General features: G+C 65.5%; 37 protein-coding genes and 3 pseudogenes. 28 read left to right on the top strand and 12 right to left on the bottom strand.

Going from position 1 to position 42399, the window contains the following annotated elements; all coding sequences use genetic code 11:
* A pseudogene (locus DAD99_RS08030) lies at positions 1-229 on the top strand (IS110 family transposase); the annotation flags it as partial.
* Between the two features lie 312 nt (positions 230-541).
* Positions 542-1528, top strand: coding sequence for an aldo/keto reductase (locus tag DAD99_RS08035; protein WP_193341094.1), 987 nt, complete (start codon positions 542-544; stop codon positions 1526-1528).
* Here the strand turns inward: DAD99_RS08035 and DAD99_RS08040 are convergent.
* Positions 1513-2553, bottom strand: coding sequence for a LacI family DNA-binding transcriptional regulator (locus tag DAD99_RS08040; protein WP_193341095.1), 1041 nt, complete (start codon positions 2551-2553; stop codon positions 1513-1515). The genes DAD99_RS08035 and DAD99_RS08040 overlap by 16 nt on opposite strands.
* A gap of 304 nt (positions 2554-2857) precedes the next feature.
* Between DAD99_RS08040 and DAD99_RS08045 the strand changes: the two genes are divergently transcribed.
* The 8 genes from DAD99_RS08045 to DAD99_RS08080 all read left to right on the top strand — a co-directional run bounded on the left by DAD99_RS08045 (position 2858) and on the right by DAD99_RS08080 (position 11793).
* A complete protein-coding gene (locus tag DAD99_RS08045) occupies positions 2858-4177 on the top strand; it encodes an extracellular solute-binding protein (protein WP_193341096.1) in 1320 nt (439 codons plus the stop codon).
* A gap of 3 nt (positions 4178-4180) precedes the next feature.
* Positions 4181-5083 carry a carbohydrate ABC transporter permease gene (locus DAD99_RS08050; protein ID WP_193341097.1) on the top strand — a complete coding sequence of 301 codons (903 nt, stop codon included), beginning with the start codon at positions 4181-4183 and terminating at the stop codon, positions 5081-5083.
* Positions 5083-5985, top strand: coding sequence for a carbohydrate ABC transporter permease (locus DAD99_RS08055; RefSeq protein WP_193341098.1), 903 nt, complete (start codon positions 5083-5085; stop codon positions 5983-5985). The genes DAD99_RS08050 and DAD99_RS08055 overlap by 1 nt, the downstream gene beginning before the upstream one ends.
* Positions 5986-6012: 27 nt before the next feature.
* On the top strand, positions 6013-7191 hold the full coding sequence (locus DAD99_RS08060) for a Gfo/Idh/MocA family protein (RefSeq protein WP_193341099.1): 1179 nt from the start codon (positions 6013-6015) through the stop codon (positions 7189-7191).
* Between the two features lie 53 nt (positions 7192-7244).
* On the top strand, positions 7245-8249 hold the full coding sequence (locus DAD99_RS08065; protein WP_193341100.1) for a sugar phosphate isomerase/epimerase: 1005 nt from the start codon (positions 7245-7247) through the stop codon (positions 8247-8249).
* A 46-nt stretch (positions 8250-8295) separates the two neighbouring features.
* Complete coding sequence (locus tag DAD99_RS08070) at positions 8296-8994, top strand: ThuA domain-containing protein (RefSeq protein ID WP_193341101.1); 699 nt, start codon at positions 8296-8298, stop codon at positions 8992-8994.
* Positions 8979-10127, top strand: coding sequence for a Gfo/Idh/MocA family protein (locus tag DAD99_RS08075; RefSeq protein ID WP_193341102.1), 1149 nt, complete (start codon positions 8979-8981; stop codon positions 10125-10127). The genes DAD99_RS08070 and DAD99_RS08075 overlap by 16 nt, the downstream gene beginning before the upstream one ends.
* A 175-nt stretch (positions 10128-10302) precedes the next feature.
* Complete coding sequence (locus tag DAD99_RS08080; RefSeq protein ID WP_193341103.1) at positions 10303-11793, top strand: NCS1 family nucleobase:cation symporter-1; 1491 nt, start codon at positions 10303-10305, stop codon at positions 11791-11793.
* A 72-nt stretch (positions 11794-11865) separates the two neighbouring features.
* Here the strand turns inward: DAD99_RS08080 and DAD99_RS08085 are convergent, their stop codons facing one another.
* The 3 genes from DAD99_RS08085 to xylA are packed head-to-tail and all read right to left on the bottom strand — an operon-like array spanning position 11866 to position 15632.
* Positions 11866-12948 carry a Gfo/Idh/MocA family protein gene (locus tag DAD99_RS08085; protein WP_193341104.1) on the bottom strand — a complete coding sequence of 361 codons (1083 nt, stop codon included), beginning with the start codon at positions 12946-12948 and terminating at the stop codon, positions 11866-11868.
* Positions 12932-14437: a xylulokinase gene (locus DAD99_RS08090; protein ID WP_193341105.1), complete on the bottom strand. Its 1506-nt coding sequence runs from the start codon at positions 14435-14437 to the stop codon at positions 12932-12934. Before DAD99_RS08090 ends, DAD99_RS08085 begins: the two co-directional genes overlap by 17 nt.
* Positions 14438-14441: 4 nt before the next feature.
* A complete protein-coding gene (xylA, locus tag DAD99_RS08095; RefSeq protein ID WP_193341106.1) occupies positions 14442-15632 on the bottom strand; it encodes a xylose isomerase in 1191 nt (396 codons plus the stop codon).
* A gap of 246 nt (positions 15633-15878) precedes the next feature.
* On the opposite strand from xylA, the gene DAD99_RS08100 reads away from it, so the two are divergent.
* From DAD99_RS08100 to DAD99_RS08110, 3 genes are read left to right on the top strand one after another with little or no spacing between them, the layout of a single operon-like run.
* Positions 15879-17156, top strand: a complete 1278-nt coding sequence (locus DAD99_RS08100) for an FAD-binding protein (protein WP_193341107.1) — start codon at positions 15879-15881, stop codon at positions 17154-17156.
* Between the two features lie 10 nt (positions 17157-17166).
* A complete protein-coding gene (locus DAD99_RS08105) occupies positions 17167-18390 on the top strand; it encodes an ROK family transcriptional regulator (RefSeq protein WP_193341108.1) in 1224 nt (407 codons plus the stop codon).
* Between the two features lies 1 nt (position 18391).
* A complete protein-coding gene (locus tag DAD99_RS08110) occupies positions 18392-19333 on the top strand; it encodes an aldose 1-epimerase family protein (RefSeq protein WP_193341109.1) in 942 nt (313 codons plus the stop codon).
* Positions 19334-19380: 47 nt separating this feature from the next.
* On the opposite strand, the gene DAD99_RS08115 is transcribed toward DAD99_RS08110, so the two are convergent.
* Positions 19381-20145, bottom strand: coding sequence for an alpha/beta fold hydrolase (locus DAD99_RS08115; protein ID WP_227007797.1), 765 nt, complete (start codon positions 20143-20145; stop codon positions 19381-19383).
* Positions 20146-20557: 412 nt separating this feature from the next.
* Between DAD99_RS08115 and DAD99_RS08120 the strand changes: the two genes are divergently transcribed.
* Positions 20558-21946 carry a phosphomannomutase/phosphoglucomutase gene (locus DAD99_RS08120; protein ID WP_193341110.1) on the top strand — a complete coding sequence of 463 codons (1389 nt, stop codon included), beginning with the start codon at positions 20558-20560 and terminating at the stop codon, positions 21944-21946.
* Here the strand turns inward: DAD99_RS08120 and DAD99_RS08125 are convergent.
* The 3 genes from DAD99_RS08125 to DAD99_RS08135 all read right to left on the bottom strand — a co-directional run bounded on the left by DAD99_RS08125 (position 21943) and on the right by DAD99_RS08135 (position 24858).
* Positions 21943-22863: a 2-hydroxyacid dehydrogenase gene (locus DAD99_RS08125; protein WP_193341111.1), complete on the bottom strand. Its 921-nt coding sequence runs from the start codon at positions 22861-22863 to the stop codon at positions 21943-21945. The two genes, DAD99_RS08120 and DAD99_RS08125, sit on opposite strands and share 4 nt — an antisense overlap.
* Positions 22860-23642 (bottom strand): DeoR/GlpR family DNA-binding transcription regulator, encoded by a 783-nt coding sequence (locus tag DAD99_RS08130; protein WP_193341112.1) that lies wholly within the window; start codon positions 23640-23642, stop codon positions 22860-22862. Before DAD99_RS08130 ends, DAD99_RS08125 begins: the two co-directional genes overlap by 4 nt.
* Positions 23643-23715: 73 nt before the next feature.
* Complete coding sequence (locus tag DAD99_RS08135; protein WP_193341113.1) at positions 23716-24858, bottom strand: Gfo/Idh/MocA family protein; 1143 nt, start codon at positions 24856-24858, stop codon at positions 23716-23718.
* 135 nt (positions 24859-24993) lie between these two features.
* Between DAD99_RS08135 and DAD99_RS08140 the strand changes: the two genes are divergently transcribed.
* The 10 genes and pseudogenes from DAD99_RS08140 to DAD99_RS21600 all read left to right on the top strand — a co-directional run.
* Positions 24994-25911, top strand: coding sequence for a PfkB family carbohydrate kinase (locus DAD99_RS08140; protein WP_193341114.1), 918 nt, complete (start codon positions 24994-24996; stop codon positions 25909-25911).
* A 12-nt stretch (positions 25912-25923) separates the two neighbouring features.
* Positions 25924-26808, top strand: coding sequence for an aldolase (locus DAD99_RS08145; protein ID WP_193341115.1), 885 nt, complete (start codon positions 25924-25926; stop codon positions 26806-26808).
* Positions 26809-26897: 89 nt separating this feature from the next.
* Positions 26898-28184, top strand: a complete 1287-nt coding sequence (locus tag DAD99_RS08150) for an ABC transporter substrate-binding protein (protein WP_193341116.1) — start codon at positions 26898-26900, stop codon at positions 28182-28184.
* Positions 28181-29143 carry a carbohydrate ABC transporter permease gene (locus DAD99_RS08155; RefSeq protein ID WP_193341117.1) on the top strand — a complete coding sequence of 321 codons (963 nt, stop codon included), beginning with the start codon at positions 28181-28183 and terminating at the stop codon, positions 29141-29143. The genes DAD99_RS08150 and DAD99_RS08155 overlap by 4 nt, the downstream gene beginning before the upstream one ends.
* Positions 29144-29147: 4 nt before the next feature.
* Positions 29148-29963, top strand: coding sequence for a carbohydrate ABC transporter permease (locus tag DAD99_RS08160; protein WP_011691793.1), 816 nt, complete (start codon positions 29148-29150; stop codon positions 29961-29963).
* Positions 29964-30065: 102 nt separating this feature from the next.
* Positions 30066-31505: an NAD-dependent succinate-semialdehyde dehydrogenase gene (locus DAD99_RS08165; protein WP_193341118.1), complete on the top strand. Its 1440-nt coding sequence runs from the start codon at positions 30066-30068 to the stop codon at positions 31503-31505.
* Entirely contained in the window at positions 31506-32249 is a 744-nt protein-coding gene (locus tag DAD99_RS08170) for a sulfite exporter TauE/SafE family protein (RefSeq protein WP_193341119.1), read from the top strand. It abuts the gene before it with no gap.
* 60 nt (positions 32250-32309) lie between these two features.
* On the top strand, positions 32310-32495 hold the full coding sequence (locus tag DAD99_RS08175; protein ID WP_185263399.1) for a hypothetical protein: 186 nt from the start codon (positions 32310-32312) through the stop codon (positions 32493-32495).
* Positions 32496-32541: 46 nt separating this feature from the next.
* Positions 32542-33792, top strand: a complete 1251-nt coding sequence (locus DAD99_RS08180) for an AGE family epimerase/isomerase (protein WP_193341120.1) — start codon at positions 32542-32544, stop codon at positions 33790-33792.
* 127 nt (positions 33793-33919) lie between these two features.
* Positions 33920-34072, top strand: a pseudogene (locus DAD99_RS21600) (ArsR family transcriptional regulator); the annotation flags it as partial.
* A 465-nt stretch (positions 34073-34537) separates the two neighbouring features.
* Here the strand turns inward: DAD99_RS21600 and DAD99_RS22275 are convergent.
* The 4 genes and pseudogenes from DAD99_RS22275 to DAD99_RS08195 form a co-directional block, all read right to left on the bottom strand.
* A complete protein-coding gene (locus DAD99_RS22275; RefSeq protein ID WP_375372190.1) occupies positions 34538-34918 on the bottom strand; it encodes a GH32 C-terminal domain-containing protein in 381 nt (126 codons plus the stop codon).
* 83 nt (positions 34919-35001) lie between these two features.
* A pseudogene (locus DAD99_RS22145) lies at positions 35002-36043 on the bottom strand (glycoside hydrolase family 32 protein).
* A 25-nt stretch (positions 36044-36068) separates the two neighbouring features.
* Positions 36069-37175 (bottom strand): LacI family DNA-binding transcriptional regulator, encoded by a 1107-nt coding sequence (locus DAD99_RS08190; RefSeq protein ID WP_193341121.1) that lies wholly within the window; start codon positions 37173-37175, stop codon positions 36069-36071.
* A gap of 21 nt (positions 37176-37196) precedes the next feature.
* Positions 37197-38429 carry a Gfo/Idh/MocA family protein gene (locus DAD99_RS08195; protein ID WP_193341122.1) on the bottom strand — a complete coding sequence of 411 codons (1233 nt, stop codon included), beginning with the start codon at positions 38427-38429 and terminating at the stop codon, positions 37197-37199.
* A 156-nt stretch (positions 38430-38585) separates the two neighbouring features.
* On the opposite strand from DAD99_RS08195, the gene DAD99_RS08200 reads away from it, so the two are divergent.
* The 4 genes from DAD99_RS08200 to DAD99_RS08215 all read left to right on the top strand — a co-directional run.
* Positions 38586-39530: a carbohydrate ABC transporter permease gene (locus DAD99_RS08200; protein ID WP_185263381.1), complete on the top strand. Its 945-nt coding sequence runs from the start codon at positions 38586-38588 to the stop codon at positions 39528-39530.
* A gap of 12 nt (positions 39531-39542) precedes the next feature.
* Positions 39543-40445 (top strand): carbohydrate ABC transporter permease, encoded by a 903-nt coding sequence (locus tag DAD99_RS08205; protein WP_185261561.1) that lies wholly within the window; start codon positions 39543-39545, stop codon positions 40443-40445.
* Between the two features lie 73 nt (positions 40446-40518).
* The gene (locus DAD99_RS08210; protein ID WP_193341123.1) at positions 40519-41859 is read left to right on the top strand and encodes a sugar ABC transporter substrate-binding protein; all 1341 of its coding nucleotides are present in this window, start codon (positions 40519-40521) and stop codon (positions 41857-41859) included.
* Between the two features lie 96 nt (positions 41860-41955).
* Positions 41956-42399: glycoside hydrolase family 36 N-terminal domain-containing protein (locus DAD99_RS08215; protein ID WP_305072190.1), on the top strand; the 444-nt coding region annotated here is incomplete at its 3' end.

Here is a 42399-nt window from a genome sequence, read left to right on the forward strand (position 1 = left end):
GTACTCCCGCCTCGCCGCCCGGCGCGGACCGATGAAGGCCCTCGTCGCGGTCGAACACGCCATGCTCACCGCCGCCTGGCACATGCTCACCACCGGCGAACTCTACAAAGACGCCGGCGCCGACTACTTCAGGCTGCAAGCACCAGCCAAAACCAAGGCCCGCGCGATCGGACAGCTCGAAGCCCTGGGCTACCAAGTGACCCTCGCGCCCCTGCAACCCACCGGATAATCCTGCCTCAAAACGACGACCGCCAGGGCAACCAGTCAACGGGACAACGTCACCGCAATTTTCATGTCAGTCACGGTACTCGGCACACGATGGCCCCCGCGGCGCCCTTATTCATAGACGTCTGCGAGGACCTGGCGGCTGAGGCTACACCCTGCCGGGCGGCGGCCCCGGGAGGCTGGTTGCATGGTTCAGCTCCTATAGGACTGCTCCCCCAGTGCAGGCCGCCGGTCCATGCCGCGGCCGGCGTTCCTAGGACTCACAGACCCCCCTTCCCGTCGGCGGACCCCTCCGAGCTACACCTATAGTCGAAGAATGGAGCAACGAATATTAGGCAAGACAGGGCGTATGGTCTCTGTGGTGGGCCTGGGTACGTGGCAGCTGGGAGCCGACTGGGGCAGCGTGGACCAAGCCGAGGCCGGCCGGATCCTGGCAGCCGCGGCGGACGCCGGAGTGTCTTTTTTTGATACCGCAGACGTCTACGGCGACGGGCGGAGCGAGCAGACCATCGGGGCCTACCTCGCCGCGAACCCCGGCCTGGACATCACGGTGGCCACAAAGATGGGCCGGCGCATGGAACAGCAGCCTGAGAACTACACGCTGGCCAATTTCCGACAGTGGGTGGACCGTTCGCGGCGGAACCTGCAGACCGAGTGTCTGGACCTGGTGCAGCTGCACTGTCCCCCGACCTCCGTCTACAGCCGCCCGGAAGTCTACGAGGCGTTGGACACTCTGGTCAGCGAAGGCGTCATCAGGAACTACGGCGTCAGCGTCGAACGTACAGACGAAGCGTTGGAAGCCATCAGCCATGACGGTACAGCGACCGTGCAGATCATCCTGAACGCCTTCCGGCTCAAACCGCTGGAGGAGGTCCTTCCGGCGGCGCAGGCCGCTGGTGTTGGGATCATCGCCAGGGTCCCGCTGGCCTCCGGACTGCTGTCCGGAAAGTACTCCCGTGACACCGCTTTCGCCGCGGACGACCACCGCAATTACAACCGCAGCGGTGCGGCCTTCGACGTGGGCGAGACGTTCTCCGGCGTCGACTTCGAGCAGGGGCTGGAGGCTGTGGCGGACTTCGGGAAACTCGTTCCTGCCGGGGCAACAACGGCCCAGGCCGCCATTGCCTGGATCGCAGCACAGGACGGCGTCAGCACTGTCATCCCCGGGGCCAGGAGCCCGGAACAGGCCCACTCCAACGCCGCCGCGGCAGCGGTGATGGAGTCCATTGGCCGGGACTTCAGCGCCGGTGTGCATGAGATTTACGACAGAAACTTCCGCGGGGCCGTTCACTCGCGCTGGTAGTCCCGGGGCGGGGCGGTGGATTCCCGGACGACCAACCGCGTGACGAGTTCCACCCTGCGGGAATCCAGCACTTCCCCACGCCTCTGTCGGAGGATAAACCGTAGCGCGGCCCGGCCCATCTCCTGCAGCGGCTGGGTCACGGAGGTGAGGGCAGGCACGGATTCCTCGGCCTGGTAGGTGCCGTCGAATCCCACCAGGCTCATGTCCTCGGGAACCCGGATTTTCTGCCGGCGCGCCTCGGCGAGGACGCCCAGGGCGATGCTGTCGCTTGCCGCAAAGATGGCCGTCGGCCGCTGCTCGAGCTGGAGCAGGGCCTTCATGCCGTTGGCGCCGTGCTCGGACCGGAAGTGACCGGAGATGATGTATTGGTCTTGGACCGGTACTCCCTCCGCCCTCAGGGCAGCCATGTATCCGTGCAGCCGCGCCTGATTGCATTCGGCCGCATCAGGCCCGCCGATATAGGCAATCCGACGGTGGCCCAGCCCCAGCAGGTGCGAGGTAGCGTCCTTGCCGCCGGCCCAGTTGGTAGTTCCGACGCTGACCACATCCCCCGGCGGCGGATTGAGCGGGTCGATGACCACCACGGGAACCCCCCGACGGTGGAAGGCGTCCAGATGGGCCGCGCCGAACGCCGACGTCACCACGATCATCCCGCAGCGTCCTTCGTCAATGATCCGCTGTGCCCGCTGCTCCGCCGTCAGGATCGAAGCGCCCTGTTTGCCCGTGACGTTGAGCAACACCTCAATGTCGGATTCAGCCGCATACTCCAGGACGCCATTGAGCACCTCAACCGCATAGGCCGAGTTCAGTGAGTCGAAAACGATTTCCACGGCCTGGCGGCCGGAAAGATTCTTGCGCTGCTGCAGCGGGGACTTGTATCCGGTCCGCGCGAGCACGGTCAGCACCTTCGCCCTGGTGTCGGCGGAGACGTCGTCGCGCCCGTTGATGACCTTTGACACTGTCGGTGCAGAAACGCCGGCCTCGCGGGCGACCGCGGCCAGTGTTAACTTTTCCTGATGTTCCACGGCGATACTCGGCTCCTCAAGTTTTCGAAATATTTCGCTGATATCAGCTTGCGGTGCTTTTGGCCCAACGTCAACCCTCGGCCCGAGAAATTGTGAGCCCTCTCACTAAAAAGGCTTGACGCCTGTTCGCTGCGCGGCTAACTTTGTCTAAACAGATCGCAAGTTTTAGCGAAATATTTCGAAAAACTTCGGTTTGACTAGTTTGACCGACCACTACCCCGGCAGTGCTGCCTGATCCAAAGGCCGGACTTCCCAACACACAACGGGCCACCAGCGTCGAGCCCGAAGGATGAATGGAATGCAAATGACTAATCGTAAACTGCGCTCAGCCGCGATGGCTCTCTCCGCCGCGGCGCTCTCGCTCTCCCTCGCCGCCTGCGGCTCCAGCGGCCCCGCCGGAACGACCGCCAGCGCGGACTCGGCCACCATGTGGGGCCTCACCGGCGGCAACCAGCCCGTCCTGCAGCAGTCGGTGGATGCCTGGAACACAGCGCACTCCGACCAGACAATAAAACTCGACTTCTTCGCGAACGATGCCTACAAGACCAAGGTCCGCACCGCCGTCGGCGCCGGCCAGGGCCCCACGTTCATCTACGGGTGGGGCGGCGGGGTCCTGAAGTCCTACGTGGACGCTGGCCAGGTGACCGACCTGACGGACTTCCTCAAGGAAAACCCCGACGTCGCGGACCGCTACCTGCCGTCCATCCTGGAAAACGGCAAGATCGACGGCAAGATGTACGCGGTGCCCAACAACAACGTCCAGCCCGTCGTCCTGTACTTCAACAAGGAAGTCTTCGAAAAGATCGGCGCCCAGCCGCCCAAGACGTGGGATGAACTCATGGCTCTGGTGCCCAAGTTCAAAGAAGCCGGAGTGGCACCGTTCTCCCTCGGCGGTCAGTCCAAGTGGCCGGACCTGATGTGGCTTGAGTACCTCGTTGACCGGATCGGCGGCCCGGAGGTCTTTGCGAACATCGCCGCGGACAAGCCCGGCGCATGGTCGGACCCTGCTGTGAAGGAGGCTCTCACCAAAATCCAGGAACTCGTGGACGCGGGCGGATTCATCAACGGATTCTCCTCCATCGCCGCCGACAGCAACGCCGACCAGGCCCTGCTGTACACCGGTAAGGCCGCCATGGTCCTGCAGGGCGGCTGGATCTACCAGGGCATGAAGAAGGACGCTGCGGAGTTCGTCTCCAGCGGCAAGCTCGGCTTCACCACGTTCCCGACCGTTGCCGGCGGCAAGGGCGACCCCGCGAACGTGGTGGGCAACCCCTCCAACTTCTGGTCCATCTCGTCCAAGGCCACCGACAGCCAGAAGAAAGCCGCCCTCGAGTACATCAAGAACGGGATGTTCACCGAGGCCGACACCCAGGCCCTGATCGACTCCGGAGCCGTCCCCGTGACCACCGGCATCGAAAGCAAACTGGCTGCCTCCCCGGACAAGGACTTCCTGACCTTCGTCTACAGCATGGCCAAGGACGCTCCGGACTTCACGATGTCCTGGGACCAGGCGCTGAGCCCCGCCCAGGGCGACGCAATGCTCTCCAACCTGGACCAGATCTTCCTGCAGAAGATCAGCCCCGAGCAGTTCATCGACACCATGAACGCCACGATCGGAAAATAGCCAGTGTCTGCCTCAACCGGAACCTCCCGACGGGCCCTTGAAACGGGCCCGTCGGGGTGGCTGGCCGTCCCAGCCCTCGTCTTCTTCCTCGCCTTCGCTATCATCCCCTTGTTCGGCGTCCTCTTCCTCAGCTTCACGAAATGGAACGGGCTCGGCGAGATCCAGCTTGAAGGGTTCTCCAGCTGGATCACGGCGCTGACGGACCCGATCACAGCCAACGCCCTCGTGGTGACGGCGAAGATCATGTTCTTCTCCTTCATCGTCCAGGCGCCGATCAGCCTGTTGCTGGGCGTTTTCACCTCCGCCGGCCACAAATACCGGGCGGCCCTGGCTGTCCTGTACTTCGTGCCGCTGCTGCTGTCCTCCGCGGCGGTCGCGATCGCCTTCAAGGCCCTGCTGGACCCGAACTTCGGCCTGGGCGCGGGGCTGGGCCTGCCCATCCTCACCCAGGACTGGCTCGGCAACTCGGACCTCGTGCTCTTCGTGGTGGTGTTTGTGATCGCGTGGCAGTTCGTCCCGTTCCACACCCTCATCTACCAGGGCGGCGTCCGCCAGATCCCCACGTCGCTCTATGAGGCGGCACAGATCGACGGTGCAGGACGCATGCAGCAGTTCTTCAGCATCACTCTGCCGCAGCTGAAGTACACGATCATCACCTCCTCCACCCTCATGGTGGTCGGCTCGCTCGCCTACTTCGACCTCATCTTCGTCCTGACCGGCGGAGGGCCGGGGTACGCCACGCGCCTGCTGCCCCTTCACATGTACCTGACCGGTTTCAAGGCCAATGACATGGGCGCCGCGAGCGCCCTCGGCGTCATCCTCGTGGTGATCGGCCTCGTCCTGGCCCTGATCCTGCAGCGCATCGGCGGCAAGAACCGCAACGACAGCCAATTGGAAGGTGCCTGATGGCTTCCACAACCCAGCTCCCCGCCCGGCCCTCAGCACCCAAGGACGACGGCGGAACGCCCCGCCGGCGCGCGAAGGGCCCGGGACGCAGCCGGCCTAACCTCATCGGCGGAGCGGCCGGGTGGATCTGGCTCGCGGTCATCATCGTGCCTATCTACTACGTCGTGGTGACGAGCCTGAAGAACCAGGCGGGCTTTTTCACCTCGAATCCGATGCTGCCGCCCACCGAGCCGACCCTGGACAACTACAAGCTGGTTCTGGAAAACGACTTCGTTAAGTACTTCACGAACTCCCTGATCGTCACGATCGGCAGCGTTATCCCGGCCCTCCTGGTCTCGTTTATGGCCGCATACGCCATCGTGCGGGGCAAGTCCCGGTTCCTGAGCTGGACCAACAACCTCTTCCTCCTTGGCCTGGCCGTTCCGCTGCACGCCACGATCATCCCGATCTACTGGATGATCACCAAGGCACACCTGTATGACACGCTGCTGGCGCTCATCCTGCCCTCGATCGCCTTTGCCATCCCGATCTCCGTCCTTATCCTCTCCAACTTCATGCGTGACGTGCCCAATGAGCTGTTCGAATCCATGCGCCTCGACGGGTGCTCGGACTGGGCCATGATGTGGCGCCTGGCGCTGCCGATGACCCGCCCGGCCGTGGTGACCGTCGGTATCTACAACGCACTGGGCGTCTGGAACGGCTTCCTGTTCCCGCTCATCCTGACCCAGAGCCCTTCCACCCGGGTGCTTCCGTTGTCCCTGTGGACCTTCCAAGGCGAATTCAGCGTCAACATCCCCGCCGTCCTGGCCTCCGTGGTGCTCGCCACCCTGCCGCTGCTGGTCCTCTATGTGGTGGCCCGCCGCCAACTGATCAGCGGACTCACCGCCGGGTTCAGCAAGTAACCGGCCCACGCCCCGAAAGGAATCATTATGACTACCGCCCAGCCCCTCCGGGTCGGGATGGTCGGCTACGCCTTCATGGGCGCCGCCCACTCCCACGCCTGGCGGACCGCCCCCCGGTTCTTTGACCTGCCGCTGGAACCGCAACTCACCGCCGTCGCCGGCCGCAATCACAACGGCGTCCGGGCGGCGGCGGCCAAGCTTGGCTGGGCCTCCACCGAGACGGACTGGCGGCGCCTGATCGAACGCGACGACATCGACCTGATCGACATCTGCACCCCGGGTAACACCCACGCGGAGATCGCAATTGCAGCCCTTGAGGCCGGCAAGCACGTGCTGTGCGAAAAGCCGCTGGCCAACTCGGTCGCCGAGGCCGAGCGCATGACAGCGGTCGCAGACGCTGCTGCCAAGCGCGGGGTGTTCTCGATGTGCGGATTCAGCTACCGCCGGACTCCGGCACTCGCGCTGGCCCGGCGCTTTGTCCAGCAGGGCCGGCTGGGGACTGTGCGCCAAGTAAGGGCCCAGTACCTGCAGGACTGGCTGAGCGACGAAAATGCCCCGATGACCTGGCGGCTGGACAGGTCCAAGTCCGGGTCCGGATCCCTGGGGGACATCGGAGCGCACATCATCGATGCCGCCCAGTGGATCACCGGCCAGAACATCACCGGTGTTTCAGCCCTGCTCGAAACCTTCGTGCAGCAACGCCCGCTTGCCGGAGACATGGTAGGCCTGGGCGGCCACGGCGACGTCGGAGCAGACGCGCCGCGCGGAAGTGTCACCGTGGACGACGCAGCAATCTTCACGGCACGGTTCGACGGCGGTCCCATCGGTGTGTTCGAGGCCACACGTTACGCACTGGGCCGCAAGAACGCCATGCGGATCGAGATCAACGGCAGCAAGGGCTCCCTGGCCTTCGATTTCGAAGAGATGAACGTCCTGTCCTATTACGACGGCGCCGACTCCCCCGATGCCGGCTTCCGCCGGATCTTCGTCACCGAACCCGAACACCCCTACGCAGCCAACTGGTGGCCCACCGGCCACGGCCTCGGTTACGAGCACGGCTTCACCCACCAGGTTGTCGACCTGGTGAACGCCGTCGCGGAACAGCGCCAGCCGGAACCGTCGTTTGCCGATGCCCTGCAGGTTCAGCGCGTGCTGGCCGCCGTGGAAACCAGCGCCGCGAACTCCAGCCAATGGCAAAACGCCTGAGACAAATGCCGGAACCCAAAACCAGACCTGTACGCGAAAACGAGGCACGCTCCATGACACGACCTATCACCCTCTTCACCGGCCAATGGGCTGACCTGCCCTTCGAGGAGGTGGCCCGCCTCGCCGGCGAGTGGGGCTTCGAAGGCCTGGAAATCGCCTGCTGGGGTGACCACCTTGACCCCCGGCGCGCCGTCGAAGACGATCTCTACCTCCAGGGCCGGCTGGACATCCTGGAAAAGAACAACCTCAAGGTCTTTGCCATCGCCAATCACCTCACCGGCCAGGCTGTCTGCGACGACCCCATCGACGAGCGACACCGGGACATCCTCCCGGACGGCGTGTGGGGCGACGGCGACCCGGAGGGCGTCCGCACCCGGGCCGCCGAGGCCATGAAGGACACGGCCCGGGCCGCGGCCCGCCTGGGCGCCACCACCGTCACCGGATTCACCGGGTCCTCCATTTGGAAGGCCGTGGCCATGTTCCCGCCGGCCTCCGCAGCCATGATCGACCGCGGCTACCAGGATTTCGCGGACCGCTGGAACCCCATCATGGACGTCTTCGACGACGCCGGAGTCCGCTTCGCCCTGGAGGTCCACCCCTCCGAAATCGCCTACGACTACTGGACCGCCAAGCGCACCCTGGAGGCAATCGGCCACCGGGAAAACTTCGGCCTGAACTTCGATCCCTCCCACTTCATCTGGCAGGACCTGGACCCGGTCATGTTCCTGCAGGACTTCGCCGAGAAGATCTTCCACGTACATGTCAAGGAATCCATCCGGCAGCTCGATGGCCGCAACGGCCGGCTGGGATCGCATCTGCCCTGGGCGGATCCGCGCCGGGGCTGGGACTTCGTCACGGCCGGTCACGGTGACGTGAAGTGGGAACCCATCTTCCGCACCCTCAACGCGATCGGCTACCAGGGACCCACAAGTGTCGAATGGGAAGACGCGGGAATGGACCGGATGATCGGAGCGCCCCAGGCCCTGGCCATGGTCCAGGAACTCGCCCGCATCGCCCCTCCCGTCGCCGCCTTCGACTCTGCCTTCGCGAGCCGCTGACCACCACTTCCGGTCTCCGGACCGCAATCCAAACAAAGGAAATGCCATGACAGAGAACAAGACCGCACTCGTGGTCCGGGGCGGGTGGGACGGCCACCAGCCCCTGGAGGCCACGGAACTCTTCATCCCGTTCCTCAAGGACAAGGGCTACGACGTCCGGGTCGAGGAGTCCACAAAGATCTACGCCGACGCCGAGTACATGGCCGGCGTGGACCTGGTCATGCAGTGCATGACCATGACCACCATCGAAAAAGACGAATTCGAAGGCCTGCGCACAGCCCTCGAGAACGGCACCGGCATGGCCGGCTGGCACGGCGGGATCGCCGACTCCTACCGGAACACCTCGGACTACCTCCACCTGATCGGCGGCCAGTTCGCCTGCCACCCCGGCAAGCACCCCGACGAGCTCACGGGCGAGCAGCCGGACAATTACGTTCCCTACGCGGTCAACATGCTCCCGGCCGCAGCAGACCACCCGATCACCCGGGGCATCGGCGACTTCGACCTCGTCACCGAACAGTACTGGGTCCTCACCGACGACTACATCGACGTCCTGGCCACCACCACGCAGAAGGTCCGCGCATGGGACCCCTGGCACCGTGAAGTGACCTCGCCTGCCATCTGGACCCGGCAGTGGGGCCGGGGCCGCATTTTTGTCGCCACTCCCGGCCACAACATCGAAATCCTCCAGGACAGCAACGTCCGAACCATCATCGAAAGGGGCCTGCTGTGGGCAAGCCGTTAAATGTAGGAATCATCGGCTGCGGCGCAATCATCGCCCAGTACCTGGCCAACATCCCCCGCCTCGAGGCACTCAAGCTGGTGGCCGTCGCGGACCTTGACCCGGCCCGCGCCCAGGCTGTGGCCGACGGCTACGACGGCGTCCGGGCCGTGTCCGTCGAGGACCTGCTGGCCGCCGAGGACGTGGACCTGGTCCTGAACCTCACCATTCCGGCCGCACACGCCGACATCGCCCTCAAGGCGATCGCGGCCGGCAAGAGCGTGTACGGAGAAAAGCCGCTGGCGGCCACGACTGCCGAAGCACGCCAGGTGCTGGACGCGGCACGCGAGGCCGGGGTCGCCGTCGGCTGCGCCCCGGACACCGTCCTGGGGACCGGGGTGCAGACGGCCCGCAAAGCCATTGACGACGGCCTGATCGGGGCCCCCATCTCGGCCACGGCCACCATGGTCACCCCCGGCCACGAACGCTGGCACCCCAACCCGGACTTCTACTACCAGCCCGGCGGTGGGCCACTGTTGGATATGGGCCCCTACTATGTCAGCGCCCTCGTCAACATGCTGGGGCCGGTGGTCTCGGTGATCGGTGCCGCCAGCCACACCAGGACCGAGCGCACCATCGGCTCCGGCCCGCGCGAGGGCCAGGTGATTACGGTCTCCACCGACTCGCACGTCACCGGGATCCTAGTCCACGCCTCGGGGGCACTCTCCACCCTGGTGATGAGCTTCGACGCGGTAAACACCAAATCCTCGAACATCGAGATCCACGGCGAACGCGGGACGCTCGTGGTTCCGGACCCCAACTACTTCGAGGGCGACGTCGAACTCTTCGCCCTGGGCGCCGACGCCTGGGAGACCCTTCCGGTTTCGGCCGGGTACCTGGACTCGGGCCGCGGCTTCGGCATCGCGGACCTGGCCGCCACCCCGGCCGGATCAGAACCGCGGGCCGGCGGGCAGGTGGCCTACCATGCGCTCGAGGTCATGGAATCAGTACTGGAATCAGCGCGCAGCGGGGCGGCCGTTCCGATCCAAAGCACAGCGGCCCGGCCTGCCCTGGTGGAACTGACCGTTCTGGCAGCCGCCACCGTGGACGCCGCGCAGACCCCGGCGGAGGGACAGGTGCAGGAAGTCACGGCCTAGCAGGACCTGAAACGGCGGCCGGTCACGGATAACTTCCGTGACCGGCCGTCGCTCGTTGAGGCGCCGGGCGTTAATTTACCCATTGACCCTGAGTGATCCGCGTCATATTCTATTTTTGGAAGTAAAATTCCACGATGCGTAAATATCGCACGGATGACCATGAATAGAGGCTGTCGTGACCATTGACAACAACGACCTGACGGATGCCGATCTGGCGGTCTCTGACGCCGATCCTTCGTTGTACAACGAGGACCTCGCCCCGCTGCCGGCGTCCAGACGAACCTGGGGCTGGTTCGCCATTTTCAACGTCTGGTCAAACGACATCCAGAGCCTGGCCGGCTACACGCTGGCCGCCAGCCTGTTCATTACCGCCGGTATCAATGGCTGGTTCGTTTTTGCCGCCATCCTGCTCTCCGGATTCATCATCAAGGTCCTGGTGGACCTGAGCGGCCGGCCAAGCGTCAAGTACGGCTTTCCGTTCCCGGTGCTTGCCCGGGCGTCGATGGGCGTGCGGGGAGCCCAGTTCCCGGCCATTATCCGTGCCGTGGTCGCCATTTTCTGGTACGGCGCCCAGACATATTTCGCGTCGACGGCAATTTCCCTGGCCATAAACGCTCTGCTGGGGAGGCCGGGAGGCGCCGAGTTCCTCGGGATGGACTGGGTGTCCTGGGCTTCCTACGTGATCGCATCTGCCCTGCAGGTGGCGCTCTTCCTTGGCGGTATCGAACGCATTGCAGGCTTCCTCAACATCGCAGGGCCAGCCGTTTACCTGGTGATGATCGCACTTCTCGTGGCCATCTGGGTGCAGGTGGGCGCTGAACTGCCTCAGGCGGTCGGCACCATTTTCTCCCGCGCCGACGTGACGGGGTGGGCTGCCTTCTCGGCTTTTGCAGGGGTCACGGGCACCATGGTGGCCTACTTCGCCGCCGTCGTCATCAACTTCGGTGACTTTGCCCGCAACGTCCGCACGGAGCGGGCCATGCGCTTCGGCAACCTGACGGGCCTGCCGATCAGTCTGGCCCTGTTCACCTTTCTTTCCGTGTTTATCACGGCGGGCGCCTACCTCCTGTACCAGGGCGGGCAGGGGGAACCACTGACCAATCCCGCCGACATCGTCGGACTCGTGGACAACGTCCCCCTGACCGTCCTGGCTGCAGCGACATTCCTGGTCGCGACCCTGGGCATCAACGTGGTGGCAAACTTCATTCCCCCGTCCTACTCGTTGTCCAACATCAACCCCGCCCGGATCTCCTTCCGCAAGGCGGGCATGATCACAGCCGTCGCCGGGTTCATCATCGGCGCACTGTGGGTCGCTGTCATTTCAAACATCGGCCTACCCAAGTTCGTGGACACGCTCGGCGCAGTGCTCGCGCCGCTCTACGGCATCATCATCGCCGACTACTACTTCGTGCGGAAACAACGCCTCAACCTTCACGACCTGTACTCGATCGACCCCGAAGGCGCCTACCACTTCACCGGTGGATGGAACCGCAGGGCGCTCGTGGTCTTCGGTCTCGCTGCTGTGTTCTCGGTTCTGGCCGTGTGGTTGCCGCAGCTTGCACAGCTCAGCGGTTTCGCGTGGCTCTTCGGTGCCGCCTTGGGCGGACTCTTCCACTGGGTGGCGATGAGGAAGTTTGTCGTCCAGACTTCCCATCACGACCGCTAGACGATCCTTCCATGAGGGTCTGTCGACCACTGAGCCTCTGGAGCTGCCATTGCATCCGGGAACGGGGTGGAGCTAATCGCCCGGGTACCGGATTCCGGCTTGGCTCCGCACCTCGTCCAGGAGGGACATGATGGTCAGCGTGTCCGCCAACGGCATGGTCGGGCTCTCGGTCATGCCCTGCTGGATGCAGCGCATCACTTCGCGCAATTGGTACGTGTAGCCGCCGCCGGCAAAAACAAACTTCTCCACGCGGGTCTCGCCCGGACCCGTCGTGATGGTCAGTTCCGTCGGACCAAACAACGGCGCATTGCACTTGAGCGTCCCCTTGGTCCCTGACAGCGTGGCTGTCTGTGTGGACACTGTGGTCAGGGACGTCATCAACTGCACCTGTGCCCCGGACTCGTAGACGAGGGACATGGCGGTCTCAGTGTCCACCCCGGAACTGTTCAGGGCGGACGTGGCCGTCAGCGACTGGGGCTGGCCCAGAGCAATCTGAGCCCAGGTCAGCAGGTAGACACCGAGGTCCAGGAGGGCACCGCCGCCGTCCTCCAGCTTCCACAGCCGGGCTTCCGGGTCGTACGGTGCGGGGAAGCCGAGATCGGCCTGGATCCAGCGCACCTCCCCCAGTTCGCCCGACGCGATGATCCCGGCTGCCCGCTGGATGCTGGGCAGGAACCTGGACCAGACGGCTTCCATAAAGAACACGTTCTGCTCCCGGGCCACGCTGACGAGGTGCTCCGCTTGCCGCGCGTTAAGGGTCAGCGGTTTCTCGCACAGGACGTGTTTGCCGGCGCCCAGGGCCTCCAGCCCCACCTGGTAGTGGCTGGCATGCGGCGTCGCAATGTACACGACATCCACGCTGGGATCCTGGAGCAGCCGCCGGTGGCCGGACAGACCGCCGTCGGACAGGTCGCCGTAAGCACTGACGAAGCCGAACTCGGCGGCAAAAGCGTCGGCGCCGGCCTGCGTCCGGGAGCTCACGGCCTGAAGGACCGCGTCCGGGAGCAAGGCCAGGTCACTGACCACAATGGATGCAATCCGCCCGGTGGCGATGACGCCCCAGCGCAGCGGACGGCCCGTGGCCGGCAGCGGGTCGTGAAGACCAGCTGCCAGCAGCGGCGTTGCGACAAGGCGCGGTTCAGTTACCGGAGTCACTGTGTGCGGCCATCTTCTTGTAGTTCGCGCTGATGGACGGGTGGAAATCCGGCGCAGGGGTGGCGTCCACGGCAACGGGCCAGGCCGGCCGGTCGCCGGTCAGCGCCCAGGCCGCCTGCACGGCGGCCCCGCGGGCCACATACTCGCCCGGGGTGGGGATCACCACCGGGACGTCGAACACCTGCGCGGCAATCCGCTGCAGCGCCGGATTCTGTACCGCCCCGCCGATCAGCAGCAGCCGCCGGGCCGGGTAGCCCAGCTCCAGCAGCGCGTCCAGGCCTCCGGACAACCCGCAGAGCATGCCTTCGATCGCGGCGCGCGCCAGGTTGGCCCGGGTGGTGGACTCGATGCTGAGCCCGTGGAAACTTGCCTTGGCGTGGGGCAGGTTGGGGGTCCGTTCGCCCTCGAAATAGGGGACCAGGACTACACCGCCGGCGCCTGGTTCGGCCTCGAGGGCCAGCCGTGCCAGTTCCGTGAAGTCCACAGCCAGCACCCCGGCAATGGAGCTCAGGACCCGGGCAGCGTTCAGGGTCACGGCGATGGGCAGGTATGCCCCGCCGGCATCAGCGAACCCCGCCACCGTGCCGGTGCTGTCCGAATGTAGTTCCGAGGCGACGGCGAAAACCGTGCCGCTGGTCCCTACCGAAACCACGACGTCGCCTGGCCCGGCGCCGAGCCCGAGCGCGGCACCGGCGTTGTCCCCGGCGCCGGGGCCGAGGATGATGCTGCCGTCTCCGGCTCCGCGCACCACAGTGCCGCTGTCGGCACCGAAGCAATCCGGGTGGACCCTTCCGGCAGAATCCCCGGGGGCCACAACCCGCGGCAGGATGACCGCCGCGCCGTGCTCCCCTGCTGCCCCGGCTTCCCGGGCGTCGCGCCCGAATGCCAGCTTGAACAGGTCCAGGTCGTAGCTGCCGGAGAAAGGACTCCAGTAGCCGGTGCCGCTGGCATCGGAACGGTCAGTGGTCAGCTGTTCCAGGTCCGGGCCCAGCGGGCTGGACCCGGCCGGGCCGTAGCCGCGCAGGCGCCACATGAGCCAGTCGTGCGGCAGGGCGACGGCGGCGACCCGGGCTACGGATTCCGGTTCGTGATCGCGTACCCACCGGACCTTCGTGACGGTGAAGGACGCCACCGGGACCAGCCCGGTCCGCCGCGAGAAGTCCTCGGCGCCGACTTCGGCGGTGAGGTCCGCGGCGGACTGCGCCGAGCGGGTGTCGTTCCAGAGCAGTGCCGGCCGCACCACGTTGCCCTCGGCGTCGAGCAGCACCATGCCGTGCTGCTGCCCGCCGACAGAGAGGGCACTGATGCCGCCCAGCCCGCCGGCGTCGTTGATGGCCTCTGACAAGGCCTGCCACCAGTGGTCGGGGTGGACCTCCGTGCCGTCCGGATGCCCGGCGCGGCCCTCGCGGACCAGGGCGCCGCTTACGGCATCCAGGATGACTATCTTGCAGCTTTGTGTGGATGAGTCCACCCCGGCAACTAGTGTCATGGGTTCAGCGCGCGCCGAGCAGGTGCTCGATGAAGAGCTGCTGCAGCTTCACGAAGCCGAAGCCCTTGCCGCCGAAGTACGCGCCGGAGTCGAAGTCCTCATAGGAGGACCGGTCGGCCCGGAGCTGCTCGTGGCCTTCGCCAGCGTTGAGCGTGGGCTCGTTAATCTGGGCCACCCGGGAGGCCAGCAGGGCTGCCTGGACCTCGGGGTCGGCGCGGAATGCCTTGGCGCGTTCCTTGAGCAGCAGGTAGGTCTGAATGTTGGCGGCCGCGGAGTCCCAGACGCCGTCCATGTCCTCGGTGCGGCTCGGCTTGTAGTCGAAGTGGCGCGGGCCCGTGTAGGAGGGGCCGCCGTCGGGCCCGCCGTTTTCGAGCAGGTCCACCAGCGAGAACGCGTTCTGCAGGTCGCCGTGGCCGAACACCAGGTCCTGGTCGAACTTGATGCTGCGCTGGCCATTGAGGTCGATGTGGAAGAGCTTGCCCTGGTACAGGGCCTGGGCGATGCCGTGGGTGAAGTTCAGCCCGGCCATCTGCTCGTGCCCGGTTTCGGGGTTCACGCCTACCAGTTCGGGGCGTTCCAGGGTCTCGATGAACGCGAGCGCGTGGCCCAGGGTGGGGAGGAGGATGTCGCCGCGGGGTTCGTTGGGCTTGGGCTCGATCGCGAACCGGATGCTGTAGCCCTTGTCCGTGACGTAGTCGCCCAACAGGTTCACGGCCTCGCGGTAGCGTTCCAGGGCGCCGCGGATGTCCTTGGCCGCGTCGTACTCGCTGCCTTCGCGGCCGCCCCACATCACGAACGTCTCGGCGCCCAGTTCAGCGGCGAGGTCAATGTTGTCCAGCACCTTGCGCAGGGCGAAGCGGCGCACGCCGCGGTCGTTGCTGGTGAAGCCGCCGTCTTTGAACACGGGGTGGCTGAACAGGTTGGTGGTGACCATCGGGACCACCATGCCGGTGGATTTCAGCGCACCGGTGAGGCGGTCGATTTCCCGCTGGCGGTCAGCCGCGGAGCAGCCGAAGGGGAAGAGGTCATCGTCGTGAAAGGTGATGCCGTAGGCGCCGAGGTCGCTGAGCCGGTTGACGGCCTCCACGGTGTCCAGCGGCGGACGGGTGGCGGACCCGAACTGGTCCTGGGCCTGCCAGCCCACGGTCCAGAGGCCGAACGAGAACTTGTCTTCACGGGTGGGCTGAATCGCCATTGAAAGCTCCAAAGAGTGTTGTGGTGGATGGTGCCGGTCCGGGCCGTTTGGTAGCGACCCGCGTAAAATGTTCTGCAACCAAACATATTCGAAATCGTGGTGATGTCAACCACTTCCGGAAAAATTTTCTGCTGCACCAACCCTCCGCAGAAAAGGCTTTCCGCCGAACCCGCCTTACCGGTAGGGTTATGTTTTAGAAAACACTAAATCCGGGCCCCTGAGGCTCAAAGCTAAGGATGGCCTGTAATGGAGCAGCTCGTGACGGAACGTAACTGGGCCCGGAACCACACCTACCGCGCGCCCCGGATCGCCCACCCGGCCAGTGTGGCGGAGCTGCAGGAACAGGTGGCCGGCGCAAATCACGTAAGGGCGCTGGGCTCCCGGCATTCGTTCAATGACATTGCGGACACCTCCGGCACCCTGGTCGTCCTTGACCGCTTGGATGCGGGCCGGCCGGACGCCGGGATCAGCGTGGACCCGGTCAGCATGTCCGTGACGGTCGGCGCGGGCGTCCGCTACGGAACCCTCGCCGCCGAGCTGCAGCGTCAGGGCTTCGCCCTGCACAACCTGGCGTCCCTGCCGCACATTTCCGTAGCCGGCGCCGTCGCCACGGCCACACACGGCTCCGGGGATGCCAACGGCAACCTCGCCACCGCCGTCCGGGCACTGGAACTGGTCACCGCCGACGGCACACTCCTTTCCGCCCGCCGGGGCGACGCCTACTTCGACGGCATGGTGGCGGGACTCGGAGCCCTCGGCATCGTCACCCGCCTTACCCTGGACATCGAACCCAGCTTCGAAGTCAGCCAGCGGGTGTTTGAAAATCTCGGCTGGGACCAGGTCCTGGCGAACTTCGACGCCGTAACATCCGCCGCCTACAGCGTGAGCCTCTTCACCGACTGGAGCGGATCAACCATCGGGCAGGCCTGGCTCAAAAGCCGCACCGGCGATCCCGTCCCGGACCAAGCAGGGTTCTTCGGCGGCACCCCCGCCACGGCGGCCCTGCACCCGCTGCCCGCGGCCTCCGGCAGTATCTGCACCCAACAGCTCGGCGTGCCGGGCCCGTGGTCGGACCGGCTGGCCCATTTCCGGTTGGAATTCACCCCCAGCAACGGCGATGAGCTGCAGAGCGAATACCTCCTCCCCCGCGAGCACGCCGCTGACGCGCTCCGCACCATGCGCCGGCTCTCGGACGTGGTCACCCCGCTGCTGCTGGTCGGCGAAATCCGCACCGTCGCCGCGGACAGGCTGTGGATGAGTCCCAACTACGGCCGCGACGGCATCGCACTGCACTTCACCTGGCGCCCGGACCAGCCGGCCGTTGAGGCCATCCTGCCGCTGATCGAAGCGGAACTGGCACCGTTCGGGGCCCGCCCGCACTGGGGCAAACTGTTCGACGCCGGCGCCGGCACCCTGGCGCCGCTCTACCCGCGTTTCGGTGACTTCACCGCCCTAGCGGACCGCCTGGATCCGGCCGGGAAGTTCCGGAACAGCTTCCTGGACCGCACTGTGTTCGGCAGCTGATAATCTCGCGATGATGCCCACCTCAATCCCGCGCCCCGCCCCGCCGTCCGCCGAGCCGGATCCGTCACGGCGGAACAACCTGGCGCTGCTCACCTCCCTCATCCACCACCACGGCGTCCTCAGCCGGGCCCAGCTGACCAAGCGGACCGGCCTGAACCGGTCCACGGTGGGAACCCTGATCAGCCAGCTCGTGGCCTGGGGGCTGGTCTATGAGACGGCTCCAACCGGCGAGGCCCAGGTGGGCCGGCCCAGCCCCGAGGTGCACCCGTGCCGGTCCACGGCAGCCCTCGCGGTCAACCCGGAGATCGACGCGGTGACGATCGGGCTGGTGAGCCTCGGCGGGAAAGTCCAGCGGAAGATCCGCTTCGCCACGGAGCGGATCCCCACCGCACGGGAAGCCGTCAACAGTGCCGCTGCGGTCATCGAGGGCATGCGCTCCGAGCTCGAGGCCTTCTACCGGATCACGGGCATCGGCATCGCCGTGCCCGGGCTGGTCAACCGGGCGGACGGAGTCGTCCGGCACGCCCCCCACCTGGGCTGGCGCAACGAGCCCGTGGCCCAAATGCTCACCGACGCGACCGGTTACGAGTGCAGCGCCGCCAACGACGCCTCCCTGGCCGCGGAAGCCGAACTCATCTTCGGCGCCGGCGCCGGCCGGGAAAACCTGGTCTACGTCAACGGCGGCGCCTCCGGCATCGGCGGCGGGGTCATTTGCGACGGCGTGCTGCTGCGCGGCGCTTCCGGCTACGCCGGCGAACTTGGCCACACCTTCGTCCGGACCGCCGGGCAGAGCTGCCACTGCGGCGCCACCGGATGCCTGGAGACGGAAGTCTCCCAGTCCCGGCTTTTCGACCTTGCCGGGCTCGACGGCGGCGACGCCACCGAGCTGGAACGCGCGCTCCGGAACACCGGCGGCACCGGGGTAACGGAGGAAGTTGACCGGCAGCTGGAGTACCTGGCCATCGCGCTGCGGAACACCGTCAACATGTTCAACCCGGAGGCACTGGTCCTGGACGGCTTCCTGGGCGTCCTGCACGGACTCTCCCCCGGCACCCTGAAGCGGCTCATCCGGTCCCAGGCCCTGGACGGCCCCGCCGACGAATTCAAAATCCACCGCTCAGCGCTGGGCCCGGACCTGATGATGATCGGCGCCGCCGAGCTCGCCTTCACCCGGTTCCTGGCCGATCCCGCAAGCCTGGGCACCCTGCCCGCGCCCGCCCTCCCGGAAGGCTGACATGCCCGTCCCGAACCCCTCGCCCATGGGCGCATTCTTTGACCTCACGGCCACCATCGGCGGCCGCCACCAGCACGCCGTCGTGACGGAAGTCGCCGCAAGCCTGCGCAGCCTCACCGTGGATGGTGTGGCCCTGATCCAGGAATACCCCGTCGATGCGGAGCCGCCATTTTGCGCCGGGTGGGTGCTCGTCCCGTGGCCAAACCGGGTGGCCGACGGCTGCTGGACGTATGGAGGCGAGAGCCTGCAGCTGGACATAACGGAGCCGGAGAACCACAACGCCATGCATGGACTCCTCTCACACTCGGCCTATCGCATCGCACGTAGGACCCAGGGCAGCATCACCCTAACCGCCGACATCTCAGCACAGCCGGGTTATCCCTTCGAACTGAAAACATCCGTCCATTACGAACTGACAGAGGACGGCATAACCGTCACCCACCTTCTGAAGAACAGCGGTACCCGTCCGGCTCCCGTGGCAGTGGGCGCCCATCCATTCCTCCGTTTGGGAACGGTGGCCACGGATGAGCTGAAACTGTTCATCGATGCCGACACCCACATTGAAGTCGACGACCGGCAAAACCCCACTGGAACTACGACCGGCGTCGCCGGAACCCGGCACGATTTACGGGCCGGACAGACCATCGGGACAGTGAACCTGGACGATGCCTGGGCAGATGTTCGCCGGGACCGCTCCGGCGGCTCCGCCCACTACTTGGAGGCGCCGGACGGCAGACAGGTACGTTTGCACATGGACGCCTCATTCGGGTATGTCCAGGCATTCACCACTAAGCGCTTCCCAACGGGGAACGGGATGGTTACCGCGGTCGCGGTGGAACCGATGACCGCTCCCCCCGATGCGTTCAACAGCGGTGAAGGACTGCGCTGGCTCGGCCCCGCCCAGGCCTGGCAGCTACAGTGGAGCATCCACTTCCGTCACTGACCGAGGGGTTAAACACCGCCCGCGATGGGCAAGACCGTGATTGAGTGTCAGCGGAAGAATTCCAGCAGGACGGGAGCGACGGCGTCGGGCGCCACCGCGTGAACCTGGCCGTCGATGACGTTCTTCCGCCCGTCCTGCACGGCAGCGGCCACTGCGGTGGCAGAGGCCGCTGCCCAGGAAGCACTGGCGCCACCATGCAGGGCAAGGACGGGGGCGGCGATGCCCGCAAACCGGTCTGCCGGCACACCGCCGTCGGCCGAGAGCGTCAGGTCGTAGGGCAACGTGTGTGCCAGGGACACCAACGCCGGCCACCAGGGCGCCCTGGTCATTCCAGGGTCAAAGCCGGCACCGGCGTGCCGGAAAAATGCCTCGACCGCTTCACTGCCGCGGCCGCTGTCCGCCAGGGAGCGTACTTTGCCCACAAAAGTCTGCCAGTCATCGCCGCCGCCGGTCAGGTAGGGCGGTTCATAGACGGCGACCTTCCCGACACGGATTCCCGCCGCGGCCGCCTCCAGGGACAGAATCCCTCCCGAGGAGTGTCCATACAGATGCACGGGGCCGTCCGCTGCGGCCGCGAGTGCTCGCAAATCTTCGACTTCGCGGTCGACGGCATAGGGCGGCGTGTTCGTGCTGTCACCACGCCCGCGGCGATCATAGCTGACCACTGTGAACGCGTCCGCCAGCAAGGGGACCAGACTGGCGGCGGAATGCCGGTTGTTCAGCGCCCCGCCCACGAGGATGAGCGCCGGCCCGGACCCCGCCAGCTCATAGGCGATGGTGGTTCCGTCAGCGGACTGGACGGTCTGGATCATGGCGGTTCTCCCCTGCTGGATTGCGGACCTTGCACGGCGGCTCAGTTGCGTGCCTCAGTCTCCTCTAACCGGCAGCGGCCGGTACAACAAGGAAACCCTCGTCCAGCAAGAATAGGCCCCGGGGACCCAGAATTTACGACCTCAAGTCAGCGGTTCAAGGGCCCTGAGCAGGGAAAACACGTGCCCGAGGTGGGACCCGGACTGCATTCCAACCCCGGTAGTCATGGGGCACCCGCGGAGACATGCGGAATCCGGGACAGTCCGGCGGCTGTACAGCCCAGTCAGACGGCAAAATTGTGGCTGAGCCGTTTCCGTGAGATGTCATCTTCACCTGCTAAAGTTGTGTTGAAATTCCAACAATCCATGTTTGCATAGCTACTGATGCGCATGGCCATGACTTCCCGGGAGCAATATGGACCTGACACCGTCCTTTAAGGCCTATGACGTGAGGGGCCTTGTCGGCGTTTCCATCAGCGCGGAAAGCGCCGAAGCCGTGGGCGCCGCGTTTGTGGACGTGCTGGGCCTGTCCGGCCAGACCATCGCCTGCGGGGGGGACATGCGGCACTCTTCACCCGGCTTCAGCGGCGCCTTTGCGGCCGGCGCTGCCCGGCGCGGTGCGGACGTGAAGTCCCTGGGCCTTATCTCCACTGATGAGCTCTACTACGTGTGCGGGGCCCTGGACATGGCCGGGGCCATTTTCACCGCGAGCCATAACCCCGCGGAATACAACGGGATCAAGATGGCCAAGGCCGGCGCCGTGCCGGTCTCCGCCGAAACCGGGCTCACGGCCATCCGGGACCTGGCCCAGCAGTATGTCGACCACGGGATCCCTGCAGCCGCGGCCCAGGGCACTGTGTCCAGGCTTGACGTGCTCGCCGGTTACGCCGAAAAGCTCCGCTCGCTGGTGCCCTTGGATGCCGTCCGGCCGCTGAAGGTGGTGGTGGACGCCGGGAACGGCATGGCGGGCCTGACCGTTCCCGCGGTCCTTGGGGACCAGTTCCACCCTGCGTTGCCGCTCACGGTTGTGCCGCTGTATTTTGAGCTCGACGGGACGTTCCCCAACCATCCTGCCAACCCCCTTGAGCCGGAGAACCTCCGCGACCTGCAGGCCGCCGTCATCGCCCACGGCGCCGACATTGGCCTGGCCTTCGACGGCGACGCCGACCGCTGCTTCGTGGTCGACGAGAAAGGAAGGCCAGTGACGCCGTCGGCCGTTACGGCATTGATTGCCGTGCGGGAGATCCGCCGCGCCCAGGCCGCCGGGGAAGCCAATCCGGTGATCATCCACAACCTGATCACGTCGCGCGCGGTGCCGGAAATTGTTGCCGCCGCGGGCGGATGGCCGGTCCGGACCCGGGTGGGTCATTCCTTTATTAAGGCCAGGATGGCCGAGGAGGGCGCCGTGTTCGGCGGCGAACACTCGGCCCACTACTACTTCCGCGACTTCTACAACGCGGACACGGGCATGCTTGCCGCAATGCACGTCCTGGCCGCCCTCGGCGAACAGGAGCTGCCCTTGTCCGAACTGGCCCGCGAGTTCGACCCGTACGCGGCCAGCGGCGAAATCAACTCCTCCGTGGACGGCGTCGACGGCAAGGTGGCGGACGTGCGGGCCAGCTACGCAAATGGTGGCGTGATCGATGAACTCGACGGGCTCAGTGTCAGCAGCGAGGGCGGGGACTGGTGGTTCAACCTGAGGGCCTCCAACACGGAGGAACTGCTGCGGCTTAACGTCGAAGCCGCCGACGCCGCCACCATGGCCCAGGTGCGCGACGCCGTCCTACAGCAGATCCGGGCCTAGCGGCCCAGCACCACGTTCACCGGTTCCCCGCCCGCCAGCAGCAGCAAGATCTGCTTCCTGACCAGCCGGACCATCCGCGGGAACATCGCCGAGCTTGCCCCGCCCACGTGCGGGGTGATGAGCACGCCGGGGGTGGTCCACAGCGGGTGGCTGGCCGGCAGCGGCTCGGGGTCTGTGACGTCCAGGGCGGCCCGCAGCCGCCCGGACGACGTCTCGGCCTGCAGGGCATCCGTGTTCGCCACCGGGCCTCGGGACACATTCACCAGCAGCGCTCCATCCGGCATCGCGGCCAGGAACTTCCGGTCCACCAGCTGGTGTGTGCGCTCACTCAGGGGGACGCTGATCACCACAACGTCGTGCAGCGGCAACTGTTCGTAGAGTGCGTCGATCCCGTGGATCCGGCCCCGCTGGTCGTCGCGTTCCCGGCTGGCCATCCGCGTCACGTGGGCTTCGAACGGCAGGAGCCTGGCTTCGATGGCCTTCCCCACTCCCCCGTAGCCCACCAGCAGCACGCGCCGGTCCGCGAGGCTGGGCCGATGGCTGTTGTCCCACGTCCCGGACACCTGGTTCCGGGCAAAGTCTGGCATCCCGCGCTGGCTGGCGATCATCATGCCCAACGCGAGTTCCGCCGTCGACGTCTCATGGACCCCGGCCGCGTTGGCGAAAAGGCAGCCGCCGGGCAGAACTGCAGCCACGCCGTCGTACCCGATCGACTGGCTCTGCACCAGCCCCACCTCAACGCAGTCCAGCGCGGCCAGCGCCGCAGGCTTGCCCATGTAGGGCGGCACCAGCAGGTCGAAACGGCCAGACGGCGGCGGGCCGCTGAGGTCCCACAGGACAAACTCGACGCCGGCAACCGGCTCGAGCGCGTCCAGCATCTTCCGTTCGGGCAGGGCCACCCGGAGCGGCCCGGTCACGCGGCCACCACGACCTTGACGTTGGCGGCACCCAGTGCGTCCCCGATCTCCCGGGGCGGCGGCGCGTCCGTCACCAGCACGTCCACGGCGTCGAACGCGGCGAGCCGCGCCAGCGCGTACCGCAGCATTTTCTGGTGCGTTGCCACCACCACCACCTGTTCAGCTGCGTCCATAAGGGCGATCTTAGTGGCGCGCTCCACGTCCCGCTCAATGTAGAACGCCTCGTCGTGGAGCCCGCTGACCCCGATAAACGCCGTTTTGGCCCGGAGGCCGGCGGCGGCGCTCACCGTCATGGGACCGTTGAACGCCTGGCTGTCCAGGAGCAGCTCACCGCCGAGGCAGATGGTCCGCGCCGCCGACAGTTGCAGGCAGCGTTGGATCGCGGGCGCGGAGTGCGTGATGATGGTGCCCGCGAACGTCGGCGGCAGCTCCAGAGCAATTTGGTACGTGGTGGTCCCGGCGTCCAAGATGATGGCGTCCCGCGCGCCGATCATGGACACGCAGGCCCGGGCCACCCGCTGCTTGGCGTCAGCATCCTCCCGGACCCGGGCCGCGAAGTCCGCATTCTGCCCGCTGGCGTTGACGGCGCTGACGCCGCCGTGAACCACCCGCGCCAGCCCCTTTTGGGACAGCACTCGGGTGTCCCGGCGCACCGTCATGTCCGAGACCGCGAACGTTTCAGCCAGGTCCATCGTGGAGATGAAGCCCCGCTGCTCGAGCTGGTCCAGGATGGTGCGCTGGCGGGGCGTCAACGGCGCCTCTTTCGGTGAGCTGCTCATAAACCCTTCTCCTGCTTCCCATAACCGGGCGAATTTGGCCTGCCGGGGCGTTGCAATTCCAACACAAATCTACTCAGTGGCTGAGCCCGGCACCCGCATTCGTCAGCTCTACGGGGCGTCCTTCAATGATGGAGCGCTCGGCCGCCAGGCCCATGCGCACGGACTGCAGGCCGTCGGCAACCGTCACTTCCACCGGCCCGTCACCCAGGATGGCCTTGCGGTAGCCAAGGTGTTCATAGTACGTGGAGCCGTGGTGGGCGCCGGCAGCGAGGACGGCCTCGTCCACCGGAACCTCGTGCATTTCCGGCCCCAGCGGCGAGCGCGGACTGAATTCCACCGTCGCCTCGGCCTCGTCGCCTTCAATCCAGTGGTTGGCTGCCACCGGGATGAGGGTCTCGATCTTGGCGGCGTCGCCCACAACGGAGATCCGCTCCTGGAACTTGGAACCCTCGGCGAACATGGACAGCTCCAGCATGGCCCGGCGCCCGCCCTTGAAGTCCACAATTACGTACGCGTTGTCGATCATGTCCGACACCCTGCCGTTGTACATCTCGTCCATGTGGTTGACGTCGTGGCCGCCGCTGGCGTACACGCGGACGGGTTCGTCCTGCAGGATCAGCCGCATCAGGTCAAAGAAGTGGCAGCACTTCTCCACCAGCGTGCCTCCGGTCCGCTCCGTGAAGCGGTTCCAGGCGTCGACCTTGTGCAGGAATGGGAAGCGGTGCTCCACGATGGAGAGCATGTACACGTTGCCGAGCCTGCCGCCGTGGGCTGCCTGGATGATCTCCTGCACCGGCGGCATGTAGCGGTACTCCATGGCAACCCACACCGGCGCGGTGTAGTCGGCTGCCAGCGATTCAAGCTCGTCCGCCTGTTCAGCCGTGGTGCACACGGGCTTTTCCACCAGCACGGGCAGGTTGGTGCCGCTCGCGAAGATGTCCTTGAGGATGGCCAGGTGCGTGTCGTTGGGGCTGGCGATCACCAAGGCATCGACCAGTCCGGACGCGAGCAGGTCCTGGTGGCGGGAGAAGGTTTGTACCTCGTAGCCGATTTCCGCAACGGTCTCCGCCAGCGATGACGGCTGGGGATCGGAGACGGCGGTGATGTGGCTTCCCGGGATCAGGGCAAGGTTCCGGACGTGTTCGCGGGCCATGTGGCCGGCACCGATAAGGCCGTAACGAATGGTCCGGACCGATTCCGCAGAAGGCAATGACATGAGCTGCTCCGTTTCTCTACGTTGAGTGTGGGACCGCGGCGTTGCATCCCAAACAGAACTATACAGAAAGTGTTGTTATTCCAACATAGCGTGTGTATATTTCTTCAGTACAAGCCGACTACAACGAGGTGGAACGTGTCCCAACCATCATCCGGAACCCTACTCTTTATAGGCTCCGCCACCCTGGACTCCATAGCCCTGGTTCAGGATTATCCCGCTGCAGACAGCCGCACTGTCGCCACAGACTTTACGACGGCGGGAGGCGGGCCCGCTGCAACCGCCGCCGTTGCTGCCGCCAGGGCAGGCGCGCAGGCCGCTTTCGCCGGAGTCATCGGCACCGACGAGGAAGGCGACCGCATCATCAGCGGTTTGCAGGCTGAAGGCGTGGACACCTCAGCCGTGTTCCGCGATCCCGGCGTCAAAACCGGAGCAAGTGTCATCGTGGTCAGCAAGGCCACCGAAAGCCGCGCCATCGTCACCCGCCCGGTGCCGCCGGTCAGCTTCCCGGCCGAGGGGCGCTTCCGCGAACTCCTGGAATCCTCGGCGTGGGTGCACGTGGACCACCTGGGCTGGAGCGTCGTCGCCAACCTCCCCGGGCTCAACCACGGAAACCTGAACCTCAGTGTGGACGCCGGCAACCCCATCCCGTCCTTCAGCCCGCGCGGCGTCGCCCTGTATGTCCCCACCATCGAACGGCTCCGCGCCGACTACGGCGACCACCACAGTGTTGCGGCGCTGCTCCAGAAAGCCATCGACGACGGCGCCTCCGCCGTCGTCGCGACCGCCGGGTCCGAAGGGGCCTGGGTCAAAACCGGCCACACCGACGCCGTGCACGTGCCCGCGACGCCCGCCACCATCGTGTCCACCCTGGGCGCCGGCGACGTCTACCACGGCGCCCTGCTCGCCGCCGTTGCCGCCGGCCTGCCGCTGGTGGACGCGGCAGCCTTCGCCGGCCGCACCGCAGCCGCCTCCTGCGGTCGACTGGACGGCCGCTCCGGCATCCCGCACCAGAACATCACCCCCGCCATTGCCTCCAACCTCACCCCTAGCTGAAAGAAGCAGCCCATGACCTCCACCGATCTTTCCCCCCTGCAGCGCCCGTCAGGCGCCTTCGCGATGCTCGCCGTCGACCAGCGCGAGGCGATGCGCAACATGATCGCCGAACACCAGGATGCCCCCGTCACGGACCAGGACCTCCAGGTCTTCAAGCTCCAGGCCGCCAGAATCCTCACCCCGTACGCCTCCGGCGTCCTGATCGACCGGCAGTTCGCGCTGGACCAGGCCATCGAGGACGACGTGGTGGACCCCGGCTGCGGGCTCATCGCCTCCGCCGACCACTTTGAATCCGCGCACGGCGAGCTGGTGGGCGAGGTCACCATCGACCGGCTGGTGGACCCGCACAAATACGCCGCTCTGGGAGTCAAGGCCCTCAAGCTGCTGGTGCTGTACCGCCCGGACGAGCCCGCCGACGGCCGCGTGGCCATGGTGCGCGAGTTCGTGGAGATCTGCCGGGCCGCCGGGCTCATCAGCATTATCGAGCCCGTTTCCCGCAAACCGCTCTCCGGCGATGACTTCGACTGGAACGCAGGCATCCTCGCCGCCGCGCAGGAACTCGGCAGCCTCGGAGCGGACCTCTACAAGGCCGAGGTCCCCTTCCACGGCCAAGCCCCCGAAGCCGAGGTGCGCGCAGCCTGCGCCGACCTGACCCGGGCCATCGACGGCCCGTGGGTGGTCCTCTCCTCCGGCGTCCCCGAAGATGTTTTCCCCGACGCGGTCCGGTGGGCCTGCCTAGAAGGCGCCAGCGGCTTCCTCTCCGGACGCGCCGTCTGGGCGTCCTGCATCGGTGCCCCCGACGTCGTCGAATCCCTCTCCGCGGACGCCGTCCGGCGGCTGCAGCGCCTCTGTGCCGTGGTGGACGACGTTGTCTCGTCGCAAAAGACCAGTGCATGAGCAGTCCTGACGCGCCAAGCGCTTCCTGGTGACAGCCATTCCGTAGGCAACAAGCAAGGCACAGCAACACACTCAACGAGGAGAATATTGTGAGTCAGATTTCACGCAGGCAGGCCATCGCGATTCTCGGAGCCCTGGGCTTCGGAGCAACTGCGGCGGCATGCGCCGGACCCGGCGGCACCACGGCGCCGGGAGGCACCACCGGACCCGCAGCACCAGCCACCGGCGCCATTACCGGCAAGGTGTCCTTCGCGCATTGGCGCGGCGAGGACAAGGTGGTATTCGACGAACTGATCAAGCGCTTCGCGGCGCTGCACGACGGCGTGGAGGTGGTCCAGGACATCTCCACCTCCAACGACTACAACGCCCAGGGCCTTCAGAAGGTCCGCGGTGCAGCCATCGGCGACGCGTTCGCTACCTTCCGTGGCGCCCAGTTCAAGAACTTCACCGAGGCCGGGATCTACTCTGAACTCAAAGGCAGCAAGGCTGCCGCCAACTACCAGCCGGGCCTGCTGACCGCCGGGCAGTCCGGTGACAGCCAGCTGGGCCTGCCGTACCAGGTGGTCTTCCCCATGCCCATGGCCAACGCCGACCTGTTCGATAAGGCCGGCGCGGAGATCGCGCCGAAGGACTGGGACGGCTTCCTGGCCATGTGCGAGAAGCTCGCGGCCTCCGGCGTCATTCCCATCTCCTGGCCGGGCGGCGACGTCGGAAATGGCGGCCAGCTGTTCAACTGCATGATCGCCAACAACGCCCCCGTGGACGACATGTGCGCCCAGATTGAGCAGGGCAAGCTCAAGTGCACCGACGACTGGTTCCTGAGAATGCTGGGCCAGTACAAGGAACTGGTCCCGTACTTGCAGCCCAACGCCACAGGCACCGCCGTGGAGCCGGCGCAGAACCTGTTCTCCCAGGGGAAGGCCGCCATGCTGGCCACCGGTTCGTACCACATCGCCGCCGTCCGCGGCCTGGGCGCGACGTTCCCCATCGAGCTGGTGTTCCCCAACACCTCCGACGGCAGCGGCAAGTTCGAGGGCGCCTACAACGCGACGTTCATCCTGGGCGTCAACTCAGCAAGCAAGAACCAGGCCGCCTCCGCGGCGTGGATCGATTTCCTCTCCGAGCCCGAGAACGCCGGCTACTACGCCAACAAAACAGCCCAGCACGTGGCCGTGAGCAACGTGGAGTACACCAACCCGGACCTAAAGCGACTCAGCCCCTGGCTGGACAAAAAGACCGCGCTGGCCGCCCGCTTCCAGTTCCAGAACCTCGATGTCCGCAACGCGGTGGAGGCCAGCGCCACGGCTGTCATCTCGGGCACCAGCCCCGAGCAGGCCGCCGAAGCCGCCCAGAAGATCGTTGACGAACGGCTATGAGCACCCACACCAAAATGGCTGACGAACGGAAGGCCCCGGACGGCGGGACTGAAACCGGCGCCGCGAAGGGGCGCCGCCGCTCCCCCACGCGGGTGAATCCAGCGCTGTACCTCTTCCCGCTTCCCGCCGTCGCCATCATTGCGTTCTTCCTGGTGATGCCCACCCTGCAGGCGTTTCAGTACGCCATCACGGATTGGAACGGCTTCTCGGCGGCGTTCAACTACGTGGGGCTGGACAACTTTGTCCGTGCCTTCACCAAGGACTCGCTCTTCACCAACGCGCTGACCAACAACCTGAAGTTTGTGCTGTTGGTGGTGATCGCGCAGACCGCTTTTTCGCTGGTGCTGGCCCTGCTCCTGACGAAGAACTCGCGCGGCAGCATCCTGCTCCGGGCCCTGTTCTTCTTCCCCACCATCCTGTCCTCCGTCTCCGTGGCCTTCATCTGGAAGTTCATCTACGACCCCAACTTCGGCCTCGCCAACGCGGTCCTGGCCGGCGTGGGGCTCGAAGCCCTGCAGGGTTCCTACCTCGGCAACAATGCCCAGGCCCTGTCCTGGGTGGCCGTGACGCAGGTCTGGTTCCACGCCGGGCAGATGATGGTGGTCTATATCGCCGGCCTGCAGGCCATCCCCCGGGAACTTTACGAGGCGGCGGAAATGGACGGCGCCGGCAAATGGCAGCAGTTCAAATCCATCACCTGGCCGTTTGTGGCCCCGGCAACGTCCATCGTGGTGGCCTACACCACCGTCCAGTCGTTCAAGGCCTTCGACCTGATCCTGGGCATCGCGGGGAACCCGCCCAAGCAGTCCCTGGACATCCTCTCCACCCGCATCTACAGCACCTTTGCCAACTCGGAGTTCGGCTACGCCGCCGCCCAGTCGATCATCTTCATGGCGATGATCGCCCTGGTCACCTGGCTCCAGCGCCGGTTGCTCCGGCTGACCCCGAAGGGGGAATGACAGCATGCTCGCTTCACTAAGCCGCCGCGCAATTCTTGGAATCTACGCGGTCATCATCATCGTTCCGCTGACCGTGGTTGGGTTCGGCAGCTTCAAGTCCACGCAGGAACTCTTCGCCGGACCGTTCAGCCTGCCGCAGTCCCTCTCCCCGGCCAACTACGCCGAGGTGATCGGAGGCCAGGACCTGGGCTCGTCCTTTACGAACAGCGTGATTGTCACCGCCATCTCCGTGCCGCTCACACTGTTCCTGGCCAGCCTCGCCGGATACGCCATCTCCCGGCTCAAGGGGTTCATGGCCTGGGCCATCTTCGGCTTCCTGGTCCTGGGCATGGCCATCCCGGCGCAGGCCAACATGGTGCCGCTGTACGTCCTGTTCGGCCGGCTGGGTCTGCTGGACAGCCTGGCAGGCCTGGTGCTGGCCAATGTTGTGTCCACCCTGCCCATCGCCGTCTTTATCCTCGGTGGGTTCATGCGGACCCTGCCCAAGGAACTGTACGAGGCATCCTCCATTGACGGCACCGGCCCGTGGCGGACGTACGTGTCCATCGCGCTCCCCCTGTCCGCCCCGTCCGTTGCTGCCGCGGCCATCTTCCTGTTCGTGATCCACTGGAACGAACTGCTCTACCCGCTGCTGTTCATCCAGTCCCCGGGCAACCGGACCCTGCCGCTGGCACTGCTCAGCTTCCAGGGCGAGTTCCAGACCAACTACCCGCTGCTGTTCGCCGGAGTCATCCTGGCATCCCTGCCCGTGGTGGTGGCCTACGTCTTCCTGCAGCGCTACTTCGTTGCCGGGATCACCGCCGGAGCTAGCAAGGGATGAGGCAGCAGCCATGACTGTTCCGGCGACGCCCTCCTGGACGGAAGTCCGCTTCGCCCGTCCGGCGGTCCCGGACCTCCACCAGCCCAACGAAAGGCAACACACGTGAACCTGAAATCAGCCCGACACCTGGTGAACGGAACCTGGCTCTCAGCCGGCAGTTCCAAGGACGTGACCGACCCCGGAAACGGCAGCACGGTCGGCGAAGTGGCCTGGGGCACCGCCGAAGACGCCACTGCGGCCGCAGACGCCGCGGCCGACGCCTTCGGTTCCTGGTCCCGGACCACCGCGCGCAACCGGGCGGACCTGCTCCGGAACGCCGCCGGCCTGCTGGCCGAACGCCGCGACGAACTGGCCCACACCCTGGCCCTGGAAGCCGGAAAACGGCTCCCGGAAGCCCAGGGTGAGGTGGACTTCTCGGTGGAGTACTTCCGCTGGTTCGCCGAGGAAGCCCGCCGCTCCACCGGCACCGTCAGCCCGCCCGAACTCCACGGCCGGCGCCACCTCAGCCTCCGCAAACCCATCGGCGTTGCACTGAGCCTCACCCCCTGGAACTTTCCCGTATCCATCCAGGCCCGCAAGCTCGCCGCAATGCTGGCCGCAGGCTGCACCGTGGTGGGCCGGGTGTCCGAAAAGGCGCCACTCGCCGCCACCGGCCTGTTCGAGGTCCTGCACGACGCCGGGTTCCCCGCCGGCGTCGTCAACCTGGTTCACGGACCCTCGCGCGAAATCACCGCCGCCCTGCTCCAGCACCCCGCCGTGCGGGCCGTCAGCTTCACCGGATCCACCGGCGTGGGCCAGCAGATCATGGCCTCCGCCGCAGAACGCGTGGTCCGTCCGCTGCTTGAACTGGGCGGCAACGCACCGTTCATCGTCTTTGAGGACGCGGACCTGGACGCAGCCGTTGACGGCGCGGTCCTGGGCCGGCTCCGCAACACCGGCCAGTCCTGCGTGGCCGCCAACCGGTTCCTGGTCCAGGACAGCATCGCCGAGGAATTTTCACAGAAACTGGCGGCACGGTTCGACGCCATGAGCATCGGCCACGGCGTTCCCGACGACGGTTCGGACGTTCCGGACCTCGGCCCCATGATCGACGCCGATCGGGTAGCCGCCGTCCAGGCCCTGGTGGACGACGCCCTCGCGCGCGGCGCCCGCCGCGTCACGCAGCGGACCGAGGTTCCGGCGCGCGGCGCGTTCATGGCCCCCACACTGCTCACGGACGTCCCCGACGACGCACCCCTGGTGAGCGAAGAAGTGTTCGGCCCGGCGGCCGGCGTCGTGACCTTCACCTCGGATGGGGACGCCATCCGCAAGGCGAACGCCACCGAGATGGGCCTCGCCGCGTACCTCTGGAGCCGCGATCCCAAGCGCGCCTGGGACATCCCCGAACGCCTGGAAGCCGGCATCGTGGGGGTCAACGATCCCCTCCCCTCCGTGGCCTTCGCTCCCATGGGCGGTGCCAAGCAGTCCGGCCTGGGCCGCGAAGGATCAAGCCTTGGGCTCGAGGAGTTCGAGGAGGTCCAGTACGTGGCCTGGAAGCCGTAAATGCTGACCACCGGATTGGTGCTGGGCGCCGTCGTCATGGGAGCCGGGATGCAGCGCATCACCGGCATGGGCTTCGCGCTGGTGGCCGCTCCCTTCCTGGTCCTGCTCCTTGGCCCGGTGGAAGGGGTGGTGCTGGTGAACCTCTGCGGCGCCGTGACGGCGGGAGCCATCATCTTCCGGGTGGCGCGGGACATCGACTGGAAGCGGTACGTGGCGTTGGCGGCGTCGGCGCTGCTGGGGATCATCCCGGCGGCCTTCCTGATCCGGCTCATCCCGCCGGCGGTGCTGGAGATCTCCATCGGGGTGCTCCTCGCCGTCGGGCTCACCGTTTTGCTGGGCCTCAAGTCCGCCACACTGCCTCGCCGCCGCCGCTACCTCTTCGCGGCCGGCGGCCTGAGCGGGTTCATGAACACGGCGGCCGGGGTGGGCGGGCCTGCCGTCAGCATGTACTCCATCGCCACCCGGTGGCAGCACAAATCCTTCGCTGCCACCATGCAACCTTACATTTTCACCATCGGCGTGTTCTCCCTGATCTCCAAAGCCCTCACTGCCCCGGAGACGTTCCCCGCGCTGCCATGGGGAATGTGGGTGGCCGTCGCCGTGGCCTGCCTCGCAGGCCTGGTGCTGGGCGACGTCGCTGCCCGGTTCGTCCCGACCCGGGCCGCCCAGGTCCTGCTGATCGTCCTGGCGTACCTCGGAGCGGCTGCCACCATCATCCGCGGCGTGCTCGATGTCGTCGGCTAACAGCCGCTGCGGCACCCATCCCCCCATCCCATCCACCGAACCACCAACGAAAGGCCGGCTATGACAGTCGTTTCTCCGCAAGAAAACCTCCTGCGCGTGTCCACCATAAAGGGCGAGACCGTCTCCCTGACGATTGATGCGGGCGCTCCGGTGACCATCCAGCTCGAAGTAGGAGACCAATGCAACTGCCGGGGCGCTGCCCGTGGCGCAGGCGCTTATACAGATTCCGACTTCGGCACCCGCTAATTAGGCATCATTCTCAATTGCACCCGCACCATGGAGAGGAAATAACATGACGTGGCTGAACAGTGCCGCTCACGCACGATGGCTCGAGGCCGAAACCGATCGGCTGATCAATTTCGCCGCGGGTTCAAAGGTGCCCACAGGATTCGGCTGGCTCGACAACAACGGCGCCGTGTTCACCGACAAGCCGACCCACCTCTGGATTACTGCGCGCATGATCCATAGTTTCGCCGTCGCTGCCCTCATGGGACGGCCTGGTGCTGCGGCACTCGTCGACCACGGCATCACTGCGCTCAACGGAGTCTTCCACGATGATGAGTTCGGCGGTTGGTATTCCGAGATAGACGGGAATGGACCGGCAAACGACACCAAGTCCGGCTACCAGCACTCATTCGTGCTGCTCGCTGCTGCCAGCGCCGTTGCCGCCAAGCGCCCGGGCGCCAGGGAATTGCTCGACGAGGCGCTGCGAATCGCTGACACGAGGTTCTGGGACCACGACGCCGGCATGTGCTTCGACTCCTGGAACCGGGAGTTCACGGAAACCGAAGCCTACCGTGGTGGGAACGCGAGCATGCACTCCGTCGAGGCGTACCTCATCGTCGCCGATGTGACCGGGGAGAACCGCTGGCTCGAACGGGCCCTCCATATCGCCGAGGTGCTCATCCACGAATTTGCGCGCAACAACAACTACCGGGTTTTCGAGCACTTCGACCCGGAGTGGAACCCCATGCCGGAATACAACACCGATGACCGGGCCAGCCAGTTCCGCGCGTACGGCGGAACACCCGGCCACTGGGTTGAGTGGGCACGCCTGCTCCTGCATGTCCGTGCCGGGCTCGAAGCCCGCGGCATGGAGGTTCCGCCCTGGCTGCTGGACGATGCACGGGGCTTGTTCGACGCCGCAATTCGCGACGCCTGGCAACCGGACGGTCATCCGGGATTTGTATACACCGTCGACTGGGACGGCAAGCCGGTTGTCACCACCCGCATCCGCTGGGTTCCCGCCGAGGCAATTGGAGGCGCGGCAGCCCTCTACATCGCCACCGGTGACCAGAAGTACGCGGACTGGTACGAGCGAATCTGGGACCACGCCCGCGATTGGTTCATCGACTACGAGCACGGGTCCTGGAAGCAGGAACTCGACGAGAACGGCAATGTCACCTCGACCGTGTGGTCCGGCAAGGCGGACATCTATCACCTCTGGCACTGCCTGGTGGTCCCGCGACTTCCACTGGCACCAGGGCTTGCTCCAGCAGTCGCGGCCGGCTTGCTGGATGCACGGCTTGCTGCGTCCAGGTAACACGAGAAACCTGCGGCCCCTCATTTCGTGGGTCCTGCGGAAAGCCGCTATTTAGATACCCAGCCACCCAGAATAGGTGATCATATTGGTCACCTATTCTGGGTTGTACTGACGCCTCCTTCAGCGGATTCTCCTGCCCACCCGCCGGGACCTGCTCGATGAGCTGTTCGAGGAAGCCGGACCGGCGGTCACTCGCCGTCGGGCCGCAAAGCTGCACTTCCTGACCCAGGTGCCTATCCGCCTCATCCACGACCGCTGGGTGATCAAATACGCACCGCCTCCGAGCGTTCATAGACGTGGCGATCCCACAGCCCCATAGCGCATGCATCCACCGCGGGGCTTCGCGAACATCTCTCGCAGGGTCATGTCGGAACCGGGCGGATGGCATGGAGAGGTGACAGCGCGAGGTCGCGGAGCACAATCCGAGATGAGCACGGCAGCTATGAACTCCCCGCCAACGGCACCCTTGCCGCGGCCACGACAGGCTTCCACGCCCGGCCTCCCCCCGCAGGTCATATCAGAACCGTCGACGCAGAACATGGATACGTGCCATCACAATCCGGACGAGCAGAGGAAAGGACCAACGAGATGGCCAGTTGGGCAGCCGATCAAACCGTCCCGAGGCGAGGGACGGCCCGATTCCCTCCAGGTCATGTCGCATGGAACGTCCAGACGCATGAAGTAGGCAACAGAATGAAAGCGAGACAGCGAAAAAGACTCAGGAAAGCTCGTCCAGGGCATGTAATTAACACTCGCACTCGCCGGTGACCTGATCTCCCGTTCTGTCAAAGACCTGACCGGCAACGGGGCCGGCGGCGGTCCCCCCTTTTGCGTATAGCGACAGACTGGTGCTGTCCGGCCCGGGAAATATAAGCCCTGTCATGGTGACCTGGCCGTTTTGGGCGAAGACTTCCACTGAGCAGCGATCGATGAAGAGGCTGAGAGTGTATGACCCGTCGGAGGCCGGTGTCAGTGGGGCCGTATCGGTGGAGGCAAAGGCGTCATGGAATTCCGTGTTGCCGGAGTTTGTCCGGTCCATGATGGACCGGTTCTCGGAGGGCGGATGCCGATGCGTGTTCCGTCGGTGCCCTTGCCTCGAATGATGAGTCCGAATTCCTCTGCGGATCCCGGGATGAAGGTCACGTCGATTATCTCTACCGGTGCTCCGGCGTCCAGCTGGCGCGTTCCTTCACCTATTTCAAGATCAGACTAGGAGCTCACCAACGGTGAGTTTCCCTTTCGATATTCGTCTGCGGCCCGTTGGGACAGCCGGGGCTGGCCGTGGTCTGTGACCAGGGACATCTCGCGTACGAGAGACATCGAACTGCGCCACGGCCACGTCGGGATGACGGCCCCATATTGCCAGTTGTTCATCCAGCCGACCATGAGACGGCGCCCGTCGGGTGCGTTGTTGAACGACACGGCCGCGTAGTAGTCCCGTCCCCAATCGAGCCAGTGATAGGCGTCGAGCTCGCCCGCTTGGCTGCCGCCTTCGGTGACGGTTGTTTCGGATGTAAAGGCCACACCGTCGAAGTGGCCGACAAAGTATTGGCCCCCTGACCCGCCATTGGGCCCGCCGGGGTTGAGATTCACGGTGAGAATCCACTTGGTCTGCTCTTCATCGCCGTCCAATGGCAAACGGAAAAGGTCAGGGCACTCCCATACGCCGCCGGTGGCGTTGGCGGGGCCGAAGCTGCTGAGGTAGTGCCAGTCCTTAAGGTTGTCGGAGCCATAGATGACCACCTTGTGCTCGTTTGCTTCCACGCCACCATGACCCAATAGCTGCCCGGAGGCCCGTCGTAGCGGAACACCTTCGGATCGCGGAAGTCTGCGGAGTTCCTGTCGAGGACGGGGTTGCCCTGGTGCTTGGCCCAGGTGTAGCCGCCGTCGGAGCTCCAGGCCAGGGATTGGGCCTGTGTGCCCCTGCGGGCTGAGCTGTCTTTGTAGGCACTGGTGTAAATTGCCACCAGTGGGGCGGTCTGCCCGTTGCCGACGCCGCTGGTGTTTTGCTGGTCGATGACGACGCTGCCGGGAAGATGTCCTCTTCGGCGTCGCAGAGGATGGCCACGGGCTGCTCGTCCCAGTTGACCAGGTCCACCGAGGTGGCGTGGCCCCAGGACATGTTGCCCCAAACGTTCCCGAAGGGGTTGTTCTGGTAATAGAGGTGATAAATGCCCTCGTGGTAGACCAGTCCGTTCGGGTCGTTCAGCCAGGTGTTTTTGGCCGTGTAGTGGATGGCGGGCCTGAAGATGTCATCCTCATTGGCGGAATGGCAGTCATGACGTTGGGTGCCTTAATGGGGAATCGGTGGGGTACGCCGCGGGTAAGTGGCACCCGCAGGATGCGCGGAATACCAGTTCGGCGGGGAAGATTTTGGTGTGGGGTTCTTGTCCGGGCCCCGAGGCTAGGAGGGCGTTCAGGGCGCCCTGTGCCAAGTCCTTCAAGGGCTGGGCGACTGTGCTGAGCCGGGGCCAGGTGTATTCCGATTCGGGTGCGCCGTCGAAGGAGAACACGGCGAGGTCCTCCGGTAGCCGGAGGCCGCCCTCGTGGAGGGCGCAGAGCAGGCCCGCAGCCTGCTGGTCGGAGCTTACGAATACGGCGGTGGGCCGCTCGCTGCGGGCCAGCAGCTCCTGTCCGGCACGGTACCCGCCCTCGCGGGTAAACGGCACCCGAATGATCGGGCCCTCCGTGAGGCCGGCAGCCTGGATGCCCTGCTGCCATCCGACCTCGCGTGCGTCAAGCTCACTGTCGGCATTGCCGCCTATGACCAGCCCGATCCGTTCGTGGCCGTGGCTGATGAGGTGCTCGACCGCCATACGTGCCCCCTCCCGGAAGGCCACTCCAACGGCATTAGGACCGCGGCCCCCCGCACCGTCTTTCTTCACAGCGGGACTGCCTGCCGTGGCGAGGTCGGCGGGGTGGTTCAGGAGCACAACGGGAATGTCTGACTGTTCAAGGTCCATCAGATCAGGTTCGAACAGCACACTGGAGAGGAACAGGCCGTCCACCCTCCGTGCGGCGAAGTTCTTGATCAGGCGGCGCTCTGTGCGCAGCGAGTCCTGGGAATCCGCCAGCAGGAGGGTGTAGCCCCGCTCGGCCGCGGCGTTTTCGACGGCGCGGGCGAGCGAGGCGTAGAACGGATTTATGGCATCGGGGACGATCATGGCGAGCATCTCACTGGAGCCCAAGGCAAGTGCCCGGGCTGCCGCGTTGGGCCGGTAACCCAGCGCCCTGATTGCCTGCCGCACCTTGGCCTCGTTCGCAGGAGAAACGGCCCTGGGCCCGCCGTTGACCACGTAACTGACGACGGCGGGGCTGACCCCTGCCAGCCTGGCGACATCGTCGCGTGTGATCGGCTTGGCTTGTGAGGTCGGGTGCGGCATGACAACCATGCTAGCGGCGTTTCAGTTGGCGGACTCGCGAAGTACCGGGCGGGGCAGCCCTGCCGGGGCGTCGCCGAAGTCGGACACCGGCAGGCGTTCGCCGCCGCGCAGGGCGGAGTGGTGGGCAACGATGCCGGGAAGGGTATAGCGGGCGGCTTCCCAGGCGTTGACCGGAGGCAGGGTGCCGGTGTTCATGGCGGTGACGAAGTCGTCCACGAGGAAGTGGTGGCTGCCCTCGTGGCCGTTGGGCAGGCCGCGGAACTCTGCCGGCAGGCGTCCGGCGTCGTGCACGGATGCCATGCCGGAGATAAAGGCATCACGCAGTGCGGGGGCGACGTCGGCCAGCATGGGGTCATCCACGTCCATGGTGGCCTGGGTCTCGAGCTGGTCACTGATGTCGGTCACGGCGTGTTTGTCCTGCCAGACGCTGACCAGGGCGAGCTGTTCCATGCTTGCCTCGGTGCCGAAGTAGCGGAAGCGGCTCTCGCGCAGGTGGGAGGGGTAGCCCACCCTGCGGAACTCGTTGATGCGCATGGACCCGCCGCCGGCGAGTTCGAACAGGGCGCTGGCGTTGGAGAAGTCGTTGTCGAACATGCTTACCTCGCGGTCGAAGACGCCATCGCCGCGCTCATCCCGGTAGCCGATGCAGCTGACGCTGACGGCGTGGGAGCCGGTTGCTCCGAGCACCCCGCCCACGGAGTGGGTCGGGTAGAGCATGGGCGGGTAGCTGGCGGTGCGCTTCCAGTTATCTCCGCCGCTGTACTGGTAGGCGTCGTAGAAGCCGAGGTCCATGTCGTGGACGTAGTCGCCCTCCGCGTAGAAGATTCGGCCAAAGGCACCCTCGGCATTCTTCTTGCGGGCGAATACTGTGGCGGGGTTGTAGTAGCTGGTCTCGCCCATCATGTACGTCAGCCCGGTCTCCCGGACTGCTTCGATAATTTCTGCGATCTCCTCTTCGGAGATCGCCATGGGCACGGCGGAGTAGACGTGCTTGCCGGCGCGCAGCGCCTGCACCACCAGGGGTCCGTGGGTCCAGCGCTGGGTGAAGATCGCAACGGCGTCGACGTCGCTTTCAAGCATTGCCTCGAAACTCTCGAACGTCCCTGCCGCGCCGGCGCTGCTGCTTTGGGTCTCTGCACGATCAGTGATGAGGTCGGTGAAATAGATGTCTGAGATTCCCGGGTGGGCAGCGAAGAGCTTGGCGAACACGCCTGCGAACTGTCCTGCACCAACGATTCCAATTGAAGAAGTCATGGAAGAAAGTATGCGCATGGAATCTACGCGCGTCAAGGTCTTTCTTTGGCCCAGCAGTAAACCTGCGTATTCCAGCGAATGGGTATTGCATTTTCCGTTGCAACGCGCGTAGAGTAGCGGTCAATTGTTACCTACCTCACAGGAGAGGGATCAAAGATGACCACAATTACCAAGCACCCACCCGGCGCCACTCACAAGGCGCCCCAGGGTTCAAGCCGGGGCCGTCGCAGGGCCAAACTGCGTGACGTCAGGATCGCGTTTCTGTTCATCCTGCCGGCGATGATCGGCCTCGTGGCCTTTAGCTTGGTTCCCACCGTCCGCGGCGTCTACCTGAGTTTCACCGAGTACAGCATCCTCGGAGAGCCCAAATGGGTCGGCGTCGACAACTACACGGCGATCTTCAAGGATGAGCTCTTCTGGAATGCGATGGCTGTGACCATCCAGTACGTCGCAATCAACATCGTCTTCCAGACAGTCATCGCCCTCGGCCTGGCGGTGCTGATGCACCGCGTGGCTAAATCCACGTTCATCCGGGGAGCGCTGCTGCTGCCGTTCCTGGTGGCCAACGTGATTGTCGCTCTCCTGTGGTTCTGGATGCTCGACTACCAGCTGGGCATCGTCAACGAAATCATCAGCTGGCTAGGCGGTCCTCGGATCGCGTTCTTCGGAAGCGAGCAGTGGGCCATTCCCACCATCGCATTCGTCAACGTCTGGCGCCATATGGGCTACACCGCGCTGCTGATCTTCGCCGGCCTCCAGTCCATCCCCCACCACGTCTACGAGGTCGCCTCACTCGACGGGGCTTCCCCAACCAGGACGTTCTGGTCCATCACGATGCCGCTCCTTCGTCCGGTCCTGGCACTGGTCCTGGTGGTCACCGTCATCGGATCGTTCCAGGTCTTCGACACCGTCGCAGTCACCACCGGCGGCGGTCCGGTCAACGCCACCCGCGTCATCCAGATGTACATCTACCAAAAAGCCTTCGGCGAATCGGACTTCGGCTACGCCTCCGCCCTGTCCGTCATTCTCTTCGTGATCCTTGCACTCGTGGCCTTCCTCCAGATGAAGTTCCTCAAAGGCAACGAATCGGATCTGGACTAAGGAACCCCAGCCATGACCACTCAAACACTCACCACACGAAAAGCCCTCGACTGGCACCGCATCGGTGCGTGGGCCGTCATCGCCCTCGCACTGGCCCTCACCATTTTCCCGTTCCTCTGGATGCTCCGAACGGCCCTCTCCAGCAACCACTCGCTGGCCTCCAACTCGGCTAATCTCCTGCCGGCCGACTTCTCCTGGGGCGCCTTCAAGCGTGTCTTTGGAATGCAGACCACAGAAGAGGCCATCGCCGAAGGAGGTTCCGGGGCAGCGATCGACTTCTGGCTGTACCTGCGCAACTCGATACTTTTTTCCACCGTGACTACCGCAGGCCAGGTCTTTTTCAGCGCACTTGCCGCCTACGCCTTCGCCCGGCTCCGCTGGCCCGGGCGTGACGTGGTCTTCTCCGTGTTCCTGGCCACCATGATGATTCCGGGGATCTTCACCGCGCTGCCCAACTTCCTCATGATCAAGAACCTGGGTCTGCTGAACACGTTCGCCGGCTTGACACTGCCCTTCCTGTTCATGTCCGCGTTCGCCATCTTCTTCCTGCGGCAGTTCTTCCTGAGCATGTCCCGCGAAGTGGAAGAGGCAGCCATGCTCGACGGGGCCAAGAGCCTGCGTATCTTCTTCCAGATCGTCTTGCCCAACGCCGCCGCGCCCATGGCAACGCTCGCGCTGCTGACGTTCATCGGCCAGTGGAACGAATACTTCTGGCCCCTGTTGGTCGGCAACGACGAGAGCATCCGCGTCCTCACCGTGGGCCTTAGCGTCTTCAAGTCCCAGTCCCCCCAGGGCGCCCCGGACTGGTCCGGACTCATGGCCGCCACCATCGTTGCGGCAGTGCCCATCCTCATCCTGTTCATCGCGTTCGGCAAGAAGGTGGTCAACTCCATCGGATTCTCCGGCATCAAATAAACCGCCAACCCCAACCACTCACCCTTACCAGCTCCCCTCCGGGCAACCTCATGCCCTGTTCGAAAGGTCCAACATGAAAAAATCCCTCGGCGCAGTCGCTGCCGCCGCAGCCATCGCCATCTCCCTCTCCGCCTGCGGCGGCGGATCCACCACCGCCGGTGACGCCAAAGGCGAAATCGACTATTGGCTGTGGGATTCCAATCAGCTGCCCGCCTACGAGCAGTGCGCGGAAGACTTCACCAAGGCCAACCCGGACATCAAGGTCAAGATCACCCAGCGCGGCTGGGGTGACTACTGGACCACCCTGACCAACGGATTCGTCGCCGGAAACGCCCCTGATGTCTTCACGAACCACCTCTCCAAGTACCCCGAGCACGCCGACAAGAAGCAGCTCCTCGCCCTCGACGACGCCGTCAAGAACGACAAGATCGACGTGGACATCTATAACAAGGGCCTCGCCGATCTGTGGGTGGGCCAGGACGGTAAGCGCTACGGCCTGCCCAAGGACTGGGACACCGTGGGCCTGTTCTACAACAAGGCCATGACCGACGCCGCCGGCATCACGGCCGAACAGATGGCCACCCTGAACTGGAACCCCACGGATGGTGGCAGCTACGAAAAGGCCATCGCCCACCTGACCGTTGACAAGAACGGTAAACGCGGAGACGAAGCCGGCTTCGACAAAAACCAAGTGGCCGTCTACGGCCTGGGTTTGGAGTCCTCGGGCTCGGGCCAGGGCCAGACACAGTGGAGCTTCCTAACGGCCACCACCGGCTGGACCCACACGGACAAAAACCCCTGGGGCACAAAGTTCAACTACGACGACCCCAAGTTCCAGGAAACCATCGCCTGGTGGGCCGGGCTGGCGGACAAGGGCTACATGCCCAAACTTGAAACAACGGTAGGCGCCAGCATGCAGGACAACTTTGGCGCAGGAAAGGCCGCCATCAACACGTCGGGCGACTGGACGACCGGCCAGTACACCAGCTACAAGGGAGTGGACACAGGCATCGCCCCCACCCCGACGGGACCGGACGGCAAACGCGCGTCCATGTTCAACGGCCTGGCCGACTCCATCTACGCCGGCACCAAGAACCCGGCCGCATCCGTCAAATGGGTCGAGTACCTCGCCTCGACTGACTGCCAGGACGTCGTGGCCTCCAAGGCCGTCGTCTTCCCCGCCATCACTTCCTCGTCCGAAAAGGCCGCCGCGGCCTTCAAGGAAAAGGGCATCGACGTCAGCGCCTTCACAACGCATGTCAAGGACGGCACGACGTTCCTGTTCCCGATCGCGGACAATGCTGCCAAAGTTGACGGCATCATGAACCCCGCCATGGACGCAGTGGTGTCCGGCAAGGCCCCGGCCAGTTCCCTCACCCAGGCCAACGAAAAGGTCAACGCCCTCTTCAAGTAGGCCACCCGCGTGACCGGCTGTGCGCCGCGGGCATCGTCTTGCCCGCGGCGCACAGCCTAGTTTTTATTACTCCCACCCTTTAGAAGGACTGTATTTATGGACCCCCTGCATCTCCGTTCCGCCGGCACCAGCCTGGTGATCAGCTTCGACAGCGGGGAGGCCGAGGTCATCCACTGGGGCGCGGATCTTGGCAGTACGCTGCCGGACCTCGCCATCCTCGGCGAACCGATCCCGCACTCCGCCATCGACGCCAACGTGCCTGCCGGCCTCCTGCCGCAGGCATCGTCCAGCTGGCGCGGCCGTCCCGCACTCCGCGGCCACCGCCTCGCCGACGGCGTCTCCGGCCTCGACTTCTCAGCCCGCCTCCGCGTCGTGAGCGCCGGCGCCGAGGGGACTTCCGCCACCATCGTCCAGACCGATCCCGACGCCGGCCTCACCGTCTCGTCCGCACTGACACTGCACGAGGGAGGCCTGCTGGAGCTGCGCCACACCCTCACCAACGACGGCGCCACGCCCTACCAGCTCGACGAACTGGCCACC

The sequence above is a fragment of the Pseudarthrobacter sp. AB1 genome, from assembly GCF_014926485.1.
In the GTDB taxonomy this organism is placed as follows: Bacteria; Actinomycetota; Actinomycetes; order Actinomycetales; family Micrococcaceae; genus Arthrobacter.

Coding starts and splice junctions, on each gene's coding strand:
- DAD99_RS08110 (WP_193341109.1), top strand. CDS start 18,392: ATGCCCGTCCCGAACCCCTCGCCCATGGGCGCATTCTTTGACCTCACG.
- DAD99_RS08055 (WP_193341098.1), top strand. CDS start 5,083: ATGGCTTCCACAACCCAGCTCCCCGCCCGGCCCTCAGCACCCAAGGAC.
- DAD99_RS08100 (WP_193341107.1), top strand. CDS start 15,879: ATGGAGCAGCTCGTGACGGAACGTAACTGGGCCCGGAACCACACCTAC.
- DAD99_RS08210 (WP_193341123.1), top strand. CDS start 40,519: ATGAAAAAATCCCTCGGCGCAGTCGCTGCCGCCGCAGCCATCGCCATC.
- DAD99_RS08180 (WP_193341120.1), top strand. CDS start 32,542: ATGACGTGGCTGAACAGTGCCGCTCACGCACGATGGCTCGAGGCCGAA.
- DAD99_RS08145 (WP_193341115.1), top strand. CDS start 25,924: ATGACCTCCACCGATCTTTCCCCCCTGCAGCGCCCGTCAGGCGCCTTC.
- DAD99_RS08070 (WP_193341101.1), top strand. CDS start 8,296: ATGACAGAGAACAAGACCGCACTCGTGGTCCGGGGCGGGTGGGACGGC.
- DAD99_RS08105 (WP_193341108.1), top strand. CDS start 17,167: ATGATGCCCACCTCAATCCCGCGCCCCGCCCCGCCGTCCGCCGAGCCG.
- DAD99_RS08130 (WP_193341112.1), bottom strand. CDS start 23,642: ATGAGCAGCTCACCGAAAGAGGCGCCGTTGACGCCCCGCCAGCGCACC.
- xylA (WP_193341106.1), bottom strand. CDS start 15,632: ATGGCGATTCAGCCCACCCGTGAAGACAAGTTCTCGTTCGGCCTCTGG.
- DAD99_RS08115 (WP_227007797.1), bottom strand. CDS start 20,145: ATGATCCAGACCGTCCAGTCCGCTGACGGAACCACCATCGCCTATGAG.
- DAD99_RS08090 (WP_193341105.1), bottom strand. CDS start 14,437: ATGACACTAGTTGCCGGGGTGGACTCATCCACACAAAGCTGCAAGATA.
- DAD99_RS08120 (WP_193341110.1), top strand. CDS start 20,558: ATGGACCTGACACCGTCCTTTAAGGCCTATGACGTGAGGGGCCTTGTC.
- DAD99_RS08175 (WP_185263399.1), top strand. CDS start 32,310: ATGACAGTCGTTTCTCCGCAAGAAAACCTCCTGCGCGTGTCCACCATA.
- DAD99_RS08060 (WP_193341099.1), top strand. CDS start 6,013: ATGACTACCGCCCAGCCCCTCCGGGTCGGGATGGTCGGCTACGCCTTC.
- DAD99_RS08155 (WP_193341117.1), top strand. CDS start 28,181: ATGAGCACCCACACCAAAATGGCTGACGAACGGAAGGCCCCGGACGGC.
- DAD99_RS08190 (WP_193341121.1), bottom strand. CDS start 37,175: ATGCCGCACCCGACCTCACAAGCCAAGCCGATCACACGCGACGATGTC.
- DAD99_RS08045 (WP_193341096.1), top strand. CDS start 2,858: ATGACTAATCGTAAACTGCGCTCAGCCGCGATGGCTCTCTCCGCCGCG.
- DAD99_RS08065 (WP_193341100.1), top strand. CDS start 7,245: ATGACACGACCTATCACCCTCTTCACCGGCCAATGGGCTGACCTGCCC.
- DAD99_RS08160 (WP_011691793.1), top strand. CDS start 29,148: ATGCTCGCTTCACTAAGCCGCCGCGCAATTCTTGGAATCTACGCGGTC.
- DAD99_RS08195 (WP_193341122.1), bottom strand. CDS start 38,429: ATGACTTCTTCAATTGGAATCGTTGGTGCAGGACAGTTCGCAGGCGTG.
- DAD99_RS08170 (WP_193341119.1), top strand. CDS start 31,506: ATGCTGACCACCGGATTGGTGCTGGGCGCCGTCGTCATGGGAGCCGGG.
- DAD99_RS08200 (WP_185263381.1), top strand. CDS start 38,586: ATGACCACAATTACCAAGCACCCACCCGGCGCCACTCACAAGGCGCCC.
- DAD99_RS08135 (WP_193341113.1), bottom strand. CDS start 24,858: ATGTCATTGCCTTCTGCGGAATCGGTCCGGACCATTCGTTACGGCCTT.
- DAD99_RS08205 (WP_185261561.1), top strand. CDS start 39,543: ATGACCACTCAAACACTCACCACACGAAAAGCCCTCGACTGGCACCGC.
- DAD99_RS08035 (WP_193341094.1), top strand. CDS start 542: ATGGAGCAACGAATATTAGGCAAGACAGGGCGTATGGTCTCTGTGGTG.